Source organism: Pararhodobacter sp., assembly GCF_036802785.1.
GTDB lineage: Bacteria > Pseudomonadota > Alphaproteobacteria > Rhodobacterales > Rhodobacteraceae > Pararhodobacter.
This window is the reverse complement of sequence record NZ_DAIRVN010000023.1, coordinates 1-57,455: the sequence shown is the minus strand read 5'-3', so window position 1 is coordinate 57,455 and position 57,455 is coordinate 1. Positions and strand designations below refer to the sequence as shown.

Sequence of the window (57,455 nt, the reverse complement as noted above, 5' to 3'; positions counted from 1 at the left end):
CGGCTTTGGGGGCGGGAGGCGCAGCAGTTTCTGCCTTGGTGGGCGCGGGCGCCTCGGAGGCATCTTTCGCCTGCGGCTTGGGGGGCGCCCCGGCGGCTGCGTCGGTCTTGGCGGCGGCTGGTTGCGCGATATCGCTGGTGCTTTCGCCTTCTTCCAGCAGCACGGCGATGGGGGTGTTGACCTTCACGCCCTCGGTGCCCTCGGCGATCAAAAGCTTGCCGATCGTGCCTTCATCGACGGCCTCAAATTCCATCGTGGCCTTGTCGGTTTCGATCTCGGCGAGAATCTGGCCGGAGGTGACGGTGTCGCCCTCCTTAACCAGCCATTTCGCCAGCGTGCCCTCTTCCATCGTGGGTGAGAGCGCGGGCATCAGGATTTCCACGGGCATCGCGCGCCTCCTCAGCGGTAGGTGATTTTGTGCACGGCGGCGATGACCTCATCGGTGGTCACCAGCGCGAGCTTTTCCAGATTGGCGGCATAAGGCATGGGAACGTCCTTGCCGCAAAGGTTGATCACCGGCGCATCGAGGTAATCAAAGGCCTGTTCCATCACCACCGAGGTGATGAAATTGCCGATCGAGCTTTGCGGGAACCCTTCCTCGACGGTCACCAGACGGTTGGTCTTGCGTACCGAGGCGAGGATGGCGTCGGTGTCCATGGGGCGGATGGTGCGCAGGTCGAGCACCTCGGCGTCAATGCCCTGTTCGGCCAGTTTTTCAGCCGCTTCCAGCGCATAGGTCATGCCGATCCCGAAAGAGACGAGGGTCACATCGGTGCCGGGCCGCGCGATCCGCGCCTTGCCGATGGGAACCGTGAAATCCTCAAGCTGGGGAACATCAAAGCTGCGACCGTAGAGGATTTCATTCTCAAGGAAAACTACCGGATTCTGGTCCCGGATGGCGGATTTCAGGAGGCCCTTGGCGTCGGCGGCGGTGTAGGGCATCACCACTTTCAGGCCGGGGATATGGCTGTACCATGCCGCATAGCACTGGCTGTGCTGGGCCGCGACGCGCGCCGCCGCGCCATTGGGGCCACGGAAGACAATGGGGCAGGGCATCTGGCCGCCGGACATGTAGAGCGTCTTGGCGGCGGAATTGATGAGATGGTCGATGGCCTGCATCGAGAAGTTGAAGGTCATGAATTCGACGATCGGCCGCAACCCGCCCCAGGCGGCGCCGACACCGATGCCGGTAAACCCGGCCTCGGTAATCGGCGTGTCGACGACGCGGCGGGCGCCGAATTCATCGAGCAGGCCCTGGCTGATCTTGTAGGCACCCTGATATTCGCCGACTTCCTCGCCCATCAGGAAGACGGTTTCATCGGCGCGCATCTCTTCGGCCATGGCCTCGCGCAGAGCCTCGCGCACGGTCATGGATTTTGTCGCTGTGCCTTCGGGCCAGTCTGGCGCGGCTGTGGCTGCCTTGGGGGCTGCCGGAGGAGCGGCTTCTGATTTGGCGGTTCTGGCGGGGGCGGGCGCCTGGGAGGCTCCTTTCGCCTGCGGCTCAGGGGCCGCCTCGGCGCCCGCGTCGGCACTTGCGGCCTCCGGTTGCGCCTGGGTGTCGGCGCTTTCGCCTTCTTCCAGCAGGAGGGCGATGGGGGTGTTGACCTTCACCCCTTCTGTGCCCTCTGCGACCAGCAGCTTGCCCACGGTGCCTTCATCGACCGCCTCAAACTCCATCGTCGCCTTGTCGGTTTCGATCTCGGCGAGAATGTCACCGGCGCTGACCGTGTCGCCTTCCTTCACCAGCCATTTCGCCAGTGTGCCCTCTTCCATCGTGGGCGACAGAGCCGGCATGAGAATTTCGGTTGCCATGGTGCCGTCCCCCTTACGCGTAAATATCTGTCCAGAGCTCGGATACGTCCGGCTCCGGGCTTTCCTTGGCGAACTCGGCCGCCTCGTTGACGATGGCCTTGATCTCCTTGTCGATCGCCTTGAGGTCATCATCGCTGGCATGCCCGCCGGTCACCAGCAATTCGCGCACCCGGTCGATCGCATCGCGCTCTTCGCGCATTTTCTGCACCTCCTCGCGGGTGCGGTATTTCGCCGGGTCGGACATTGAATGGCCCCGGTAGCGATAGGTCATCATCTCCAGAATATAGGGCCCGTCACCCGCGCGGCAGGCGGTTACCGCCTTTTCCGCTGCGGCCTTGACGGCGAGCACGTCCATGCCGTCAACCATCTCGCCCTTGATCCCATAAGCCGCGCCCCGCTCCCACAGATTGGGCGATTTGGATGAGCGCTTGGTGGAGGTGCCCATCGCATACTGGTTGTTCTCGATGACGAAAACGACCGGCAGGTTCCAGAGCTGGGCCATGTTATAGGCCTCATAGACCTGGCCCTGATTGGCCGCGCCATCGCCGAAATAGGTGAAGGTGACGCTGTCATTGCCCAGGTATTTGTCGGCGAAGGCCAGCCCCGCCCCCAGTGGCACCTGCGCGCCGACAATGCCATGACCGCCGTAAAAATGCTTCTCGCGGCTGAACATATGCATGCTGCCGCCCTTGCCGCCGGAATAGCCGCCCTCGCGGCCGGTCAGTTCGGCCATCACGCCCTTCGGGTCCATGCCGGCCACCAGCATATGGCCATGATCGCGGTAGCTGGTGATCTGCTTGTCACCCTCTTTGGCGGCGGCGGCGAGGCCGACGACAACGGCTTCCTGACCGATATAGAGATGGCAGAACCCGCCGATCAGCCCCATTCCGTAAAGCTGCCCGGCCTTTTCCTCGAATCGGCGGATCAGCAACATCTCTCGGTAGTATTGGCGCAGTTCATCGCCCGAGATGTTTGGTTTGTCGGCTGGTTTTCTGGCGGCCATCGATATCTCCCCCGGTGGTGCTGCCTGGTCGCCACAACGGTGGTGCGGCGACGGTACAGTGGATAGTTTAGCATTAAACAATCAATCACATCAAGCCGCGTGAAATGGCCCCGGCGCATTTTTCGCCGCCCGCCGCCGCCCTCATCCTGCCGCAAATGCGCGGTGGAAGACTGAACCTGCGCTGCCGGGAGAGGAGCTGCAAGCCCCCCATTAGCCTAGCGCAGCATGATCTCGTCAGCGCGCACATAGCCCAGAATGTTGCGCGCCTGCTGGTCAAGCAGATCAAGGTCAAGATAAGCATCCGACAGTCGGTGTGTGCGGTTTTCAACCTCGGCCAGCTCCAGCGCCAGCCGGTCCCGTTCAATGCGCAGGCCCGCGGCATCGGCATCGATCTGGATACGGTTGAACAGGCCGTATTCCCCCTGAACGGCGGCAAAGGTCAGATAGGTGCCAAAGGTGCCGGCAAGGGCATAAAACATTACCGGACCAAAACTGGGGCGTTTGCGCTGCATCTCTTCCGGGCCTTGTTCGCGTTATGCGCAACATGCCACAGCCGGGCGCCAAAGGGAATCCCCCGATTCGCGGCTGGACTGCCCGCTTTCATACCGGGGCTGCGACGCGGGGTCAGACTTGTCAGCGCCCGCGACAGGCGGCAGGCTTGGTGCGAAGAGGAGAACCCGCCATGACCGCCGCACCCCGCAGCCAGCTTGATACCCACGATGTTTTCAACCAGCCCGCCGCCGCTGCCCATGACCTCTGGGCAAGTGACACGCCGCTGCGCTCCCTGATGGGCGAGGATGAGACGCTGGCGCGCCTCGGTGCGGCGCTCGGCTCGGCGCAGGGGCGCGAGGATGCGCGCGACGCCCAGACCCGGTTGCCGGAACTGCGCACGTTCGACCGGAACGGGCGGCGCATCGACGAAGTGCATTTCCACCCGGCCTATCACCGGCTGATGGCACTGGGGATCGAGAACGGCTATGCCGCCATCGCCTGGGAAGAGGGTGGCAGCCACGCCCGCCACGCGGCTTTCATGTATCTGTTCAGCCAGATAGAGCCGGGCGTCTGCTGCCCCATGACCATGACCTATGCCGCCGTGCCCGCGCTGGATGCCGACCCCGCACTGGCGGCGATCTGGAAGCCTAAGCTGCTGGCGCGCGCCTATGACCCCGCGCGCCGCCCGGTGGGCGGGAAAGCGGGGGTGACGATGGGCATGGCGATGACCGAGAAACAGGGCGGATCGGATGTGCGCGCCAATGCCACCCGCGCGGTGGCTGACCCCGGCGCGGGCGAGGGGATCTTCCGTCTGTCCGGGCATAAATGGTTCTGCTCGGCGCCGATGTGTGATGCCTTCCTGACGCTGGCGCAGACCGATGCCGGGCTGACCTGCTTTCTGGTGCCGCGCTGGCTGCCGGATGACACGCGCAACGCCTTCAACATCCTGCGGCTGAAGGACAAGCTGGGCAACAAATCCAATGCCTCGGCCGAGATCGAATATGCCAATACCCTCGCCCACCGGCTGGGTGAGGAAGGGCGCGGGGTGCAGACCATCATCGAGATGGTCCACCACACGCGGCTGGATACGGCGATGGCTCCGGCCGGGCTGATGCGCGGCGCGCTGACCGAGGCGGTGCACTGGGCGCGCGGGCGCACGGTGTTCCAGAAACGGCTGATCGACCAGCCGCTGATGCGCGCGGTGCTGGCCGATCTGGCGATCGAGGTGGAGGCGGCGCTGATGCTGGGTATGGAAGTGGCGCGCGCCTTTGATGATCCTGCGCGCAGGCCCTATGCGCGCCTCACCGTGGCGCTGGCCAAGTTCGTGTCGAACAAACGCGCGCCGGGGATGATCTATGAGGCGATGGAATGCCTCGGGGGCATGGGCTATGTCGAAGAGACGCCGCTGGCGATGCTCTACCGCGAAGCCCCGCTCAATTCGATCTGGGAGGGCTCGGGCAACGTGATCTGCCTTGATATCCTGCGCACCCTGATGCGCGAGCCTGAGGCGGGCGAACAACTCAATGCAAGGCTGGACGGCGCGCGCGGGCTGGATGCGCGCTTTGACGCGGCGCTGGGTGCGCACCGCAGCCGATGGCCCGCTCTGCCGCCCGAGGCCGAGGCGCGCTGGTTCGCCGAGAGCCTTGCGCAACTGCTGACCGCCGTGGTGCTGATGGAGAAAAGCCCGGTTGCAGGCAGCTACCTGACCAGCCGCCTCTCCGACCCGCGGGGCCAGATCGCCGGCGCAATGCGCGGAGTGGATACCGACACCGTGCTGGCGCGCGTCTGACCAAAAAAGAGAGGGCACGCAGGGCTCCCGCTCCTCGTCCAGCGCGGGCTTTGCCCGCACTCTCCCCGCGTTGGGCCGGGCCGCGCGGCAACAGGGGGCGTTGCCCCCTCTGGGCCTGCGGCCCATTCACCCCCAGGATATTTTCCGACAGAAAATGGGGTGGGTTGCTTCATTCATTTTCTGTCTGAAAATATCCCTGGGGAGTCGCCCGCAGGGCGGCGGGGGCAGCGCCCCCTCTTTTCGGGAATCGCAAGCAGGCTAATGGCGGATGCTTCCGTTCGCGATAGCGATGCACTATCGGAGAGGGATGAACAACGAGCCCCCCTTCGAGATCTTTCTGGCCGTGGCCCCCGGGCTGGAGCAGGCACTCTGTGAGGAGGCCCGCGAGAAGGGGTTTGCCGACCCCGCGCCGGTGCCCGGCGGTGTTGTGCTGCAGGGCGGCTGGCCTGAGGTCTGGCGCGCCAATCTGGTCATGCGGGGGGCGGGGCGGGTGCTGGTGCGGATCGGCGGGTTCCGTGCCCTGCATCTGGCGCAGCTGGACAAGCGCGCGCGCCGTTTCCCCTGGGCCGAGACCCTGCGCCCCGATGTGCCGCTCAAGGTAGAGGCGACCTGCCGGGCTTCGCGCATCTATCACGCGGGCGCCGCCGCGCAGCGGATCGAGACGGCGCTGCGCGAGGAGCTTGGCGCCACCATCAGCGCCGGAGCAGCGCTCAGGCTGATGGTGCGGATCGAGGATGACCTGTGCACCTTCAGCCTCGATACCTCGGGCGAATCGCTGCACAAGCGCGGCCACAAGCAGGCGGTCAACAAGGCCCCCCTGCGCGAGACACTGGCCGCGCTTTTCCTGCGCGAATGCGGCTTTCACGGTCAGATGCCGGTCATGGACCCGATGTGCGGCTCAGGCACGCTGGTAATCGAGGCAGCCGAGATTGCCGCCGGGCTGTACCCCGGGCGTGACCGCGCCTTTGCCTTTGAACAACTGGCCAGCTTCGACCCCGCCGCATGGCAGGCAATGCGTGCCACTGCCCGCCCAGGCACACCTGCCCTGCGTTTTCATGGCCGTGACCGCGATACCGGCGCCATCACCATGAGCCGCGCCAATGCCGCGCGCGCCGGGGTCGAGGCTTTCACCGATTTCCGCCCCGGCCCGATCAGCGATCTGACCCCGCCCGAAGGGCCGCCCGGGCTGGTGATCGTCAACCCGCCCTATGGCGGGCGGGTGGGCAACAAGAACCTGCTCTTCGGGCTTTACGGTGCCATGGGCAAGGTGCTGCTGGAGCGGTTCAGGGGCTGGCGGGTCGGCGTGATCACCAGCGAGCCCGGTCTGGCGCGTGCCACGGCGTTGCCGTTTTTGCCTGCCGGGGCGCCGGTCGCCCATGGCGGGCTGCGGGTCACGCTGTATCAGACCGGGGTTCTGGGCACGCGCTGAAAGCCGCTGAACAGGGCAGCGCGAAGCCTCTCGCCCGGCCCTGTGGTTTCGGATAAGCCTTGATTCATACGCGCAGCGCCACCCGGCGCGGCGACTCAGCCAGCACGACAGGACAGGATCCCGGTGCCAGCCATGTTCAGAACCCCCGATGAAACAACGCTGACGGCGCTGGCCCTGCTGGGCATGATCACTGGCGCAGCCGGCAGCTTTGGCGGAGTGCCGCTTCTTGCCACGGCGGGGCTGGCGCTGGTCTATCTGGCGGGTGGCCTGCCTGCGGCGATCCGGGCGCTGCGCAGCCTCTGGCGCGAAAAGCTGCTGGATATCGACCTGCTGATGGTGCTGGCGGCGATTGCGGCGGCGGCGGTGGGGGCGCCTTTAGAAGGGGCGGTGCTGCTGACCCTGTTCAGCCTGTCAACCACGCTGGAAAACCGCGCCATGGGCCGCGCGCGCCGTGCGGTAGAGGCGCTGATGGCGCTGCGCCCTGACACGGCGCTGCGCCGCGAGGGTGACATCCTTGCCGAGGTGGCGTCGCAAAGCCTTGAACCCGGCGACATTGTGGTGCTGCGTCCCGGCGCACGGGTGCCGGTGGACGGGGTGATCACCGCAGGCGAGGGTGCCATTGACGAGGCCACGATCACCGGCGAATCGATGCCCGTTCACAAGGGGCCGGGTGCGCAGGTGCATGAGGCGACGGTCAATCTGAACGCTGTGCTCGACATGCGGGTCACCCGTTCGACGGCGCAAAGCACGGTGGCGCGGATGATCGCCCTTGTAACCGAGGCGCAGGCGGCGCGCGCGCCCTCGGAACGCTTCAGCGCGTGGTTCGGGCAGCGCTATACGGTCGCGGTTCTGGCAGGCGCGGTGCTGGCCTTCGCGGTGTTCCTCTGGCTCGGGCGCAGCCCGCAGGAGGCGCTCTACCGCGCCGCGACGCTGCTGGTTGCGGCCAGCCCCTGCGCCATCGTCATCTCGGTCCCCGCCGCGATTCTGTCGGCGCTCTCGGCGGCGGCGCGCGGAGGGGTGCTGTTCAAAGGGGGCGCCGCACTGGAGTCGCTGGCGGCGGTGCGCGCCTTTGCCTTTGACAAGACCGGCACACTGACCACGGGCCGCGCGGGCGTTTTGTGCATCGTGGCGCTGGAGGGGGGCGAGGAGGCCTTTCTGGCCCGCATCGCCGGGTTGCAGGCGCAGTCCGAGCATCCTATCGCGGCGGCGATCCGGCGTGAGGCCGAAAGCCGGGGCATCGGCGCGGCGGAACTGCCCGATGTCACCGCTGTTCCCAGCGAAGGGATTGTGTCGGGCGAGGGCGCGGCGGCGCTCTGGGCCGGAAACCCCCGCATGGCCCGGCGCATGGGCGCGGATATCGACCTTCCCGCGCTGGCGGAGCTGTCTGGTCAGGCGCAGACCGTGGTCTATCTGGGGCAGGGCAGCCGCGTGCTGGGCGCTTTGACAGTGGCGGACCGGCTGCGCGACAGCGCGCGGCCCGGGCTTGACGCCCTGCGCGCGGGCGGGGTTGCACAGATCGTCATGATGACCGGCGACCGCAGCCCGGTCGCCGTGCGGATCGGCGCGGAACTGGGCCTGAGGCCGGAGGCTATTCATGCCGATCTGCTGCCCGCCGACAAGGTGGCGCTGGTGGCGCAGCTGACCACGGAACTTTCGGGGCGGGGCGGTAAAGTGGCCTTTGTCGGCGACGGGGTGAACGATGCGGCAGCGCTGGCGCGTGCCGACATAGGCATCGCCATGGGGGCGGCGGGCAGCGAAGTGGCGCTGCAGGCCGCCGATGTCGCGCTTCTGTCCGATGACCTGACGCGGCTGGCCGAGGCCCATCGCCTTGCCCGCCGCACCGCCCGGATCATCCGTCAGAACCTGATCTTCGCCACGGGGGCGATGGTCATTCTGGTGACCGGCGCGCTGTTCTTTGATCTGCCGCTGCCGGTGGCGGTGATCGGCCATGAGGGTGGTACGGTGCTTGTGGTTCTGAACGGGCTCAGGCTGCTGGGCGACCGGATCCGCGGTGACCGGCCGGGCGCGAGGCGGGCCACAGCACCAGCCGTCCCGCCCACCAAGACGCCGGCATGAACACGCTCCGGCCGGGCGGGCCCTTCGCCTTGAGTTTCAATCGTGCGCAGTGTCGGGCGCGCAGAAGGCATCGTCCAGCGCACCGATGATCCGGGCCGTGCGCGCATCGGAAAGCGTGTAGAACATATTGCGCCCCGCGCGTCTTGCATCCACCAGCCCCTGGGCGCGCAACCGCGCGAGTTGCTTTGATACAGCGGCCTGCGGCAGGTCCAGCAACGCTTCCAGCTCACCCACATGGGCCGGTCCCCGGACCAGACGGCACAGGATGCTCAGCCGTGTCGGATGCGACAGGGATTTCAGGTAATCCGATGCGTGCACTGCATTTTCTGCCCGCAGCATGGAAGACTGCCGGGACGGCGGGCGCTCAGGAGCCACATCTCGCATGGTCGCTGTTCCTGTCCGGTAGGGCGGCGCGCCAGGCGCCTCGCTAAAATATATATCTGCAATGTCATATATATGCCGCAGCGCAGCGAGACAAGCCGCGTGACATCAACAGAGCGCGAGCAAGCGCAGCATTGCCCATGGCGCCACCCCACGGGCTGTCTGGAAAAAAGGGCCATTTGCCCCCGTTTCTGGCGCAGACAGCCGATGCCGCTACGCAGAAAAGAAACGCGCCGCCCCGATGAAAGCTCAGGGCGGCGCGGGGGCTGGTTTCAGGCAGCGGTGTTTTGCGGTCGCGTGACCGGGCTCAGATGCTCAGGCAGATGTACTTCAGTTCCAGATAATCATCGATCCCGTGGTGCGAGCCTTCGCGGCCCAGCCCCGATTGCTTGACGCCGCCGAAGGGCGCCACTTCGGTCGAGATGATGCCGGTGTTCACGCCGACGATGCCGTATTCCAGCGCCTCCTGCACGCGGGTGATGCGGCCCATGTTCTGAGCGTAGAAGTAGCAGGCCAGGCCGAAGATCGTGTCATTGGCATAGCCGATCACTTCTTCCTCGGTGTCGAATTTGAAAAGCGGCGCGAGGGGGCCAAAGGTTTCTTCCTGAGCAACCTTCATCGACTGGGTGACGCCCGTGACAACGGTCGGCTCAAAGAAGCTGCCGCCCAATGCGTGGCGGTTGCCGCCGGTCAGTACCGCGCCGCCATGGTCGAGTACGTCCTGAATATGCTCCTCAACCTTTTTCATGGCATCGGCGTTGATCAGCGGGCCGGTCGTGACCCCCTCTTTCAGCCCGTCGCCGATGTTCAGCTTTTCGACCGCCGCGCGCAGCTTTTCGGCGAAGGCGTCATAGACCCCGGCTTGCACATAGATCCGGTTCGCGCAGACGCAGGTCTGCCCATTGTTGCGGAACTTGGACATCATCGCGCCGTCAACGGCAGCATCCAGATCGGCGTCATCGAACACGATGAACGGCGCATTGCCGCCCAGCTCCATCGAGCATTTCATCACCTGATCGGCGGCCTGTTTCAGCAGGATGCGCCCCACTTCGGTGGAGCCGGTGAAGGTCAGTTTGCGCACCACCGGGTTTTCGCAGAATTCCTTGCCGATGTCAGAGGAGCGCGACGAGGTGACCACCGACAGCACGCCCTTGGGCAGGCCCGCACGCTCGGCCAGTACGGCCATGGCCAGCGCCGAAAGCGGGGTTTCCGCTGCCGGGCGGGCCACGAAACCGCAACCGACGGCCAGCGCCGGGGCGACCTTGCGCGCGATCATCGCATTGGGGAAGTTCCACGGCGTGATCGAGGCGCAGACGCCGATCGGCTGTTTCAGCACCGTGATGCGCTTGTCGCGCATATGGCCCGGGATGGTCTCGCCATAAACGCGCTTGGCCTCCTCGCCGAACCATTCGACGAAGGACGCGCCATAGAGGATCTCGCCGCGCGCCTCGGCCAGCGGTTTGCCCATTTCAGCGGTCAGGATCGCGGCCAGATCGTCGGCATTCTCGACCATCAGGTCATACCATTTGCGCAGCACGGCGGCGCGTTCCTTGCCGGTGCGCGCGGCCCAGTCCTTTTGCGCCGTTTCCGCCGCAGCGATGGCGCGGGCGACTTCGATGCGGGTCAGATCAGCCACTTCGGCGATGACATCGCCGCGCGCCGGGTTGCGCACCGCGAAGGTGGCGCCGTTATCGGCATTGACCCATTCCCCGGCAACAAAGGCGCGGGTTTCCAGCAGCGAAGGGTCTTTCAGAAGCGAGCGGAGATCGGTCTGGGTATCTAGCATGGGAGTATCCTTTTTCTGGTCAGGTTCAGCGCGTCAGCACAAAGCCGGGGCGCGCGCGATAAATGGCGCCGGTGATGACACCGGCGATGACGGCCTTGATGATATCACCGGGAATGAAGGCCGCCAGTGCCGCCACCGCCTGCGGCAACGAAAGGCCGATCACCAGCATCATTCCCGCAGCGCCGAAAGCATATAGCACGCCGACGCCGCCGATCAGCGCGCCCGCCGCCGCCGAGAGCGTCAGGCTGACGCCGCGCCAGCTTTGCGCGACCCAGCCGGTGATGAACGCCGCGACCGGCCAGCCATAGAGGAAGCCCGCCGTCGGCCCCACAAAGGCCCCCAGCCCGCCGCGCCCGCCCGCCAGAAGCGGCAGCCCAAGCGCGACCAGCAGCAGGAACAGCAGCACCGCAAGCGCGCCCTTGCGCGGCCCCAGCACGGCACCGCAGAGCATGACGCCAAGGCTTTGCGCCGAGATCGGCACGCCGGTGATCAGCATGAAACTGGGGAACAGCCCCAGCACGGCAATCAGCGCGGCAAACAGTGCCACCATCGTTATTGAGCGTTCCATCGGTTCTTCCTTTCGCAACTCAGTCTGGCCGGGCGACGCCGCCACGGGCGCGCAGGGCATCGGCAAGGTGATCGGCATCGTCAAGCGCCACCAGCACAAGGGGCACGGCAATCTGAAACCCCATGCGGCGCGGCGAGCGGGCGCGCCAGGCTTCCATGAGCGCATTGCCCTTGTGGGTCAGCACGGGGATACAGCGGATGACCAGCGCCAGCGCAAGGCTGACAGCGGCAGTGTTCAGGCCCAGCCGCCGGAAGGGCGCCATCAGCCATTCCAGCACGGCGGTCATGTCGTCAAGGCGGGTGGTCAGCGTCACCAGATTGGCCAGCGCCACCAGCCCCAGAATACGCAGGCAGATCACCGCACCCGCACGCGGCGCGCCGATGATCAGGTGCCAGGCCATGATCACTGCCAGCATCAGCATCAGCGGACGCAGCAGGCGCAACCCGCGCCGCAGGGCAGGGGCGCCGAGGCTGGCGTACAGCGCGGCGATCACCCCCACCAGCGCTGCAATCACCACCGGCTCGGTCACCGGCAGGAACGCCACCATCGCCACCGCCATCGCCGCCATCTTCAGCCCGGCGGGCCAATGGTGCAGCCATGTCGGTTGTTCCAGCGTCATTGCCAGCATGGATCGGCCTCTCCCAACTGGTGCATCGCCTCGGTGAACCGGGGCAGAACCTCATCGGCCGCACCATCGGCGCGCAGGCCGCCGTCGTCAAGCCACAGCACACGGTCAAAGCGGGTCAGAAGCGCGGGGTCATGGGTCACCAGCACAACCTGCTGCGCCAGCCCGTCGAGCGCGCGGTTGAGCTGCATTGTCGTGGGAATGTCGAGGCCGGTGAAGGGCTCATCCAACAAGATCACCGCAGGCTCCATCGCCAGCACGGCCATCAGGCACAGGTAATGGCGCTGCCCCTGCGACAGCGTCTGCGTGGCACGCGCGGCCCAGCCCGTGCGGCCATGCTCCGCCAGCACTGCGCGGGCGCGGGTGCGGGCCTCAGCGCGCGGGGTGCCAAGCTGGGTCAGGCCAAAGGCGATTTCCTCTTCCACGGTGGGAAAGATGATCTGGTGGTCGGGGTTCTGGAAAAGAATGCCCAGCGCGCGGATCGTCGCCTTGCGCTCGCGCATCACATCCACGCCATGCACCCGCACCTGCCCCGAGTCCGGCGCCTGCAGCCCGGCGATCAGCCGCAACAGCGTGCTTTTGCCCGAGCCGTTGCGCCCGACGATGCCGATGCGCTTCTCGCTCAGGGTCAGGCTCAGCGCGTCGATCACCCGGCGTTCATCGCGGGCCAGTGTGACCGCGCTCAGTTCGATGGCTTCGGGATGCGACACGCAGCGCGGCTCCTCATGGATCGGGCCTGTTGTCTGCCCGCCCGCCGGGTCTGATGCAAGGGGCAAAACTCAGATCAGGATGATCACCGCCCGCGCCGCCGCGCCAGGCAGCGTGATCCTGCTCGCCCGCCGCACCATTTCCGGCACCAGGATCAGGCTACCACCAGCGGCACCCCACCCTCGGGCGCGCCGCTCACCCCTCGCGCCGCGCTGTCCTTCATCTTGCCAGAAATACGCCCTGTGACGCTTCCCGCTCGGGCAAAGGCCGGGATGAGGGGCACCCCGCCCCGACTGCTGTCTGCGCCGCCGGGGCCCGCGCCCGCCGTCGCATGCCGTCAGGGGAACCGCCGTATCAAGGCCGGAAAAACCTGTCGGTCCGGATGGGTCAGGCGTGAACGGGTGCCATCCCCGGGGGCTGTTGCCGGGCCTAACCGGCGGCCCAGGGGTCTTTGGCACCCCGGTCTGCGGAAAGGCTGGCGCGCTGGCGCGCCACCAGCTCCTCGACCGCATCGGCCAGATGCACATCACCAATCGCATAATCGCCGCGCGCCACCCGAATCCTGTGCGCCGCCATCAGAACATCGGCATGGCTGCACCCATGGGGCGGTTCAAACCGGTAGGTCGCCAGTTCGATGGTCAGGCCCAGCGGATCCTTGAAATAGATCGAATCCATAAAGCCCCGGTCCTTCACGCCGCTGTGCCGGATACCGCGCGCCGCCAGCCGCTTTTCCGCCTGCGAAAACGTCGCTCTGGAGACATTGACCGCGATATGATGCACCGCCCCCGGCGCGGTCCGGCTGCGCGTCGCGTCCGGCTTCCGTTCCTCACTGGTGAAGACGGTGATCAGCCGCCCGTCGCCCGGGTCGAAATACAGATGGCTCTCGCTGGCCTCATCCAGATTGGGCTGCTCGAACACGAAAGGCATGCCCAGCACCCCTTCCCAGAAATCGATCGAGGTCTGGCGGTCAGCGCCCACCAGCGTGATGTGGTGTATCCCCTGGGATTGCAGTTTCTGCATCGGAATTCCTTCTGTCATGGAAAAAGGTGCGGCGAGGGGGCTTCAAAGTCAACACGGGCGCGCGCGCCCCCCTTCATCTGTTCAGAAATATCCTCGGGGGGAGGCCGCAGGCCGTGGGGGGCAGACAGCCCCCCTCTTTTTCTGACTTCCCTCTTTTGTCTGTCCCCGTTCCCGCACCCGGCCAGAGGCAAGCGGCCTTGCCTGTTGCGCGTGATTTACCTACACCCGTCGCCAAACGCTCCTGACCAAGGGTTAACCCATGCGCCTTTCCCGCTACTTCCTGCCCGTCCTCAAGGAAACGCCCTCCGAGGCGCAGATCGTCAGCCACCGGCTGATGCTGCGCGCGGGCATGATCCGCCAGCAGGCGGCGGGGATCTATTCATGGCTGCCGCTGGGCTACCGGGTGCTCAGGCGCATCGAAGCCATCGTGCATCAGGAGCAGGAGCGCGCGGGCCATATCCCGCTGCTTATGCCCACGCTGCAACCGGCCGATCTGTGGCGCGAATCCGGCCGCTATGACGATTACGGTCAGGAAATGCTGCGCATTCAGGACCGCCACAAACGTGACCTGCTCTACGGGCCGACCAATGAGGAGATGATCACCGACATCTTCCGCGCCCATGTGAACAGCTACAAGGATCTGCCGCTGACGCTGTATCACATCCAGTGGAAATTCCGCGACGAGATCCGCCCGCGCTTCGGCGTGATGCGCGGGCGCGAGTTCCTGATGAAGGACGGCTACAATTTCGACGTCGACAAGGATGCTGCCCTGCATGCCTACAACCGCCACATGGTCGCCTATCTGCGCACCTATGAGCGCATGGGGCTGACCGCCATTCCGATGCGCGCGGCCTCAGGGCCCATCGGCGGCGACAATACGCATGAGTTTCTGGTGCTGGCGCAGACCGGCGAGTCGGAAGTGTTCTATGATGACCGGGTGACCGCGCTGAAACTTGGCGACCGGGCGGTGGATTTTGACAACCGTGCCGAGGTTGCCGACATCTGCGGCGAGTTCACCAGCCTTTACGCCCGCACCGATGAGACCCATGACGCGGCGCTGTTCGATGCGATCCCCGAGGCGCACCGCAAGGTGGGCCGGGGTATCGAGGTGGGGCAGATATTCTACTTCGGCACCAAATATTCCGAGGCGATGGGCGCCACGGTCGTCACTGCTGACGGCAGCCGCGTGCCGGTTGAGATGGGCTCGCACGGCATCGGTGTCAGCCGCCTTCTGGGCGCGATCATCGAGGCCAGCCATGACGAGCGCGGCATCATCTGGCCCGAGGGGGTGACGCCGTATCACGCCGGAATCGTCAACCTGAAGCAGGGCGACGCGGCGGCGGACGGCGCCTGTGAAGGGCTTTATGCCGCACTGGCCGCCAAGGGCCTGACCGCGCTTTACGATGACCGCGACGAGCGGGCGGGCGCGAAATTCGCCACGATGGACCTGATCGGCCTGCCGTGGCGCATCACCGTGGGGCCGCGCGGGCTGGCCAATGGCGTGGTCGAACTGACCAGCCGCCGCACCGGCGAAAGCGAAGAGCTGAGCCCTGAGGCGGCGGTGGAGCGTCTGGCAGAGATCTACGCCAACTGGTGAGCGGGCAGGGGGCGCTGCCCCCTCGGGCCTGCGGCCCTCACCCCCGGCGTATTTCCGGCAAGATGAAACCGGCGCGCGCGCGTCAAAGGCAGCCGGGCGGCGTTCAGAAGAGGGCGCGCCGCCTCGCACCGGCCAATTGCGCAGCGCGCGGGTTTGCCGGGTCGATTGCCACCACCCGCCCGCTGACCCCGCTGTCGCATCCTGCCTTCAGGTTGCCTCTTGACCACAGGGCGCTTTGCGTTGACGGTGCGGCGGCCATGAAAATGCTTGGAAACCCATGACCGGCCGGACCCCGCCTTTTGCCGCTTTCGAATGGATGATCGCCTGGCGCTACCTGCGTGCGCGCCGCGCCGAGGGTGGCGTGAGCGTGATGACATGGATCAGCCTGATCGGCATCACGTTGGCCGTCTTTGCGCTGATTGCCACGCTGGCGGTGCGCTCGGGCTTCCGGGCGGAATTTGTCGATACGATACTGGGATCCAACGCCCATGTGACGCTGTATAACGCGGCAGAAGTGGCACCCAACGGGCAGCTGACCCGCGTGATTGACGATTACGACGAGATGGCGGCGCGACTGGCCGCAGTGCCCGGCGTTACCCGCGTGGCGCCGCTGATCAAGGGGCAGGTGATGGCCAGCCGCGAAGGCCGCTCGGCCGGGGTGGAGGTGTTCGGCATCACCCAGGAGAACCTGCTGACCATTCCGCGCGTCGCAAACCCCGAGACGATGCGCGGCGATATCGGGCGGTTCAACGAGGGGGTCGCCATCGGCTCGGGCGTGGCGCGCGAGCTGAACCTGACGGTGGGCGACCGGATCCGCCTGATCTCGCCCGACGGGGCGCAAACCGCCTTTGGCACCAGCATGCGGGTCAATGCCTATGAGGTGGTCTATATCTTCACCGCCGGGCGCTATGATATCGACCGCACCCGCGTCTATATGCCCTTTACCGAGGCGCAGAGCTATTTCAACCGCGACGGTGTGGCGGATGAAATGGAGGTGATGGTCGCCAATCCTGAGCGGGTGGACGAGCTGACCATGGCGCTGATGCGCGCGGGCGGGGAACGCGTGATGCTCTGGACCTGGCGCGATTCTGCCGGGTCGTTCCTGCGCGCGCTGGATATCGAGGATAATGTGATGTTCATCATCCTGTCGATCCTCGTGCTGATCGCGGCGATGAACATCATTTCGGGGCTGATCATGCTGGTCAAGAACAAGGGCCGCGATATCGGCATCCTGCGCACCATGGGGCTGAGCGAGGGGTCGGTGCTGCGGGTGTTCTTCATTTGCGGTGCCTCGGTGGGCGTGCTGGGAACGGTGTTCGGCGTGGTGCTGGGCTGCCTTTTCGCCATCTATATCGACCCCATTTTTGCTGCCGTGAACTACCTATCGGGCGGCGGGGTCTGGGACCCGTCGATCCGGGGTATTTATGCGCTGCCCGCGCAGTTGCGGCTGGAGGATGTGCTCAAGGCGGTCAGCCTGTCGCTGATCCTGTCCTTTGGCGTGACGATCTTTCCGGCGCGGCGCGCGGCGCGGATGAACCCGGTGGAGGCGCTGCGCTATGAGTGACGCGGTGAGTGACCCTGTGCTGGTGCTGGAGGCGATCACCAAGACCTACGGGCGCGGCGTGGCCGGGCCGGTGCGCGTGCTGACCGGGGCCGATCTGGTGCTGGAGCGCGGCGAGATCGTCGCGCTGGTGGCCCCTTCGGGCGCCGGGAAATCGACGCTGCTGCATATCGCGGGGCTTCTGGATACGCCTGACAGCGGGCGGGTGATCATCGACGGGCTGGACATGACCCGCTTCGGCGACCGCGCGCGGACTGCGGCGCGGCGCGGGCAGGTGGGGTTCATCTATCAGTTCCACCATCTGCTGCCCGAATTCACCGCGCTTGAGAATGTGGTTCTGCCGCAACTGGCCAATGCCGTGCCGCGTGCCGAGGCTGATCAGCGGGCGCGGGAGCTTCTGGCGGGGGTGGGGCTGGCCGATCGCGCCGAGCATCGCCCGGCGCAGCTGTCGGGCGGTGAGCAGCAGCGCGTGGCCTTCTGCCGCGCCATGGCCAATGCGCCGCAGATATTGCTGGCGGATGAACCCACGGGCAATCTGGACCCGGCGACATCGGATCAGGTGTTTGACGTGCTGATGGAGATGGTGCGCGGCACCGGGCTTTCGGCGCTGATCGTGACGCATAACCTGGCGCTTGCCGAGCGGATGGACCGGGTGCTGTATCTGCGTGACGGGCAGGTTGTGCCCGGCTGAGCCAGCCACCGGCGCATCGGGTTCTGGTGAGGCAAGCGCCTTCGAAGGCGCTTCAACGCGATTGCTTAATCGCGTTTTCCTGCAGCCGGTGTGCAATTTTCTTGACAGCCCCGCGCCTGCGTCCGCAACAATACAATGTTTCCCGCCGGTTGCGGGTGGTTGCTGATTGTCGGGGTTGATGATGGCACTGCGTCTTCTCGCTGTTCTGGTCGTGGTGCTTCTCACCCATCTGCCCGAAACGGCCCGGGCTGACAGGATCGTGGCCCGCGTCTCCATTGCCGCGCAGACCATGCATGTCTATCGTGACGGGTTGTTGCTGCATGAATGGCCCGTCTCGACGGCGCGCGCCGGAAAGATCACCCCCACCGGCAGCTGGACCGCGCAGTGGCTGTCGCGCAATCACCGCTCCAGCCGCTACAATAATGCGCCGATGCCGTTTTCGATCTTTTACCACGGCCATTACGCCATTCATGGCACCGACCAGATCAGCCGTCTGGGCCGCCCGGCCAGCGCCGGTTGCGTGCGCCTGCACCCTGAGAATGCGCGGCTTCTGTTCGCCATGGTGCAGGAGGAAGGGACGGCTAACATGCGCGTGGTGATCGTCAACTGACCGCGCATGTCCAGCCGGGCCCGCAGCCCGCAGTGAGTCTGGCCTGCAACAGGCGTGGTGCTTGATCTGGGGGCAGGCTTTTTACACTACCCAATCTATGGCGGCGACCCTATAGTCCCTGTGGAAAACCCGGTCGCCACCCCGAGGGAGAGGTCATGCGCTGTCCGTTTTGCGGAAATGTCGATACCCAGGTTAAGGACTCGCGCCCGGCCGAGGACCATGTCGCCATCCGCAGGCGGCGCTTTTGCCCGGCCTGCGGCGGTCGTTTCACGACCTATGAGCGGGTGCAGCTGCGCGATCTGGTGGTGGTGAAAACATCGGGCCGTCGAGAGCCGTTTGACCGCGACAAGCTTGAACGCTCGGTGCGCATTGCCATGCAGAAGCGCCCGATCGAACCTGAGCGCATTGACCAGATGCTGTCAGGCATCGTGCGGCGTCTGGAATCGATGGGCGAGACCGATATCCCCTCACGCACCATCGGTGAAATCGTGATGGAGACTCTGGCGCGGATCGATACCGTCGCCTATGTGCGTTTCGCCAGCGTTTACAAGAATTTCCAGGCGGCTGACGATTTTGACAAGTTTGTATCCGAACTGCGCCCGCAGGGTATCGCCGAAGAGTGAGCCGGGGCGCAGGGCGGTCCGCAGGGCCAGCGGACAAAGGGTGGTTTTGATGGATGCCGAAGCCGACAGGCGCTTCATGCGGCTGGCGATTGAACTGGGCAGGCGTGGTCTGGGGCGGGTCTGGCCCAACCCGGCAGTCGGTTGCGTGATCGTTCAGGGTGATGTGATCGTCGGGCGCGGCTGGACACAGCCGGGCGGACGGCCCCATGCCGAGGTGCGCGCGCTGGAACAGGCGGGCGCGGCGGCGCGCGGCGCAAGCGTTTATGTCAGCCTTGAGCCCTGCGCCCATACCGGCAAGACCCCACCCTGCGCCGCAGCGCTGATCAGGGCAGGGGTTGCACGTGTCGTCACCGCGATGACCGACCCTGATGCGCGCGTCTCAGGCAAGGGCCATGCGATGCTGCGCGATGCGGGTATCGAGGTGGTCGAGGGGGTCGAGGCCGGGGCGGCGTCGCTGGCCAATGCAGGCTTCCTGCTGCGCATTCTGCAAGGCCGCCCGATGGTGACGCTGAAGCTGGCGCTGACCCTTGACGGGCGCATTGCCACCGCCTCGGGCGCCAGCCGCTGGATCACCGGGGCACAGGCCCGCCGTGCCGTGCATCTGATGCGCGCACGCCATGATGCGGTGATTGTGGGGGCAGGCACCGCCCGCGCCGATGACCCCGATCTGCGGGTGCGCGAACTGGGTGTCGCGCATCAGCCGGTGCGCATGGTGGCCGACAGCCGGTTGGGCGTGCCCTCTGCCAGCCGGTTGGGCAGAACGGCAAAGGAGGCCCCGGTCTGGATGCTGCACGGCCCGCAGGCGCCGGTGGCCGCGCGCAATGACTGGCAGCGCACCGGGGCTACGCTGGTGCCTTGCGGGTTTGACGGGCTGGGGCGTCTGGATGTCACCGACGCGCTGCGGCGCCTGGGCGACCGGGGCATTACCCGGCTGTTTTGTGAAGGCGGCGGCGGGCTGGCGGCCAGTTTGATCCGTGCTGGCCTGGTGGACGAGATGGTGGTGTTCAGCGCAGGCCGTGTCTTTGGCGCCGACGGCACTGCCGGGCTGGGCGGCATGGGTGTGACAGATATTGGCCCGCACCCGTTTCATTTTCTGGCGGCGCGGCGCTGCGGCGAGGACCTGATGCATCACTGGCGGCGTGCGGATATGGCCTCGGAATTGTTGACATTCCGGTAACCGTATTCTCCTGTGTCGACAAAATCACCCGGTTGAGCCAAAGATTTGCCATATACCGGAAACATACCAACGGTGGTATCGAGTTGAATTAGGGACTGGCATGTCCCAGATATGGGGATGCCCGGGCTGTGTGACACCGCATGCAGCCCGTAAGGGAGCGTTGAGGAAAATAGATGGCAGTCGAAACAAACAGATATCCTGTCTTGCCGTTGCGTGACATGGTTGTGTTTCCACATATGATCGTTCCGCTGTTTGTGGGGCGCGACAAATCGGTGCGCGCGCTGGAAGCGGTGATGCGCGATGAAAATCAGATTCTTCTGGTAACCCAGGTCGACCATGCCGCCGAAGATCCGGGCCCCGAGGGGATGTACCGGATCGGCGTTCTGGCCAATGTTCTGCAGTTGCTCAAGCTGCCCGATGGCACGGTCAAGGTGCTGGTCGAGGGCAAGTCGCGGGTGACGCTGGAGCGTTTTCTGGACAACGACCAGCATTTCGAGGCCGAGGCGCGGGTGCTGGCAGAGGAAGAGGGCGAGCATAGCGCGATCGCCGCGCTGGTGCGCGCGGTCACCGATGATTTCGAGCGCTACGCCAAGATCAAGCGCAATGTCCCCGAAGAGGCGCTGGCAGCCATTGCCGAGGCGGGCGATCCGGGCAAGCTCGCCGATCTGGCCGCCGGGCATCTGGCCATCGAGGTTGCGAACAAGCAGGACCTGCTGGAGACCCTGCGCGTCGATGCGCGGCTGGAAAAGGTCTATGCGCTGATGGAGAGCGAAATCTCTGTCCTGCAGGTTGAGCGCAAGATCAAGAGCCGCGTCAAGAACCAGATGGAGCGCACGCAGCGCGAGTATTATCTGAATGAGCAGATGAAGGCCATTCAGAAGGAGCTGGGCGAGGGCGAGGAAGGTCAGAACGAAATCGGCGATCTGGAAGCGCGGATTGAGGCGACGGCGTTCACCAGGGAAGCGCGCGAAAAGGCCCGTGCCGAGCTGAAGAAGCTGAAATCCATGTCGCCTATGTCGGCCGAGGCCACGGTGGTGCGCAACTATCTGGACTGGCTCCTGTCGCTGCCCTGGGGCAAGCGCAGCCGCGTGAAAAAGGATCTGGGCCGCGCGCAGCAGGTGCTGGATGCCGATCACTACAGCCTTGAAAAGGTCAAGGAACGGATTGTCGAATATCTGGCAGTGCAGGCGCGCTCTTCCAAGCTGCGCGGGCCGATCCTGTGCCTTGTCGGCCCGCCGGGCGTGGGCAAGACCAGCCTTGGCCGCTCAGTCGCTAAGGCCACGGGGCGCGAATTCATCCGCATCAGCCTTGGCGGGGTGCGTGACGAATCTGAGATCCGCGGCCACCGGCGCACCTATATCGGCTCGATGCCGGGCAAGATCATTCAGGCGATGAAAAAGGCCAAAACCACCAACCCGCTGATCCTGCTCGATGAAATCGACAAGATGGGGCAGGATTTCCGCGGCGATCCGGCATCCGCGATGCTGGAGGTGCTGGACCCTGAACAGAACGCGACCTTTGTGGACCACTATCTGGAAGTGGAATACGATCTGTCGAACGTGATGTTCATCACCACCGCCAACAGCTACAACATGCCCGGCCCGCTGCTGGACCGGATGGAGATTATCCCGCTTTCGGGCTACACCGAAGACGAGAAATCCGAAATCGCGCGCCGTCACCTGCTGCCAAAGGCGATCAGCAACCATGCCTTGCGCAAGGGGGAGCTGGAAGTCAGCGATGATGCGCTTACCGGCATTCTGCGCAACTATACCCGCGAGGCCGGGGTGCGGAACTTTGAGCGCGAACTGAGCAAGATCGCGCGCAAGGCGGTGACGAAGATCATCAAGGGCGAGGAAAAGCAGGTCCGGGTGAACGCCGGGAATCTGGCTGATTTTCTGGGCGTGCCACGCCATCGCTACGGTCTGGTCGAAAAGGATGATCAGGTCGGCGTGGTGACCGGGCTGGCCTGGACCAGTGTCGGCGGCGATCTGTTGCAGATCGAGGCACTGAAGCTGCCGGGCAAGGGCCGCATGAAGACCACCGGCAAGCTGGGCGATGTGATGAAGGAATCCATCGAGGCTGCGGCCAGTTTCGTGCGCTCCATCTCACCTGAGATTGGCGTGAAGCCACCGCGCTTTGACCTGATGGATATCCATGTCCATGTCCCCGAAGGCGCCACGCCCAAGGACGGCCCCAGCGCGGGGATTGCCATGGTCACCTCGATTGTCTCGGTGGTGACCGGCATTCCGGTGCGCAAGGATGTTGCCATGACCGGCGAGGTCACGTTGCGCGGGAATGTGCTGGCGATCGGCGGGCTGAAGGAAAAGCTTCTGGCCGCACTGCGCGGTGGCATCACCAAGGTGCTGATCCCGCAGGAAAACGCCAAGGATCTGCCCGAGATCCCCGCCAATGTGAAAGCGGGGCTTGAGATTGTGCCGGTCAGCAATGTGCGTGAGGTGCTTCGCCATGCGCTGGTGCGTATGCCCGAACCGATCGACTGGGACGCCGCCGCCGAAGAGGCCGCGCAGGCCGCCCAACTCGCCCGCCGCAACAACGAGCCGGCACCGACCGCGCATTGATCCCTGATACAGACTGCAAAGGGCCCGCCGGTTGTGGCGGGCCCTTTTGTATGGCGTGCACACTCCGGCGCGCCGATGAGCGGGAAGCCGATGGGCAGGAAAATGCGCCACCCCTCTTGCACAGGCGGTCGCACGGCGCTAAAGGACGGCGCGTGGGGCGATTAGCTCAGCGGTAGAGCGCTTCGTTCACATCGAAGATGTCAGCGGTTCAAATCCGTTATCGCCCACCATTTCATATTCTAATGAAATCAAGCACTTAGGACCCCTCACGGGGGCGTTTGTGTGTGACTCTCTCAGAATTTGGGTGTGATTCCGGGGTGTGATTTGTGGGTGAATCGACCGGCGCAGCGCGCAGGGTTCTGGAGGCCAAAGAAAGTCTGCGAATCGACGCGGGTAAGTGTGTGATACCGCCTTCGCGAGCCACACGAGCCATCATCGAAACATACTTTCTATCCGTAGGTTTCGAGACCATATGCGTTGGCCTGAGTTCCGGCGTCGAAAAAGGCAGGTGGTCGCACCGGTCATTCAAATTCAACCTGTACCAATACGCTCGTTTACGAACCCTCAGTGCGTCAGCACTCAATCGCACGCGGTCCTGAGTGGCGACAAACTGATCAAAATCAGTGCTTGCAATACCAGATCATGCATCTCATCATGCGACTAGCGCAAAATATATGAGTGAGGTACAGTTTAATGGGTAGCACTGGTTCAGGAAGCTTTTCGGACTATCCCGGCTCGCGTCCGAAGGATGGCGGCGACGGTGCTGGTGGAGGCACCAGTGGTGAAGATCGGTGCGCGCGAGCATTTGCCTGTGCGCTTGAAGAAATTGAACTCTGCGACTACTTCGCTGCCAACAATAATGTACCTCCGGTTGGTTCAGAATTATCCATCGAGCGGCGCGGACGGCTGGTCGCCGTTGATTCAAGTGGCCTAACCGTCGGTGCGTTGCCGACTCGCTTTAATTATCTAGCCGATTGCTTGGGCGCTGGGTTTTCGTATGCGGGCCGGATCACAGCGTCCGTATCAACGCCGGTCGCCTCGGTTAACGCGGACTTTGCACCAAGCGCACCATGAGCCGCGATCACGAGCTTCTGCTGGTCGGCGAGGTCTACGTAGATTTCACCCTCCCGAGCGCGAACGCGGGTGCGAAACTGCGACTGGGCGGTATAGTCCACGCTGCGCGTGGGCTGTGGGCCGTCGGTGCTAACTATGCTGTAGCCGCCATCTGCCCGTCCTATCTTATTGACGACGTACGCACTTTTCTTGGGCACCACGGATGCAGCGAAGTCATCTGGTTAGCAGACGTCAAGGGCGCACCCAACGTCATGGCGATAGGTGATCCGACAGAACTAGCCGATCAAGCCTATCAGAACATCTTGAGGGAAATAAAAACTGTCGAATACCTAGACGGTGCCGCAACTCTCAAAGAGTTTAATACCTGCCTGATATTTCCCGGTCACTTCGATCTAGCAACACTGAGGAGCTGCCTTGCCGACGATGTGCAGGTAAGCTTCGATATAGCTTATGACGTTCCCGATCTTGGGCCTCTGGAAGCCTTTAAAGGGAACTTGACTGCTATCATCACGTCCACATCGTCCCCTCTATTTCTGAAGGAGGCATCGAAAGATTTAGCTGGTTTGCTGGATGGTCTGAAAGGTCTAGCGCCCAAAGCGGTTGTGTTGAAAGAAAATCGCGGCGGAAGTCGCGTGTTCGATCTACTTCTAGGCCAAACCGATGAGGTTCCGGCGTTACTCGGCGACACGGTTAATTCGGTGGGCGTTGGTGATGTATATTCGGCTGTGTTCGTCTCGAAGCTCGGCGCGGGTGTCTTTGATGCTGCATGGAAGGGGGCGCGCGCCGCTACCTGCTATGCGCAGACAACCTATCCGGATGACTTCAAGCGCGATGTGCAGCGCAGTCTTGCAATCTCAGTCGCCGACATGCGCTCTCTTGGTGGGATAGTTCTGCCATGGCACGCTCGTCAAGAATTCCAAATATACTTCGCTGCGCCTGATTTCTCATATGTCGAGCGACGACACATTGATGAAGCGCTTGGCGCGCTCACCTATCACAATTTCCGCATCCGCCGTCCAGTGCTGGAAAACGGGGAACTGAATCCGCTAAGCGCTATGCACGAATTGCGCTCGGCCTATCTGAACGATGTAGCTATGTTGGCAGACTGCGATCTGGTCTTTGCACTGCCTTACGAGCGCGACCCCGGCACGCTCGTAGAAATCGGTCTGGCACTGGCCGCAAAAAAACCCGTCATCACATACGATCCTCGCCGTGAGAACGCCAACACCATGGTTATGGCAGGTAGTGCGGTTTACTCTGAAAATCTCAACATCTGCCTAAACGGTGTTTTTGAAGCTATGTCGAAACTGCGAGGTGAGCGACCGTGAAGCGTGCGCTAGTTATGGTCTCGGGCGGCCTCGATTCAACCACTGTCTGTTATCTGCTCGCGGATCAGGGTGTCGAAGTCCAACCAGTATTTTTCGATTACGGCCAGCACTGCGCCGAAACCGAATGGGCGAAGGTCAACGAAGTGCTCCCCGATACTGTGTTGCGACCAGAGCGCTTGAATATCTCAGACATTTTCCGAGGCTCGTCTTCGCGAATGATCACGGAAGCGGACCTGTGGCACGATCCGGTCTCGGATGACGATCTGTACATACCATATAGGACGATGTTGTTTTTTGCCGTAGCGGCTGCCCGCGCTCAGACACTTCAGATCTTTAGCGTGTATTCAGGCTTCATCAACAGCAATCACGCAAAAGAAATCGATTGCAGTGCAGCCTACATGAACGGCCTAGACGAGCTATCCAAAGGCGTCGGTGCTGTGCGTTTTCACTTACCGTTCCGGGATAAAACCAAAGCTGATGTCGTGCGACAGGCACTTGTACTTAAGGTGCCGATTGGCCGAACCTTCTCCTGTCAGGCGTCAAGTACGTTTCCTTGCGGCGCCTGTCCAAACTGCGTAGAGAGGCTGAAGGCCTTGGCCGAAGCAGGAATCACTTGAGCGGGGGAGGGGCATGCAACCAATGCACAACTATTCGGACGCTTTGTGTGCCGCACGGTGTGTCGCAGATCGCGTTGTCAGCGAGAACTTGCTGGAGCGCCACGCGACTTTTCGGCCCATCTACCATCACATGGGTGCCGTCTTGGCTGACTCTGTCCTTCAGGCCGGGCTGAACTACACTAAAGTGGTTAAACCGCGAATCGAATCGATTCTGAAGACGTTTCCCCATGCGGCGACGATTAACGTTCTAATTGATGTAATCGCGATCGAAGGCAGCCCGAAATTCTTACAATGGGAGCACTTCGAAAAGGTTTCGCGCTTTGATGGCTTGGTCGCCTTTGTCGCCGATGCGCAAATCGAAAGCACGGATGACTTGGGTGCAGCCCTTCGCGACGATGGCTTCAGAGCCGATATCCGACAGGTGAAAGGGGTTGGCCCGAAGACCGTGGACTACATGGCGTGTCTCGTGGGAGTCGATTGCATTGCAGTAGACCGCCACATCAAAGGATTCGCGGAATCTGCGGGTCTCGAAAATGACGGTTATGATTACTTGCGGGATGTTTTCAGCTACGCTGCAGACCTACTAAGCATCTCACGGCGAGAATTTGATGCCCAGATTTGGCATTATCAGTCGATGAAAACAAGAAAACAACTGCAGTTTGACATCTGATTGCTCTAACCGAATTCGGGTGTGGGGCACGTAGGCAAGTTGATATCGGCGTGGCAGGCAGCGCAGGGTTTCATATCAGGTTGCTGTAATTCCACACGGTAAAAGCGCGTGTATCAGTAAACCGATTGTTGCGGTTGCATCTGCGGGTGGCGGCTGCGCGGATTGAGAGGCCCACCCCGCCCTACCTCCTTTGGGACCCCCGGGGCCGCTCATGCGGGCACCCTAGGCTGCGTCGGCATCCTTGAGGATGCGATAGACAGAAGCTCTGCCAATACCCAACAGCGTGGCGATTTCATCAGGCTTGAACCCCCGCGCGCGATACCGCAAAACGTCCGCAGACTTGGCCCGTGCCGTTGGCGCACGCCCCTTATACCGGCCCTCTGCCTTGGCCTTCAAAATGCCATAGGCTCGGCGCTCGGCGAGCCGGTCGCGCTCGAACTGGGCAAAAGCACCCATGCACCGGACAAGCAACATCTGGGTAGGGTCTTTAGGGTCCAGCGGTTTCTCCGACAGGTCAGGCAGAAGCCAAATGACGTGCTTGTTTACGGGGTTGGTGATGGCGGCGTCAGCCGCTGACAGGTCTCGGAATGCACGGTCCAGCTTACTAGCGACAATGCAAACAGGCCTTGTTTCGTTGGCGATCTGGTTCGCTTCGCGCAGCATTCCTTCGAAGATCGGACGCTCATGGCGGGTGCTTGCCTCCTCATAGAAGAAGCGGGTGCACCCCCGCGCTTTCAAGGTAGCGATCTGATCATCCCAGCCCGCCGCCTGTTCGGTCTTACTGACGCTGACGCGTACGTAACCCCACTTCTCCATGTCCATCACCCCCGATTCTCACAAGCTTCTAGAGGCATTGATAATGTCTCACTGAGATAAGAGTCAATACCATGTGAGACGGATTCCGGGATGGATTCTCAATATCTTTGGGGACGTCCCTAGTGAGACTGGCGGGCGCGTGGTGGGGTGTGTTTCAAGGTGCCGGTGCCGGTGGTGGATAACGGCGAAGTATAGGCAGTGGAGTAGCGCGAGAGGCGGGCTGTGTCAGTCTGACTGAGAGGCGCTGACTGTCAATCGGGGTGTGGATGCCCAGCGGGTGGAGTCGGGTGTGGTGATGGGCCTGCAGCAGTTCTGTGGACGCCCGCGCCAGTCCTTCGAAATGGGTGCGAGTTTTCGCGCCAGTGGAAAAATGAGTGCGTGTCAGTCAGCGCGCGTTAGCGCGGGTGCTGGTAAATAAATGGGGAAATGTCAAAAGTGGCTTGCAGTGGTCTCGATTTCGGTTGGGCAGATCGTAGCATTTTGCAACAGAATGAGCCGAGTTCACACGCGACCGGTCGGGGGGCGCTGTGCGGGGTTTTGGCGGTGGGAGGGGATACACGCTGTCACCCCTCAGACCGGCTGACGCCGGGCATCACCCAGCCAGCAAGCGTGGAGTGCGCTCTATTTGTCCGTCCCAGCGAAATGGACAAATAGAAGACAAATAGAAGGCCCAACAAAACAAGGCCGTTTTGCTCTATTTGTCTATTTGTACTATTTGTCTAATAGATATAGGGCTTCTCCCTTTCGCCATCATCACGAACCTCACGGAAGCCCCGCCGGACCCCACCGCTTACGACACCACGCCATGACGGTCAGCCGGGTGGGGCTATGTAAAACGGCGGGACAAACGAGACAAATGGACGAATAGAAGGTAAGTTACTGATATTTAACGACTTCTATTTGTCTATCTAGTTGTCCACCGCACGGCCATGTAGACAAATAGCGCGAGGCCTGCGTTAGCAGGCCCCGTCCTTCCCATCCCCGTCCTCATCGATGCCATGGATAAAATCGCCCCGGACGCGAATGTTCTTGTTGCCGCTACCTTCGCTCGGAACGTGGTCGTGCCACCACTGATCCTGTTGGCCCTTCTTGCGTTTGATAAGTGCCTCAATCTTCGCGAGTCTGTCGGCAACGGATTTCGCATCATCGAGGATGCCCAACCCCTTTCCCAATCGATCCAAAGGTAGGACGTAGGTTCTTGCCCTCATTTCTGCTTCAGAGCCGAGGGCGCGCATCTTCTGCGTAAGCTCTTTGTCAGGCCTGCCGTTTGGGGCGAAGTGCCCGAAGTACCCGAAGATTTCCTGCCGGTTGAACTCTCTATCGTCGTGCACCGAAACAATAGAGCCGGTTTGGATACCGCGAATGACCGCGCGTCGGATGTTGTCAACAACTTGCCGGTCGGTGTCGAGGTGACCCGTACGCGCTGATAGCGTGTCCGCCAGAAGGCCGCGCATCATCTCTCTGACGGGCACCTGCATCCCGAAGATACCGGCCTCCTGCGCAATTTCGCCTGCGACGGCGAAGATGGCAGCAGCCCGAACAACACGGGTGCCCGCCCCCTTGGAGAGATTCGACCACTCGGCTTCAACCTCGCTGACGCGAGCCTTGACCGCATCCCTGCCTAGCTGTGCCAACTTCTCAGCGAACACCGGCCCAGAGACCCCGTAGACGCCCGAGTCCTCATAATTCGCAAGCGCCCGGATAGCTGCCAGTTCCTCGCTTGCCGGGTCAAGGATCGCAGCGGCGTCATAGTTGACCGAAAACACACGCGCCACGGCCCCGGTCTTCACATCCGCATCTTCTGCCGCCATCCGGTTTACAAAGCCGACTTCCGCAGAGGTCACGATGCAGGTGCGCCAAGTCAGGGTAGCGCGGTTAGCACCATCGGCGGTGGCCCGGCTTCGCCCCGAACCGTCCGCCCATTGCAGAATGAGCCGCTGTTTTTCCTCGGCTGTGATTTTGGCAGCCCCTTCCTCATCAAGCGCCAAGACAGAACCGTTCGCGCGAACCGCGTTGTTTTCAGCGGCGTTAGCCGTGGTGTCAGCGGGTTGGAGCAAGCCCTCCGCCGTGGGGATAGACCAGTGTGCTGTCCCGGCCTTGGCTGCCGACGACTTTCCACGGGTGGACGCCCCCTCATGTGCCAGTACAAGTGATACCTCGTTGCCGATGTAATCCACCACACAGCCCACCAGCCCGGCCAGATATCCCGGCAGGAGATACCGACCGTTGATGCCTGTCAGGGCGGTCGTGGCAAAAGCGTGGTGCTGAGCAAGGGTCCCCTGCGTCCTAGTGCTTACGCGAAGCTTGGGATTGAGGATGAAACGCTTGCCGCCCGCGTTCACGATGGCACCGGTTGGCGCTATGTACACGTCGCCATGCCACCCAGCCTTGTTAATCAAGACAGCTTCGTTCGAGGTGTTAACGGAGCGAAACAGTCGAATAAGCGCGGCAGTGTCCGCCATCGCGTCCAACTCCAATCCTTCATCGGCGAGACGCCCCAAGAATGTGCCGGACTCCTTGAAAGTGTCACCGATGCTGTAAACCGACTCTACGATGCCACCTTCTGCCGACCGATGCTGATATCGAATCGTCACGTCGGTAGAACGCCCATTGGCGGTTTCCCCGAACGCGAAGAACGGCACCTCAAAGGCGCGACACATCCGCCTCCACCCAGATTCAGGGTCGTTTGACTGTGCTTCAAACCAGCCATTCCTATACCGGGCAAAGGTCGGCAGCCATTGCGCGTTCTCAGCCGCTTGCTCCACGGTCATGGGCGTAGCATCCGGAAGCGGGACATAATCAGGGCGCCTGGCATTTTTCCGCTTTTCGGCTTCGGCTTCGCGTTCGGCCTGTGCCACACCGGCGGCAGCTTCTTTCCAGAGGGTGGTTACTTCTGTCTTGTTGAAGCCGGACTCAGATACCGCGTCTCGGATCGCATCGGCCCTGTCAGCTTTGCTAGCCTCGTCGCGGATCATCTTGCGGAAACGTTTCTGCAACGTTGAGGCGGAAACTTTTCCACCATCGGGTGTTTCGATCACCTCTGAGTCGTCTTCGTCTGCCCCATCCTCAGCAGGCAGGATGAACTCGTCGTCGAACAGTACCTCTTCAGGAAACCAGCCTTGACGTAGCGCTTCCTCAAGAAACTGCAGCTTGTGCCGCCCCTGACAGGCGTCGTGGTGACAGAACCACGTCCAGTAGCCGCGTTGACTGTCGAGGGCGTTTACCGCCATCGTGGCGAAACCGCCCTCTTTGGAATGCTCCGCCTCGAACGGGCATTCTACATGTACATGCCCCTGAGCCTCGCCACCCGCAATCCGGACACGATCCGGGCAGTAGGTCTCCAGAACTTCTGCCAGCAGGAAGCGCTCCTTGGCCCGGCTATGCCACTCGTTCAGAGACTTACCAGAGGGTGTGTACGCCATAGGGGGCTTGTCGCCCGCGTCTGCAATACCGCTGGCGGCTTCGAACGGGTTCAGCTTGCCGCGTTTACTGGTGTACAGCGACTTCTTGTAGGGTTCGATTTCGGCAAAGGTGAGCGCACGTCCTCGCACGATAGCTGCATAGTAGTCATCCGCGTCCGCTGCATGGCGGGCGGTGTAGAAGAGGCGCGAGGGGTCCGTACAGGACGTGTCGAAGTGCACGCCCAGAAGATTCACTGCCAGACCGGTGACCGTGTCTTCCCAGATCGCCAGCGCATCATCATGCCGCTCTGCCAGATCAACAATCTTGACAGCTTCAGCCAGAGGGAAAATCAGGCGGAACTTTTCGAGCGGCGGCGTCGATAGCTCGATCACCACCCCCTCCTTGACCTGTTTCTTCGGGTCGACGATCTCCACCTGAGCGATGAAGTTTTCCTCGTAGCGGTTCTTGTCGAAATCCCGCAAGTACTGGCGTACTTCTTCGATAGATGGATCGCCCTTGATACCAAGCTTCCGCAGAACATCATCACGCTTCAGATGAAGGCCGCGCTTGCCGTGATTAAAAGATGTATAGGCGAGCGCACACAGGCCGAGAGACTCAACCTTCGCCAGAACCTTGTCGAGGCTGGCTCCGGAGTCAATATCGAGGCCGATGGCAAACATATTCTCCATCGCCTTGGCCTTGCGGGCCTTTCCAATGGACGAGCCTAGGACGATACAGACACCTTCCTTGTGCTTTCCGACAGGGTGGCGAGAGAAACCCCACGCAGGGGTGTTCTTCGTTGCGGCCTGCCCCAGAATCCAGTGCGCCCACAGCATCTTGGTCTGTGTCCACTCACCGTCCTGCGTGTTGCGGCGGTCGCGCGCGCCCCACATCTCACCATTCAGGAGGGTAGCCTCTTGTGCAAGCAACGCGTCGAACTCGGGGGAGTCTTCCCCCCAGAATTCAGCGTCGTTTACCGACGTCGGTTCGTCCACTTTCGCGGGTTCGTCGGTCGCCGGGCTTAGCCTGCTAACGCAGGCTTCCTCTACATCGCTCGGCACCGTTTCCGATGATACCTCTGGCTCGGTGCTCTGGACGCGCGCCGTGTCACCGTTCAACGCCTCAGTCGAGGGCAGATCGCCGATAATGGTTGCATCTTTTTGGCGGCGGGTCGGGAACTCAACCACATTCCAGTCGGAGACGTAGTGGCGGCGCAAGTATCTGAATCGCTCAGGCCAAGTGCCAGCGGCCTTGACGAAGGGGTCTTCGATGACCTCCGATTCAGGGGCAATGTTTTTTTCGAAGGTCATCGCTACTCTCTTTCTCTGTTCAGGACGCCAACAAGGCGCGGATTCTGTCGGTGGTGGTGATCATGTCGGCGCGCACACCGTCGTCCATGAGGCGGAGCGCCTTGTCGGCGAGGGTCGCCGTCAGACGGATCAGCGCGGCCTCAGTCTCGAAGGCGCGGTCGGGATGGGCGGGAAATTTGGTGACGTTCATTTCTGGGTTGCCTCTCTTGTGGATTTGGTGGGTGCAGCGGGCCTAGCCCCCTCGGCGCGTTTTGGTCAAGGGGAATCTCGGACGGTAAGTCTCTGACTATTATAGGAAAATGAGCTTCAAGCGTAGTTTTCAGCTAACATGGCTGTCACGAGATTGTCATGTGCTAAAACTTTGCGTGACAGTTCCGCCGGTTAACCGAATCCGTCCCGCCACGGGTTCGAAGGCGGCAAAAATGTCACACTCCCTGAGGAAATGCGGGCTGCAATCTCGGCAGCGTGCGGTGTTCGGCGCGACGCGCAGAACGTTCCTCACGTTCCCGGCGGGCTTGAACGAACTGGTGAGGTTGATGCTGGGCCATCAGTCCAGCCCCAACTCGCGCTGTAGGGAGCCGTCAACGTCCACGGCCTTGAGCCGCTCCTTGAACGCTCTGGGGTTGTCGATCTTGACGATGTTGCTCCAAGTTGCGCACGGCGGTCGTTTGAACCACTCGCGCCCGGACCAAGGTTTGAAGCCGCATTTCCGAAGAACCTTTTGCGTCAGCCTTTCGCCGATCTGAATTTGAAGCTGCTCGACCGTGTCGGCCTCGATCCACCATTCAACACGGTCGCCCGGAACCAGCCCGGAAAAAAGGAGCGCCAGCTCCTTGACCACTTCCTTTTCCAAGAACTCGGGGGCCAGAACCCGTTCGAGTCCCTGACCGGGCAGGTACTTGAACTCGCGCATTTCTTCGCGCGTCAACTTGCGCATACCTTTGTCGGTCATCTTGTATGAGCCGTCCGAATAACCGTTCCGGTAGGTGTGACCTAGCACGCGTTTTTTATTCGGGTCATATATCCGCATTGCATGCGCGGTGAATTTGGATAGTCCTTGATTCTTCATGTTCGTGTCTCGTTTGATGATGATGATGTGGTTAGTTAGGTGGCACGCCTGTGGTCGGAGATACACGCACAGGCGCACTCAGCGCTGCCGGGGGTGGCAGCGCCTCAGGACGGGTGGTAATCCCCGCCTGATTTCGTAGGACCGCTAACGCGGCCCTGTATTATCGATATTTGCTGGTCGCCTCATCGTGCGCCCGATGGGCACGACTGCGCGCGCGCGCGTCTGCGTCAGGCTGACCACCGCCACACTGCATCAACGACAGGAGCATGTTAAACTGCGCCCCTGACAGAACGTTGTTCCAAATTGTCACCCTCGTTCCATCGGCCCTTGCCGATGACACGCAGGCCGACAGAGGGCCTGTAGCTTTGATGCGGGCGGCAATTTCACGCAAGTTCATGTTGCACCGCGTCGAAGTAAACGCCCGGTAGAACGGACTCGGCTATCGCCGTGACCTCCCGAACAAATTCTGCCAGTGACTCAGCACGTTCGCGACTCTTCTCAGCTTCGCGCATGCGTGCATACCAAAACTCACGCCTTTCCTCATCTATGATTTCGGCCACGTTTCTGAGAGAGACTCCGGCGGCAGTTTGAATCGCCTCCCTCAATTTCTGGTCTTGTCGGGCGTAGCTCAAAATGTGTTCATCGAGAGGACGCCCATGCTTTTCGGCAGACATAGCGGCTCTGGCAGTAAGCAGGCAGCAAGCGCCGGGGCTATTAAGGACGCTGTGGCGTAGGTCTGAATTTTTCATTTTAGAAAGCCCATCTCGCGCGCCATCGATATACGCACGGCGGGGGACGAGATGCTCCTCAGAATGCGGATGGCTACGGCCTCCTCCTCCACTGACATCGTCGGGGGCGCAGTGCGGGCCGTCTGAGCCTTGCGTTCCGCGTCGATCTCCCTTGCAAGCGTCATTCTGGCGCTCCGAGACATTCTACTCAGGTCTGCATGCAGTGCTTTGTCACCCTTTTCAATCAAAGTCGCGACCTCCCGGCGGCGAAGTTGTTCAGCGACATCTGGCAAGCGCTTTGCAGCGTCAAGAACGCTTTGGTCAAGAGGCTCTTCGCCAAAAACAGCGAGCTTGACGCTAGGCAGGCCTTTCAAGGCCTCACGGTCGTTTTCGCTGAGGGTCAATCCTTCAGCGGCAAGAGTCGCTGATACATGGCCTGTAACCGCGTCGAATCTGGCGAGAAAACGGGCATTATCGCCAATGGCTGTGTTGAACGATTCAATTGTCATTTGTCTTATCCATGTTTTGTGCGGAACCGCACGTGTTCATAGTCTGCTAGCGTGGGTTCGGAGGGGGCGGGGTCGTTACATGGCTCAATCAAGCGTCGAACGTGAGACGTTTTTATCTTGAAGGCGGTGGCGATAATTGCCGTGAGTGCGGTTTCAGAATCCAGAATTTCTGCAATACCGGAGTCGGTTCCACGCGCGCGTCGGTGGATGGCGGAACAGCATTTTGCCGATGACAGGGCCATGCGTCGGAGGGCGGGGAGATTGCTCATACATATTCGCCGTCTTCGGCCCCCAGATATTCCGAGGTCAGTGGAGAGCTACTGTGGATCATCGCAAAACGGCGCGCCCATTCTGTAAAGCTGCTTCCTGTCTCAAGGGCTGAAGCGTCGGCTGTGAGGATATACCGGAGTGCGCCGGGGTCCCGGATAACCAAGATTCTAAGGCGCTCCGCATCTGTCATCATGGCACTGGAACGCATCGCCTTTCCCAGCGCGTAAAAAAACGAGCGACGTACTTGCGATAGCCGTTCAGCCCCACCATCTACATAGTTGGAAATGAATTTCTCCAAGGCTTCTGTGGCGGGTATAGCCTCATCCCCACCAACGAAAAAATGGCCGTCGTCTTGCGCCAATTCTGCGAGCTTTCGATATGCCCCGGCGTATTTACCCTTTGTTCGGCCCAACGTCGCAAGGACGTCCGGTAGTGGATACCACTTGATTCCCCGCACCGTCTTTGACGGCGTGTTTTTCAGGTGCAAGTGCACGACACGAGGGCCTAGCCCGGTGGCCAATTGGTAATCGTACTGTCTAATGCGCAAAGGCATTGTTCACACTTTCGGTTATTCGTTTCTTTATGCTTGTATCTATCTCAAATTTGTGCTGGCGAGTCCATCTTTTGACCGAATCGGTCACGCTTTTTTTCTGAACGCGCCGGGCACCTGCACAAAGGCAAGATGGAACTGAGCAACAGAAAAGGCCCCTAACGGGGCCTGTAACTATCTGATTTTTTGATGAATAATCGGCGCAAGGGACAGCGCCTTTATGGCTTGCCGTGCCGGTGTCGTGGTCGATTCCTTGGCGGTCTGATAGCGCGAATCAGTCCGGAAATTTTTTGTGCACGGTGGTAAGTGGTGCACGCTGTAGGGGCGATGACAGGACGGCACCGGAGCACAGGGCGTCACCGCACCCTGTTCCAGCCTCTACCAGTACTCGATTGAATCGAGCGCCTTACGGATTAGCTCTAACCCTTCGTCGGTGTCACCCGTGAGGGTGAGATAGTGCGCCAAGGCCCCCTTCGTACGGTGTCCGATGATGTCGCGTATGACGTCGTACGTCACCGGAATCCCCTGTGTTTTGAAGACCATTTGCAGCTTGCGCACCATGGTATCCTTGAGGCTGTATAGGGTCTGCTTTTCGTCTGTGATACCGGCGGCGGTTCGGACCTCGGCGAAGTACTTTCGCAGGCTTTTGCTGAGTGCTTCCGGGGCTGAGGCTTTGCCGCGTGGCGCTCCCTTATATGTCTCAGCCGCAGCGGCCTCTAGCTCGCGCTGGAAGCCCCCTGCGGCGAGGAACGCGGGTAGGTCCGCCAGATGCTTGGAGAGGGGCAGGGTGCGCCTCTGGTGCGTCTTTGTGTACTTGATTTGGATCGTGTCGCCGACGATTGACTGACTGGTCAGGTGCCACACTTCAACCGGACGCAATCCCGTGTACAACATTACTCGAACTGCCATGAGGAACGCTTGCCGCCGGGACGGCGTCAGCCGTGTTTGGGCGTCCGGCCCCCATGCGCGCTGCATCTCGCGCCAAAGGTCTTTCATCTGCACGTCGGTGAAGCTCTTCCATCGCGTGTTCTGAATATCATCCTTGATCTTGCGAAGTTTCACGCGTGGGAACTGAATATCCCTGTACTCTTTCCAGCGGTCGGGGGCGGCGTTCCAGACCATGCGAAGGGCCGCGATGTACTGGTTAATTGTAGCTTCTTTCACAGGAGCGTTGTCTGCATCCCCGGTTCGCAGATAGTCCCGATACTGGATGATGGTTTCGTGGTCATAATCCCACAGGGGCTTGTTGCCCGCGAATTTTTTGAACCGGTTCACCTTACGTCGGATTCCGTCCGCCGTTCCTTTCCGGTGACCTTGGTCGCGGGAATAGGGTTCGAGAAGCTGAGACAGGCGCAGGGGGTGCTTTGTGTCTTTCGGCGCGATTTCTTTTTCCCGCGACTCCACCGCCGTCCGCATTGCATCGAACATGAACCCGTCAGCGCCGGTAGGCCGCGCGGTGGTGACAGCAACGCCGGACTCCGGGGTGATCGCGCCGACAAGAAGCTCTCCGGACATTGAAACCTGCACGGGGGCACTCAGACTGGTAGCCTGACCTTCGCCCCCGTATGCGAGGGCTGTGAACAGGGACAGCGTGTCGCGCTCTTGCTCAAGGGGCAGGGCGCTTGCGGCATCTAATACCGTGGCAGTTTGCTTCCAGCGATCCGCCGGGTCGGTTGCTGACAGCTTGACGGCGGCTTTCAACACCGCCCCTTCGTCCGCAATCGCCTTCAACTCAGCCGGGGTCAAAGGGTCCGCCGGAACAGGAAGAATCGAGTCATAGTATTCGGTCAACTCGCGAGCGCGCCGCGCCATCTCGGCGGGGTCGGTCCCGAGTGAGTGTTCCCAGACGCGCGACGGCGGTATGATGGGGCGGATGTCGGCAGGGCCGGGCTTTGTAGACAGGAAAGCGGGTACAGGTCCCAACGCGGTGATGCTTTCGGTGACCCCCTTGGGTACGCGTCTCTTGAACAGGTAGATGCCCCGTGCGGTCTTGGTGACGTATCGTGGTAAGTCTTTGTTCTTGGACCTTCGCTTGTCTGTTTTCTTCGCCATGTGGGGCCTTTGTGGGTGATTTGGGTGTGACTCTTCTCCGTTTTGTGTGTGACTCTTGGGGTTGAAAGGCAAGAGAAAAGTGTATGTTATCAACAAAATAAGGGATTCAGGCCCTTGGTGCGCAAATCAAATCCGTTATCGCCCACCATTTCCTTACCGTCAGATGCCGCTCTCGCCATTCTTGCCGTGGTCTTCAGGGCGAAGCCCTTTTTACGCATTAAGCCCTTCCTGTCGGCGCGATGGCGGGTAAGCTGTGTGCCGGAACAGACTCACGACCCAGACAGGAAAGCCCATGCTGCCGGAATACGCCCACCACCTTCTGCTTGTGTTTGCCGCCTACCTGATCGTGATCGCCAGCCCCGGGCCCAGCACGATGGCGATCATGGGTGTTGCCATGAAGCAGGGGCGCGCGCGGGCGATTGCTCTTGCGCTGGGGGTGGTGACGGGCAGCATGTTCTGGGCATTTCTGGCCGCGACCGGCATTTCCACCATTCTGACCGCCGATGCCGGTGCGCTCTTGGTCATCAAGATCGCCGGGGGTCTTTATCTGCTTTATCTCGCATGGAAATCTGCCAGAGCGGCGCTGGCGAGCGATGCCGCGCAGATGAAGGTTATTCCCTTTGCCAGCAAGGCCACGCTTTATCGCCGGGGGGTGTTGCTGCATCTGTCCAACCCGAAAGCCGTTCTCGGCTGGCTCGCCATCATGTCGCTGGGTCTGCAACCGGACGGGCCGCCCTATACGCTGCATGCCATCATCGCGGGCTGTGCGGTTCTGGGGCTGATGGTCAATGTGGGTTATGCGCTGGTCTTCTCGACAGCGGTGATGGGCCGGGCCTATCAGAAATCCCGCCGCTGGATTGAGGGGGCGCTTGCTGCATTCTTCGGCTATGCCGGTTTCCGCCTGCTGCTGCTGAAGCCGTAAGGCGGCATGACCCGCCCCGCGCTTCATCCCGCAAGCGAGGCGGATGCTGACAGCCTTGCCGATCTGCGCCTCAAAGCGATGCGGCCCAGCCTTGAAGCCGCCGGGCGGTTTGACCCCGAGCGGGCGCGGCGGCGCTTTCTGGACAGTTTCACCGCAGCCGATACGCAGAACATCCGGCTGGGCAGCAGTATCGCCGGGTTCCTTGTGCTGCGCGTGCGGGCGGATCATCTTTATCTTGACCACCTCTATATCGCCGCGCCCTTTCAGCGGCGCGGGATCGGGCGGCAGCTGGTTGAGGCGCTCAAAGAGCAGGCCGGGGCGCAGGGCCTGCCGCTGCGCCTGACGGCGCTGAAGGGCAGCGCGGCGAATGCGTTTTACCTGTCCTGCGGTTTCCGGCTTATGTCAGCCGATGCGCTGGACAATTTCTATCAATGGCAGGCGGATTGAGCGCTTCCGCCCGGCCACGCATCTTTGCGCTTGCCGCCGCCCGTGGCTGCGATAGCTTGGCGCAAACTGGCGAGGGAGGGTCTGATGATCACGCTTTATGGATGTCTGCGGTCGCGCGCGTCGCGGCCCTGGTGGCTGCTGACCGAGGCCGGGGTTGAATTCACGCATGAGCCGGTCATGCAGGCCTACCGGCTGCCTGACCCTGCTGCGGCGGACGCGCCCTTCAACACCGCCTCGCCCGCCTTTCTGACGATCAACCCGCAGGGACAGATTCCGGCGCTGGAGGATGACGGGCTGGTATTGACCGAGTCGCTGGCGATGACCCTGTATCTGGCGCGCAAATACGGCGGCGATCTGGGGCCGCGCGATCTGGCCGAGGAAGGGGAGGTGCTGCAATGGGCCTTCCTTGCCGGCACCGCTGTTGAGGCCCCGGCGCTGGATATTCTGTTCACCTATGTGCGCGGCGAGGCCGACAGTGAAGGTGGCAAGGGCAAGATCGCTGCATCCGTCACCGCGCTCGCCCGCCCGCTTGCGCGGATCGAAGCGCATCTGAAGGGTCGTGACTGGCTGGTCGGCGGGCGCTTCACCGTGGCCGATCTCGCGCTGGCGGAATGCCTGCGTTATGCCCAGCCCCATCCGCCCGCGCTGGCGCCGTTTGAAGCGGTCAGCGACTGGCTGGCGCGGTGTCAGGCGCGCCCGGCGTTTCAGGCGATGGTGCAGGCGCGCTCCGCGGAACCGGCCTGAGCGGGAAACATCTTTACAAAACCGGAAATGTGGTTATATTGGCGCCATGACACAGAGTGACCCGCAATTCTCGGCCACAGTGACAGCGCTTGCCGCGCTGGGGCATGATGCCCGCCTGTCGATCTTCCGCCTGCTTGTGCGGGCGGGGGAGGAGGGGTTGATTGTGGGCGAGATCGGCGCGCATCTGGGGCTGGCCCCGTCCACGCTGGCGCATCATCTCAATGCGCTGGTCGGGGCCGGGCTGGTTGTGCAGGAAAAGCGTGGGCGCGAGGTGATCAACCGTGCCGATTTCGCGGCAATGCGCCGCATGATCGGCTATCTGAGTGAGGAATGCTGCATGGGTGTGGCGCCCGTGGCTGAGCAGGCAGGCGCGCGCGCGGGCTGAGGCTGGGCGCGGGCTGAGAGGTTGGTGACAAAGGGCCCCGGGGCTGACGATGGCGGCATTTTTTTGGCGAAAAGAAACTATAAAACCGGAGATATGGATATGGTGGAGCTTTCTTCAACACCCCCGCAACCGGCAGGCGTGGTGCTTGCGGGCCTCTGGCGGCGAGGCAGGGTCTGGCTGGCCTCGGCGCTGGTACTGGCGGTGCTGGCGCTGTTTGATGCGGGACAGGCCGGGCGCTCAGCGGGGTTCGTGGTTTCGGCGCTGGGGTCGATCGCGCCGTTCCTGCTGCTGTCGATCCTCTTTGCGGGCTGGGCGGGGGCCACGGGGGCCGATGCGCTGATTGCGCGGGCCTTCACCGGCGCGCCTGCCATGATGATTCTCTTCGGGGCGCTGGCGGGGGCCTTGTCGCCCTTCTGCTCCTGCGGGGTGATCCCGCTGATCGCGGCGCTTCTGGCGGTGGGCGTGCCGCTGGCGCCGGTCATGGCCTTCTGGCTGGCCTCACCGATCATGGACCCGTCGATGTTTCTGCTGACGGCCGGTGTGCTGGGGCTGGAATTTGCCGTGGCCAAAACGCTGGCCGCCATCGCGCTGGGCCTGATCGGCGGCTGGGTGGTATATCTGACGGTGCGCGCGGGCGGGCTGGCAGAGCCGCTGCGCGCGGGCGTGGGCAATGGTGGCTGCGGCGGTGCGAAGGTGCGCGCGCCCAAACCCGTCGTCTGGCGCTTCTGGCAGGACGGCGCGCGGCTGCAGAAATTCCGCCGCGATTCGCTCACCATCGCGCTCTTCCTGCTGCAATGGCTGGTGCTGGCCTTCCTGCTGGAAAGCCTGATGCTGCGCTACATCCCCGCTGAAACCGTGGCTTCCGTGCTGGGCGGCGAGGGCCTGCTGCCGATCCTGACGGCCACGCTTGTCGGTGTTCCGGCCTATCTGAACGGCTATGCGGCCTTGCCGCTGGTTGGCGGGCTGATGGGGCAGGGCATGGCGCCGGGGGCAGGTATGGCCTTTCTGATCGCGGGTGGGGTTACCTCGGTCCCGGCGGCGATTGCGGTCTGGGCGCTGGTCAAGCCACGGGTCTTCGCGCTCTATGTTGCGCTGTCGCTGGGCGGGGCTTTCACGCTGGGGCTGGCATTTCAGCTCTGGCAGACCCTCTGACGCACGCTCGGACGGTGCACCGGGCGCGTTTTTCGCCGCAATGCGGCTTCACAGACGCGCCCGGTCAGGCTATGGGGTCAGGCTAAGGGCATCGCCAGGTATTCAGACCCGGTATTCAGACAGGAGGCGCGCATGAAAGCGGCTGTCATCACCTTTCCCGGTTCCAACTGCGACCGCGATCTTGCCGTGGCCTTTGAGGCCGCAGGCGCGCAGGTCACCCGCGTCTGGCACAAGGACGCCGAGCTGCCTGCGGGCACCGATGTGGTGGGCCTGCCCGGCGGGTTCTCGTTCGGCGATTATCTGCGCTGCGGGGCGATTGCCGCGCGCTCACCCATTGCGAAAGCCGTGGTGCGCTTTGCCGAGGGTGGCGGTCATGTTCTGGGTATCTGCAACGGCTTTCAGGTGTTGGTGGAAACCGGCCTGCTGCCCGGCGCGCTGATGCGCAACGGCGGGCTGAAGTTTGTCTGCAAGCCGCTGGTGCTGACGGTGGCAAGCACCGACAGTGCCTTCACCAGTGGCTATGCGCCGGGCCAGCAGATCACCATTCCCGTCGCCCATCACGATGGCAATTATCAGGCCGATGCCGAAACGCTGGCGCGGCTTCAGGGCGAAGACCGGGTGGCGTTCCGCTATGCCGACAATCCCAACGGCTCGATGGATGCCATTGCGGGCATTCTCTCGCCCAACCGCCGGGTGCTGGGCATGATGCCGCATCCGGAACGCGCGATTACCCCGGTTCATGGCGGCACCGACGGGCGCGCGCTGTTCGCCGGGCTGATGAGCGCCTTGGCGCTGACGTGATCACGCCCCGCGCCAGCGCCGCTTGAGCAGCCGGGCGGGCGGGCGTAGGTTGAGCGCATGAGTACCGATCTGTCCTCGACAACGGGTGCGGAGCACCCCGGCGGCGCAGCTGCCACGGGCGCTTCGGCCAGGGGCGTGGCGCATGCGCCCGCCGGTCCGGCCACCGGCCCCGGCATGCTGGCCGACCGGCCGGTGCCGGAAATCGCCGCGCAACCCGGTCTGCGCAGCGGCATGCCGCTATGGGGCAAGTTCTTTGTCGGCATTCTGGTTCTGGCGGCGGCGGCGTCGGTCTGGGTGCTCAACAACTGGCTGACCGAGAATTTCACCGTGGACACCCGCAACCGCGCCGAGCTGCGGCTGGTGCTCTATGCGGGCAATATCGAATCGGAACTGCAACGCACGCAGGTGGTGCCGATCCTTCTGGCGCGTGACCCGGCGCTGCGCGAGGCGCTGCAAAGCTCCAACTACGTCTCCATCTCGCAGGTGCTGATGGATGTGCAGAACGAGGTCGGCGCCGCGTCGATCGAGCTGCTGGATACCCAGGGCCGCGTCGTCGGCGCGACCGACCGCAACCGGCTGGGTGTCCTGCGCGTGGCGGAGCCCTATTTCGTTGAGGCCCGGCGCACCAATGACACCATCTTTGCCGTGCGCGAGCGCGACAGCGGCGGCTACGGCTTTGGCTTTGCGCGCGCGCTGCGGGTGGGCGGTCTGCTGCTGGGGGTGGTTACGGTCGAGGTGGATCTGGGCAAGTTCGAGCGTGCGTGGTCAGGCTTTACCGATGCCGTGGCACTGGCTGACAGCGAAGGGCGCATCATCCTTGCGACCGAGCCGCGCTGGCGTGGCCGGACCGAGGAAGAGGCGCTGGCTCTGCGCGATGCGCCCTCGGCCATCCTGCGGGCCCTGCGCGCGACGGCGGACTGGGCAGGGCGCGGCCCGGATACCTTTGTGTCGAATGTCGGTGTGCTGCGCTCTGAAACGCGGGTGCGTCACCGGGGCTGGAAGCTGATCTCCTACACCCGGTTTGACGGGGTGCGCGAGCAGGTGAACGGTGTTCTTGCAATCGTGATCATGGGCTATGCGCTGCTGCTGGCACTGCTGTTTTATCTGTTTTCCCGGCGCGCCTGGTCACAATCGGCGCTGTTTGAGCAGGAATCCGTGGAACTTCGCAAGCTCAACCTGCGTTTACAACGGGAGATAGCGGCGCGGCAGAAAGCGCAGGAGGAGTTGACCGTGGCCGAGCAGACGCTGGCGCAATCGTCCAAGCTTGCCGTTCTGGGCGAGATGTCGGCGGCTGTCAGCCATGAGCTGAACCAGCCACTGGCCGCGATGAAGACCTATCTGGCGGGCGCGCGGTTGCTCCTGAACCGGCGGCGCGCCGAAGAAGCGCTGGTGTCGTTCCAGCGCATTGATGACCTGATTGACCGGATGGGTGCGATTACCCGGCAACTGAAATCCTATGCGCGCAAGGGCGGCGATGCCTTTGCGCCCCTTGATCTGCGCGACTGCATCGCCGAAGCGCTGACCATGATGGAACCGCGCCTGCGCGAGCGCCGGGTGCTGGTGCTGCGCACCCTGCCCAACGAGCCGGTTCTGGTGCTGGGTGACCGCCTGCGGCTGGAACAGGTGATCATCAACCTGATGCGCAATGCCGTGGATGCGACCAACCAGATCAACGCGCCCCAGATTGACCTGATCCTCTCACAGGGTGAAACGGTCAGCCTGACGGTGCGCGACAACGGCCCGGGGATCTCTGACATCGATCAGGTCTTTGAGCCCTTCTATACGTCGAAACAGCCGGGTGAGGGGGTGGGGCTCGGCCTTGCCATCTCATCGGGCATCGTTGCCGATCATGGCGGGCGGCTGACCGCGCGCAACATACCCGAGGGGGGCGCGGCATTCGAGATTGTCTTGCCGCTTCTGAGCGAGGCCGAAGGCGCGGTGGGCTGACAGGCCACCAGACAGCCGGACGGATAGCCAACGGGCGCTCTTTATGGAATACTCACTCAACGGAATGGACCGATGAACAACGCAAATGCCGAGGCGACGATGAGCGACAGTGAAACCCATCGCCATGCGGCGCGCATCGTCGTAATCGACGATGAACAGGACATGCGCCAGTCAATCAGCCAGTGGCTGTCCCTCTCGGGTTTTCAACCCGAGACCTTTGCCAGCGCCGAAGAGGCGTTGCGCAAGCTCAGCCCTGACTTTCCCGGCGCCGTGATCACCGATATCCGCATGCCGGGTATGGATGGCATGGCGCTGCTCAAGCGGCTGATGGGGATGGATGCCAGCCTGCCGGTGATTCTGATCACCGGCCATGGCGATGTGCCCATGGCCGTCGAGGCTATGCGGCTGGGCGCGTTTGATTTCCTTGAAAAGCCGTTCGACCCTGAAAAGATGACCGACCTTGCGCGCCATGCCGTCAAGGCGCGCGCGCTGGCGCTGGAAAACCGCGCGCTGCGCCACGAGCTGGCCGATGGCAAGACGCTGATGCGCCGCCTTGTCGGCAACGCGCCTGAGATGGTGCGCCTGCGCGAGGATATTCTGGATTACGGCCAGTCCGACGGCCATGTGCTGATCGACGGCGAAACCGGCACCGGCAAGACGCTGGTGGCGCATGCGCTTCATGCGGTGGGGCCGCGCGCCGGCCGGCGCTTTGTCCCGGTCTCCTGCCTTGGCGAAGACGATGAGCGCCTTGCGGCGCGGCTGTTCGGCCCGGTTGAGGCCGGTGGCCTGCCGCTGGTCGAGGAAGCGCGCGGCGGCACCCTGTGCCTTGAGGATGTCGAGGCGCTGAGCCCGGCAATGCAGGGGCGGCTTTTGTCGTTCATCAACGAGCAGGGCACCCCCGCCGCCACCCGCATCGTGGCGATCTGCAACGAGCATGCGCTGGGCCGCACGCTGGAGGATGCGCTGCGCCCCGATCTGTATTTCCGGCTGGCGGCGATGAAGATCACCCTGCCGCCGCTGCGCATGCGCGGCGAGGATATTCTGGCGCTGTTCAAATCCTATGCCGCCGATTTCGCCGATGAATACGGCTGCCCCGCGCCCGAGCTTTCCGCGCAGGATGCCGCGCATCTGTTGCAGGCGCCCTGGCCCGGCAATGTCCGCCAGCTTATCGCGATTGCCGAACAGGCGGTGCTGCAGAACCGGCGCAGCGCCGGTTCGGTGGTCTCGCTGGTGATGGCCGATAACGAGACGGCGGGCGGCGCGCTGACCACCGAGGGCAAACCGCTCAAGGAATATGTCGAGGCGTTCGAGCGCACGCTGATCGACAACACCATGCGCCGCCACAAGGGCTCCATCGCTGCGGTGATGGAGGAATTGTGCCTGCCGCGCCGCACCCTCAACGAGAAGATGGCCAAGTACGGCCTCAGCCGGGGCGATTACGTCTGATGGCATCGGCGCGCCTTTGGGCCGCTTTTCCGGGCGCTCAGGCGCCCGGATGCGCTGTAGATGCCTGTTTTCCGGGCGGTTTTGCCGCAGCGCAATTTTCCCATTGCAGTTGATGTCACAAACCCCCTATGCTTTGGGGGACGGATGCCGCCTGTTCGGTTTGCACCGCGACGAATTCACAGCCCGCACCGCTTTTTGCAGGGTGCAGGGCGGGATAGGCCCGGTTCCGGGCCATGGAATAGCCCGGTTCAGGTGTTTGCCGGACGGGCCATGAATGGGTGCCTTCGGGCATCGGAGCAACAACCGCGATGCCAGGCTGCGCATCACATCGGCAAGGAAAATCAGCGCCTTCACCGGCGCTGAACGGGGCGCGACAACGTCTCTTCCGGTCGGTTGCGCGCCTTGGTCAAGCAATCAACACATATCCTGCAACACGGCCGCCCGGGCATAATATGCCCGGCAGCGGCCGCCTTGCCGGTTTAGCGAGACACAATGGGAAAGAAACTTCTTATCGATGCCACCCACGCGGAAGAAACCCGCGTGGTTGTGGTCGACGGCAACAAGGTTGAGGAATTCGATTTCGAGACCATCCACAAGCGCCAGCTTGCGGGGAACATCTACCTGGCCAAGGTAACGCGGGTCGAACCCTCGTTGCAGGCGGCCTTTGTCGATTACGGCGGCAACCGGCACGGTTTTCTGGCCTTTGCCGAAATCCACCCGGATTACTATCAGATCCCGATGGCCGATCGTAAGGCGCTTCTCGAAGAAGAGCGCGCCTATGCCGAAGCTCAGGATGAAGAGAGCAACGGGCGCGGGCGTCGCAGCCGCAACGCCCCGCGCAACGAGGGCCGCTCCGAGGGTCGCAAGGATACCAGCGATGACACGCTGAACGGCGAAAGCGCCGCATCAGATGACGGTGAAGGCCCCCGGACCATTGCCGCACCCGCTGACAACCCCGATGCCATCGTCACCCGCGAAATCGCCGGGATGGATATTGTCGATCTGGGCGAGGGGGCTGACGACACCGCCTCCACCGATACGACACCGGCCAGCGACGAAACCGGCACGGCCCCGCGTAGCCGTGGTCGCCGCCGTGGCCGTGGCCGTGGCGCCGCGCAGGACACCGGCAATGCCGATGACGCGGGCACCGCAGATGAAGGCCGCAACAGCGACACGCCGGATGAGCCCGAACCCTACCGCGCCGCCGACCATGCCACCGAACTCGATGACCAGATCGAATCGGTCGCCGATGAGGATGTCTCGGACGAGGTGCGCCCGGCACGCCGCTCCCGCGCCCGCCGCTACAAGATTCAGGAAGTGGTCAAGGTCCGCCAGATCATGCTGGTGCAGGTGGTCAAGGAAGAGCGTGGCAACAAGGGCGCCGCACTCACCACCTATCTGTCGCTCGCGGGCCGCTACTGCGTTCTCATGCCCAACACCGCGCGCGGTGGTGGCATCAGCCGCAAGATCACCCAGGCCGCTGACCGCAAGAAGCTCAAGGAAATCGCGCAGGAGATCGAGGTGCCCGATGGCGCCGGGCTGATCATCCGTACCGCCGGTGCCAACCGCACCAAGGCCGAAATCCGGCGCGACTATGAATATCTGTCGCGCCTGTGGGAGCAGATCCGCGAGCTGACGCTGAAATCCATTGCCCCCGCCCCGATCTATGAAGAGGGTGACCTCATCAAACGCTCGATCCGCGATCTCTATTCGCGGGAGATTGACGAGGTTCTGGTCGAGGGCGAGAATGGCTTCCGCGTGGCCAAGGACTTCATGAAAATGATCATGCCGTCCCATGCCCGCAACGTGAAGCTTTATGTCGACCAGATGCCTCTCTTCGCGCGCTTTCAGGTCGAAAGCTATCTGGGTGCCATGTTCAACCCCACGGTGCAGCTGAAATCCGGCGGCTATATCGTCATCGGTATCACCGAGGCATTGGTGGCGATCGACATCAACTCGGGTAAGTCCACCCGCGAAGGGTCGATCGAGGAAACCGCGCTCAAGACAAATCTTGAAGCGGCGGAAGAGATTGCGCGCCAGTTGCGGCTGCGTGACCTTGCGGGCCTGATCGTGATCGATTTCATCGACATGGAAGAGCGCAAGAACAACGCCGCCGTCGAAAAACGCCTCAAGGACAAGCTCAAGAACGACCGCGCCCGCATCCAGGTGGGCCGCATCTCGGGCTTTGGCCTGCTGGAAATGTCGCGCCAGCGTCTGCGGCCCGGCATGCTGGAGGCCACGACCCAGCCTTGCCCGCATTGCCACGGCACCGGCCTGATCCGTTCGGATAACTCACTCGCGCTGACCATCCTGCGCGCGCTTGAGGAAGAGGGCACGCGCAACCGTTCGCGCGAGGTGCTGGTCAAGGCGCCCATCGGCATCGTGAACTACCTGTTCAACGCCAAGCGCGAGCATCTCGCCCAGATCGAGCTGCGCTATGGCATGGCGATCCGGCTTGAGGCGGATCCGACACTGATCAGCCCTGATTTCTCCATCGAGAAATTCAAGACCGCGACGCGGATTGTCGCACCTGCGCCGGTGGCCGTGGTCTCGTTCAATGCGCAGACCATGTCCGATATCGACGATGAATTCGGTGAGGAGGAGGAGGATGAAGTCGAAGCCATCGCCGCCCCCGAAACCGAGGCTGACGCCGGGCCGGAGGCCGGCGCTGCGGCGCCTGCCAGCGCCGATGCCGGGGATAACGGCGAGGGCGGGCGCAAGAAGCGCCGCCGCCGTCGCCGCCGTCGCGGCGGGGCCGAGAATGGTTCGGATGAGCAGGGCGCGATGTCTTCCGATGAGGAGGACGATGGCCCGGCTTCCGAGGGCGATGCTGCACCCGCTGTGCAGGCTGCCCCCACGCAGGCCCCCACGCAGGCCAGCGAAGCGCCCGTCGCTGCGGTTGCCGCTTCTGACGCGGTGAGCGCTGATGCGGCGCCGGTCGCCGGGGTTGTCGTGGAAGGTGCCGCGGAAGGCACTGGCGAAGAGGCCGGGGAAAAACCCGCGCGCAAACGCCGGACACGCCGCAAACCGGCCAAAGCCGACGAGGCCGACGCAAGCAGCGCCGAAGCCGCCGCCCCGGCGGAGACGGTGTCAGCAGCCCCGGCGGAAGCCGAAGCCGCGCCCGCACCCAAGCGCCGCCGCAGCCGCAAAAGCGCAGCTCCGGCTGCCGATGTGCAGACGGAAGCCCCGCTTGCGGCTACCAGTCCGGCCCCAAGCCCGGCCTCTGATGCCGCGTCCGAGGCTGCACCAGAAGCGCCGCAACCGGAGCCGGAGCCGCAAGTGGCTCTGCCAGGTTCCGCACCCGCCGGAGCCACCGCGCCGCTGGCTGAGCCGCTGACCGAAGCCGACGGCCCGGCACCGCAGGCCGACAGCACCGGCGACGTGCCCGCCGATGTCCCGGTCGAGCCCGCTGTGGCACAGGAACCGGAGGCCTCTGACAGCGCGGAGGACAGCGCGCAAGACACCGGGCGCACCGAGCCTGCCGTCGGGGAGCAGTCTGCCACCGACTCCGCTGACGACCCCGGCACCGACCCGGACAAGCCACGCCGCCGCGGCTGGTGGTCGCTCGGTCGCTGACACGCTCAGGCCCCGCTCCGGCGGGGCCTTTGCTTGCGGGCGGGCAGCCGCAGTGCCAGGGTTGTGACAAAGCGCCCGCGTGACCTTTGCCCCGGACCCGGCTAACAGGAACCAAACCCACCGGAGTTCCGCCATGTTCGGGATCGACCTCTTCGACGCCGCCCTTCTGCCCGCGCTCGCTGTGGCGCTGCTGGCGGGGGTGTTGTCATTTCTCAGCCCCTGCGTGCTGCCCATCGTGCCGCCCTATCTGGCCTATATGTCGGGCATCTCGATGCGCGAACTGACCGCCGGGGGCGAAACCGGCCGCAACAGGGCCGTGCTGCCCGCGCTGTTCTTCGTCATGGGGCTGAGCACGGTTTTCCTGTTCCTTGGCTTCACCGCCTCCAGCCTTGGGCGGCTTTTCCTTGAATACCGGGAGCTATTCGCCCAGATCGCGGGGGTGGTGGTGATCATTTTTGGGCTGCATTTTCTGGGCCTGTTCCGCATCCCGCTGCTGATGCGCGAGGCGCGCATTGACGCGGGCGACAGGGGCGGCTCCGCCTTTGGCGCCTATGTGCTGGGGCTGGCCTTTGCCTTTGGCTGGACACCCTGCATCGGGCCGATCCTTGGCATGATCATCACGCTTGCGGCGACCGAAGAGACCGTGGCGCGCGGCACCGGGCTGATGGCGGTCTATGCGCTGGGGCTGGGGCTGCCCTTTCTGCTGGCAGCGATCTTCATCACCCGCTCAATGGCGCTGATGGCGCGGCTGAAGCCCTGGCTGGGCACGATCGAAAAGGCGATGGGGGTGCTTCTGGTGGTGGTCGGCGTGGCACTGATCACCGGCGCCATGGCCTCCTTCTCGTTCTGGCTTCTGGAAACCTTCCCGATGTTCGAGCGTCTGGGCTGAAACGCTGCGCCGCCCGTTCATCTTGCCACAAATACGCTGGGGGTGAATGGCCGCAGGCCAGAGGGGGCAAAGCCCCCTTCTTCTTCCCCGCCAGCTGAGCGCGGGGTGTTCCCTTGCGCGCGTATCCGCCCTAAGCTCATGGCAGATAAGGGTGTTGTGCGATGACAGTGGATCAGGCAGGGCGGGTGCGGCGGCGACGGGTGTTCTATGTCCCCGGTTTTGATCCTTTCCCCCCGCGCCGTTACCGCGAGCTGTATCGCCGCGAGGGTGTGAGACAGGCGGAAATCTCGGGCTACAGGCTGGCGCTGGCGCCGCTTTCAGGCGAGGCGGGCTATGGCTGGCGCGTCGATACATCAATCGGCGGCGAGGAAACCCATGCGCAGGTGACCGTTCTGGTCTGGGCCGATCTGGTGCAGGAAAGCATGCGCGGTGGCGTGCTTACGGCCTACTGGCTGATGCTGCGCACCCTGTGGATTTTCTGGTCAACCGGCGCGCTGGTGGCGATGGTCCGGCTCAGACCGGGGCCGATGCTGTCGGGGCTCTATCCGGTGGCGGTGCTGATGGTGCAGGCGCTGCTGGCGGTGCTGCTGGGCTGGGGGGCTGGCTGGCTGGCCCTGCTGCTGAGTGGCAGCGCGGCGCTGGCGGTGCTGGCGGGGCTTGCCATGGCTTACGGTGTGCTGGCGCTGGCGCAAAAGATCGACAACCGGCTTTATGCCTATTACCTGCTCTATGACTTTGCCCATACCGCGCGCCATTACGGTGCCAACCCGCCTGCGCTGGAAGAACGGCTGGCCGGGTTCGTGGCCCAGATCCGCGAGGCATTGACGCAGGACTGGGACGAGGTGCTGATCGTCGGGCATTCCTCGGGCGCGGCGCTGGCGGTCTCGGCCACGGCCGATGTGCTGCGCGCGGGCCTGCCCCCCGGCGCGCCGCCGCTGGCCCTGCTGACACTGGGGCAGGCCATTCCGATGCAAAGCTTCCTGCCCCGCGCGGACCGCCTGCGCAGCGATCTGCGTGCATTGGCGGCGCACCATGACCTTTTCTGGCTGGATGTTTCCGCCCCCGGTGACGGCGCCTGTTTCGGCCTGTCAGACCCGGTGGCGGTCAGCGGGGTTGCGCCCCCAGACCAGCGCTGGCCGCTGGTGATTTCGGCCGCCTTCAGCCAGAGCCTGAAACCTGAGACCTGGAAGCGGCTGCGGCGGCGTTTCATGCGGCTGCATATCCAGTATCTGTCGGCTTTCGATGCCCCGCGTGATTATGACTACTTCCAGATCACCGCGGGCCCCCGCACGCTGGCGGCGCGCTATCAGGGCCGCAAACCTTCGCCCAGCCGCGATGCCCGCCCGCTTTCGCCCCATACCTCGATGGCGCCGCGATGAGCGGGCGTATTCTGCCCCCAAAACCGCCCGCGCGCGCCGAAAAGGTGTCGGTCTGGGGGTATATCAAGCTGTTCCGGCGCGATGTGCTTTCGGCCAATCCCGCGCGCCTCTACCGGGCCAAGATGGCGGAGTTCCGCACGCCGTTCTTCACCTCTTACCTCGTCAACGAACCTGCGCTCTGGAAACTGGTCATCAACGAGCGCCCGCAGGATTTCCCCAAATCCGGGCGGATGCGCGCGGGGTTGGAGCCGGTGATGGGCCGTTCGGTCTTTGTCAGCAACGGCGCTGACTGGGAACGCCAGCGCCGCATCATCGACCCGGCGTTTGAGGGCGGGCGCCTGCGTTACAGTTTTCCGGCGATTCTGGCTGCCGCCCGCGCCGCCGTTGAGCGGCTGGGGCAGGGCGGGCGGATCGAGGTTGAGGAACGGATGAGCCACGCCGCCGCCGATGTCATCTTCCGTGCGCTCTTTTCTCTGCCGATCGGCACGACGGAGGCCAGCGCGGTTTTTCACGCCTTCCGCGCCCATCAGGCCACGCAGCCCCTGCTGAACCTTGCCGGTTTCCTGCCCCTGCCGCGCTGGTTTCCCCGTTTTCACCGCCGCTCTACCCTGAAAACCGCGCGCCGGATCCGCGCGCTGATTACCGCCATGACCGAGCGCCGCGCCGCCGAGATAGCAGCGGGCACCGCGCCGGATGATCTGGCGACCAAGATCATGACCACCGCCGATCCGCTGACCGGCCAGCGCTTTAACACGAAAGAGATGGTCGATCAGGTCGCCACCTTCTTTCTCGCCGGGCATGAGACCAGCGCCTCGGCCCTCGCCTGGACATTGTATCTGATCGCGCTGGACCCGGCGTTGCAGGCGCGTCTGGCGGCTGAGGCCGATGCGGTGCTGGGCGCGGCGCCGGATTTCAGCGCCGTCAGCCGGTTGCGGCTGGCGCGCGATGTGTTCCGCGAGGCGCTCAGGCTTTACCCGCCGCTGCCGATGCTGGTGCGCGAGGCGGCACAGCCGGAGTGCTTCCGGGGCCGCGCTGTGAAGCCCGGCGCGCAGATTGTCGTCAGCCCCTGGCATCTGGGCCGGCATAAAGACCTCTGGCAGGATCCTGACGCCTTCTGCCCCGCGCGTTGGCAAACGCCCGAGGGCCGCGCCAGCGCGCGTGAAGGGTTCATCCCCTTCTCGTCGGGGCCGCGCGCCTGCACCGGGGCGGGCTTTGCCATGGTCGAGGGGCCGCTGATACTGGCGATGCTGGCGCAGCGCTTCACCTTCACCCCGGTGGAGGGGCGCCTGCCCGTGCCGGTCGCCTTTCTGACCGTGCGGGCGCGTGACGGCATCTGGCTGGACATCGCCCCGCGCACCCCCGCCTGAGGCCCCCACTTGGCGCCCCAGGCGGTTTTTTCATTTGACGCGACTCAGCTGCGGCAGTAGCTATTTGAACGGGTGTTCAATTACCGGAGGGGAGACCGATGTTCACCGCTTCCATGCGCTTCGATCTGGGCGAGGATATCAACGCGCTGCGCGATATGGTGCACCGCTGGGCGCAGGAGCGGGTGAAACGGCAGGCTGCCGAAATCGACCGCTCCAACATTTTCCCGCATGCGCTCTGGCGTGAGATGGGCGACCTGGGCCTTCTGGGCATGACTGTTGAGGAAGAATACGGCGGCACGGCGATGGGCTATCTGGCCCATACCATCGCGGTGGAAGAGATCGCGCGCGCCTCGGCCTCGGTCAGCCTGTCCTATGGCGCCCATTCCAACCTTTGCGTGAACCAGATCAGGCTCAACGGCAACCCGGCCCAGAAAGAGCAGTATCTGCCCCGGCTGGTCTCCGGCGAGCATGTCGGCGCTCTGGCCATGTCCGAGGCCGGGGCGGGGTCTGACGTGGTCAGCATGTCACTGCGCGCCGAGAAAAAGAACGACCGCTATGTGCTCAACGGCACCAAGTACTGGATCACCAATGGCCCCGATGCCGATGTACTGGTGGTCTATGCCAAGACCGACCCCGAGGCGGGCTCCCGCGGCATCACCGCGTTCCTGATCGAGAAAAGCATGGCCGGGTTTTCGACCAGCGTGCATTTCGACAAGCTGGGCATGCGCGGCTCGAACACGGCTGAGCTGGTGTTCAAGGATGTCGAGGTGCCGTTCGAAAATGTTCTGGGCGAAGAGGGGCGCGGGGTGCGCGTGCTCATGTCGGGCCTCGATTATGAGCGCGTGGTGCTGTCCGGCATCGGCACCGGCATCATGGCCGCCTGTCTGGATGAGGTGATGCCCTATCTGGCCGAGCGCAAGCAGTTCGGCCAGCCGATTGGCAATTTCCAGCTCATGCAGGGCAAGATCGCCGATATGTATACCGCCATGAACTCCGCCCGCGCCTATATCTATGAGGTGGCGCGCGCGTGTGATCGTGGCACGGTGACGCGCCAGGATGCGGCGGCCTGCGTGCTCTATGCATCCGAGGAGGCGATGAAGCAGGCCCATCAGGCGGTTCAGGCCATGGGCGGGGCCGGTTTCATGAACGACAGCACTGTGAGCCGCCTGTTCCGCGATGCCAAGCTGATGGAGATCGGCGCGGGCACCAGCGAGATCCGGCGCATGCTGGTCGGGCGTGAGCTTATGGCGGCAATGGGGTGACATGATGCGCGTTTTGTTGGCTTTGGGGCTTGCTGCCCTTGCTTTTCCGGTGGCCGCCGAGGGTCTGAAATTTTCACCGCGCGCGGTGGAAAGCTGCCTTGAACAAGGGGGCTGGCGCGACTGTATCGGCGTGGCCGCGAATGCCTGCATGGAAGAAAACGCGGGCGGCTATTCCACGCCGGGGATGGCCGGTTGCCTGGACGCCGAGCGCGAATACTGGGACGGGCAACTGAACGCCGCCTACGGCGACTTGCGCGCCCGTGCGCAGGAGATCGACGCCGAGGCGCCGATCGAAGGTCTGCCGCCGCGCCCCTCCGATGTGGAGGCGCTTCGCGACATGCAGCGCGCCTGGATAGCCTACCGCGATGCTTCCTGCCGCTATGAAGAGCTGCAATGGTGGGGCGGCACCGGGGCCTCGGGCGCCTATATCGGCTGCCTGATGCGCCTGACCGGCGAACAGGCGCTGACCCTGCGCTCATATCTCGCCGAGGGCTAGGGCCATGCTTGCCCCTGCGAAAAGGACCAGACGCATGAAACTGACCTCCGCCATTCTCACCGGCTCTGACACGTTCCGAACCAACCGCGAGGCGCATCTGGCGGCGCTGGCGCAGGTGGCCGAGGCTGCCGCGCTCTCTGCCGGCGGGGGGGGCGAGAAGGCCCGCGCCCGCCATCTGTCACGCGGCAAGCTGCTGCCGCGTGAGCGGGTGGCGAACCTGCTCGACCCCGGCTCACCCTTTCTGGAAATCGGCGCCACCGCCGCGCATGGCATGTATGACGGCGCGGCGCCGGGTGCGGGCATGATCGCTGGAATCGGGCGGGTGCAGGGCCATGAGGTGATGGTGGTCTGCAACGATGCCACCGTGAAGGGCGGCACCTATTACCCGATGACGGTGAAAAAGCATCTGCGCGCGCAGGAGATCGCCGCCGAGAACCATCTGCCCTGTGTCTATCTGGTCGACAGCGGCGGCGCCAACCTGCCGCAGCAGGATGAGGTGTTTCCGGACCGCGACCACTTTGGCCGCATCTTCTACAATCAGGCGCAGATGAGCGCGAAGGGCATCCCCCAGATCGCCGTGGTGATGGGGTCCTGCACGGCGGGCGGGGCCTATGTGCCCGCCATGTCGGATGTGACGATCATCGTGCGCGGGCAGGGCACGATCTTTCTGGCCGGCCCGCCGCTGGTGAAAGCCGCGACCGGCGAGGTTGTCACCGCCGAAGATCTGGGCGGCGGCGATGTGCACACCCGGCTTTCCGGCGTGGCAGACTATCTGGCGGAGGATGACGCCCATGCGCTGGCGCTGGCCCGGCGCGCGGTCAGCCATCTGAACCGGCGCAAGCCTGACACCGTTCAGTGGCAATCGCCGGAAGAACCCGCCTATGACCCCGATGAAATCCTCGGTGCCGTGCCCGCCGATCTGCGCACGCCCTATGACATCCGCGAAATAATCGCCCGCGTGGTCGATGGCTCGCGCTTTGACGAGTTCAAACCGCGCTTCGGCGAAACGCTGGTCACCGGCTTTGCCCATGTCATGGGCTGCCCGGTGGGGATTGTCGCCAATAACGGCGTGCTGTTCTCGGAAGCCGCCGTAAAGGGCGCGCATTTCATCGAACTGTGCAGCCAGCGTCGCATCCCGCTGGTTTTCCTGCAGAATATCACCGGCTTCATGGTCGGGCGCAAATATGAAAACGAAGGTATCGCCCGGCACGGCGCCAAGATGGTGACCGCTGTTGCCAGCACCTCGGTTCCCAAGATCACGATGCTGGTGGGCGGCAGCTTTGGTGCGGGCAACTATGGCATGGCCGGGCGCGCCTACCAGCCGCGCTTCCTCTGGACATGGCCCAACGCCCGCATCTCGGTCATGGGCGGTGAACAGGCCGCCGGGGTGCTCGCTTCCGTCAAACGCGACGGGATCGAGCGCGCGGGCGGGGAATGGTCGGCCGAGGATGAGGCCGAATTCAAACGCCCCACGATCGAGATGTTCGAGCGCCAGTCGCACCCGCTCTACGCCGCCGCGCGCCTCTGGGACGATGGCATCATCGACCCAAGACGCACCCGTGACGTGCTCTCCCTCTCCCTCTCCGCCGCCCTGAACGCCCCCATCGGGGAAACCCGTTTTGGCGTCTTCCGGATGTGATGCCATTTTCTGTCCATAAATATCCCGGGGGGAGCGCCGCAGGCGCGGGGGGCAGCGCCCCCCAACCCGGCCCAAAAAGGGGTGCCGCGCGATGTTCCACACCATCCTGATCGCCAATCGCGGCGAAATCGCCTGCCGCGTCATCCGCACGGCGCGCGCCATGGGCATCCGCACCGTGGCCGTCTATTCTGACGCCGACGCCGGCGCGCTGCATGTCGCGCTCGCCGACAGCGCCGTGCATATCGGCGGCCCGGCGCCGCGTGACAGCTATCTGCGCGGTGATGCGATCATTCAGGCCGCAAAGACCAGCGGCGCGCAGGCGATCCATCCGGGCTATGGCTTCCTCAGCGAGAACCCGGATTTCGTTGACGCGGTGGAGGCCGCAGGCCTCACCTTCATCGGCCCTTCGGCGCAGGCGATCCGGGCGATGGGGCTGAAGGATGCCGCGAAGGCCCTGATGCAGGAGGCCGGTGTGCCCGTGGTGCCCGGCTATCACGGCGCCAATCAGGATGCGGAGCATCTGGCCGGGGCGGCTGATACCATCGGCTATCCGGTCCTGATCAAGGCGGTGGCGGGCGGTGGCGGCAAGGGGATGCGCCGGGTAGAGCGCCCGCAGGATTTCCATGAAGCGCTGGAAAGCGCGCGGAGCGAGGCGGCGACGGCTTTCGGCAATGACAATGTGCTGATCGAGAAATACATCGAGAAACCCCGCCATATCGAAATTCAGGTCTTTGGCGACGGCACCAGCGCTGTGCATCTCTTTGAGCGCGACTGCTCCTTGCAGCGCCGCCACCAGAAAGTGATCGAGGAAGCGCCAGCGCCGGGCATGACCGATGCCATGCGCGCGGCCATGGGGCAGGCGGCGGTGCGCGCGGCCGAGGCGATCGGCTACAAGGGCGCGGGCACGGTGGAATTCATCGTGGACGGGTCGCGCGGGCTGCGCAGCGATGGCTTCTGGTTCATGGAGATGAACACAAGGTTGCAGGTCGAACACCCGGTGACCGAGGCGATTACCGGCGTCGATCTGGTCGAATGGCAGCTCCGCGTTGCCGCAGGGGAGGCATTGCCGGCCCGCCAGCAGGATCTGGCGATCCGTGGCCATGCGTTCGAGGCCCGGCTCTATGCCGAAGACGTGCCCGCAGGCTTCCTGCCCGCCACCGGCACGCTGGAGCATCTGCACTTCCCCGCCGATGTGCGCATCGACAGCGGCATCCGCCCCGGCGATGCGATCAGCCCGTGGTATGACCCGATGATCGCCAAGCTGATCACCCATGGCCCGACGCGCGCGGTGGCGCTGGCGCGGCTGCGCGCGGCACTGGAGGGCGCACAGATCGCAGGCTCGGTCACCAACCGTGATTTTCTGGCGGCGCTGACGCGGCATGCGGGTTTTGCGGCGGGGGATGTTGATACCGGGTTGATTGGGCGCGATATCGACACGCTGACCGCTGTGGCGCAGACCCCGCCGGAAGCGGTGGCGCTGGCCGCACTGGCCACGCGCGGCGATACGCAGGCGCCGCTGGCGGGGTTTGCGCTGTGGCAGCCGCTCTGGCAGCGGGTGCTGCTGGCGGAGGGCGATGTGCTGCATGATTGCACGCTTGCGCGGCTGGCGGACGGGGCCTGGGGCATCCGCCTTGGCGCACGGGAAATGCGCGCCGAGTGGCGGGGCCGGGCGTGGTGGATTGACGGCGCGAAATGCGCAGCGGAGACGCACTGCGCTGGTGGCAAGGTGTCGGTCTTTGGCGCGCAGACGGTGCATTTTTCACTGGTCGATCCGCTGGCGGTGGAAGCCGCTGCCGGGGCGGCGGCGGGCGTGGTGCTGGCGCCGATGCCGGGGTTGGTGAAAGCGGTTTTTGTGACGCCGGGCGAGGCGGTGGCAAAGGGCGCGCGGCTGGCGGTGCTGGAGGCGATGAAGATGGAGCATACGCTGGTTGCGGGCCGCGACGGGATGGTGGCCGAGGTGCTGGTGACGGCGGGCGCGCAGGTCGAGGCCGGGGCGGCGCTGATTGTGCTGGAAGAGCTCGCAGACTGAGGCGCGCCTGTCGGTGCCGGGCAGGGGGGCGCTGCCCCCCTCTGGCCTGCGG

At 63.5% G+C, this 57,455-nt stretch carries 47 protein-coding genes and 1 tRNA gene; 30 read left to right on the top strand and 18 right to left on the bottom strand.

Going from position 1 to position 57,455, the window contains the following annotated elements:
• The 4 genes from V7Q53_RS10230 to V7Q53_RS10215 form a co-directional block, all read right to left on the bottom strand.
• Positions 1–388, bottom strand: a 388-nt coding sequence (locus V7Q53_RS10230; RefSeq protein WP_333828441.1) for a biotin/lipoyl-containing protein, incomplete at its 3' end; no start/stop codon positions are given.
• 11 nt (positions 389–399) lie between these two features.
• Positions 400–1,812: a pyruvate dehydrogenase complex E1 component subunit beta gene (locus V7Q53_RS10225; protein WP_333828440.1), complete on the bottom strand. Its 1,413-nt coding sequence runs from the start codon at positions 1,810–1,812 to the stop codon at positions 400–402.
• A gap of 13 nt (positions 1,813–1,825) precedes the next feature.
• Positions 1,826–2,815 carry a pyruvate dehydrogenase (acetyl-transferring) E1 component subunit alpha gene (gene pdhA, locus V7Q53_RS10220; protein ID WP_333828439.1) on the bottom strand — a complete coding sequence of 330 codons (990 nt, stop codon included), beginning with the start codon at positions 2,813–2,815 and terminating at the stop codon, positions 1,826–1,828.
• 215 nt (positions 2,816–3,030) lie between these two features.
• Complete coding sequence (locus V7Q53_RS10215) at positions 3,031–3,327, bottom strand: FtsB family cell division protein (protein ID WP_333828438.1); 297 nt, start codon at positions 3,325–3,327, stop codon at positions 3,031–3,033.
• A 170-nt stretch (positions 3,328–3,497) separates the two neighbouring features.
• Here V7Q53_RS10215 and V7Q53_RS10210 point away from each other — a divergent pair, with 170 nt between their 5' ends.
• From V7Q53_RS10210 to V7Q53_RS10200, 3 genes are all read left to right on the top strand, one after another.
• A complete protein-coding gene (locus V7Q53_RS10210; protein WP_333828437.1) occupies positions 3,498–5,096 on the top strand; it encodes an acyl-CoA dehydrogenase family protein in 1,599 nt (532 codons plus the stop codon).
• Between the two features lie 307 nt (positions 5,097–5,403).
• Positions 5,404–6,525, top strand: coding sequence for a THUMP domain-containing class I SAM-dependent RNA methyltransferase (locus V7Q53_RS10205; RefSeq protein WP_333828436.1), 1,122 nt, complete (start codon positions 5,404–5,406; stop codon positions 6,523–6,525).
• 132 nt (positions 6,526–6,657) lie between these two features.
• The gene (locus V7Q53_RS10200; RefSeq protein ID WP_333828435.1) at positions 6,658–8,601 is read left to right on the top strand and encodes a heavy metal translocating P-type ATPase; all 1,944 of its coding nucleotides are present in this window, start codon (positions 6,658–6,660) and stop codon (positions 8,599–8,601) included.
• A 36-nt stretch (positions 8,602–8,637) separates the two neighbouring features.
• Here the strand turns inward: V7Q53_RS10200 and V7Q53_RS10195 are convergent, their stop codons facing one another.
• From V7Q53_RS10195 to V7Q53_RS10170, 6 genes are all read right to left on the bottom strand, one after another.
• Positions 8,638–8,940, bottom strand: a complete 303-nt coding sequence (locus V7Q53_RS10195) for an ArsR/SmtB family transcription factor (RefSeq protein ID WP_333828434.1) — start codon at positions 8,938–8,940, stop codon at positions 8,638–8,640.
• Positions 8,941–9,289: 349 nt separating this feature from the next.
• Positions 9,290–10,768 (bottom strand): NAD-dependent succinate-semialdehyde dehydrogenase, encoded by a 1,479-nt coding sequence (locus tag V7Q53_RS10190; RefSeq protein ID WP_333828433.1) that lies wholly within the window; start codon positions 10,766–10,768, stop codon positions 9,290–9,292.
• A gap of 25 nt (positions 10,769–10,793) precedes the next feature.
• Positions 10,794–11,336 carry a biotin transporter BioY gene (locus tag V7Q53_RS10185; protein WP_333828432.1) on the bottom strand — a complete coding sequence of 181 codons (543 nt, stop codon included), beginning with the start codon at positions 11,334–11,336 and terminating at the stop codon, positions 10,794–10,796.
• A 19-nt stretch (positions 11,337–11,355) separates the two neighbouring features.
• Entirely contained in the window at positions 11,356–11,964 is a 609-nt protein-coding gene (locus V7Q53_RS10180) for an energy-coupling factor transporter transmembrane component T (RefSeq protein ID WP_333828431.1), read from the bottom strand.
• On the bottom strand, positions 11,952–12,671 hold the full coding sequence (locus V7Q53_RS10175) for an energy-coupling factor ABC transporter ATP-binding protein (protein ID WP_333828430.1): 720 nt from the start codon (positions 12,669–12,671) through the stop codon (positions 11,952–11,954). Before V7Q53_RS10175 ends, V7Q53_RS10180 begins: the two co-directional genes overlap by 13 nt.
• A gap of 427 nt (positions 12,672–13,098) precedes the next feature.
• Positions 13,099–13,689, bottom strand: a complete 591-nt coding sequence (locus V7Q53_RS10170) for a VOC family protein (RefSeq protein ID WP_333828429.1) — start codon at positions 13,687–13,689, stop codon at positions 13,099–13,101.
• 259 nt (positions 13,690–13,948) lie between these two features.
• Between V7Q53_RS10170 and proS the strand changes: the two genes are divergently transcribed.
• The 11 genes from proS (at position 13,949) to V7Q53_RS10115 (ending at position 26,216) form a co-directional block, all read left to right on the top strand.
• Positions 13,949–15,286, top strand: coding sequence for a proline--tRNA ligase (gene proS / locus V7Q53_RS10165; RefSeq protein ID WP_333828428.1), 1,338 nt, complete (start codon positions 13,949–13,951; stop codon positions 15,284–15,286).
• Positions 15,287–15,563: 277 nt separating this feature from the next.
• The gene (locus tag V7Q53_RS10160) at positions 15,564–16,850 is read left to right on the top strand and encodes a lipoprotein-releasing ABC transporter permease subunit (RefSeq protein ID WP_333828427.1); all 1,287 of its coding nucleotides are present in this window, start codon (positions 15,564–15,566) and stop codon (positions 16,848–16,850) included.
• On the top strand, positions 16,843–17,538 hold the full coding sequence (locus V7Q53_RS10155; protein ID WP_333828426.1) for an ABC transporter ATP-binding protein: 696 nt from the start codon (positions 16,843–16,845) through the stop codon (positions 17,536–17,538). Before V7Q53_RS10160 ends, V7Q53_RS10155 begins: the two co-directional genes overlap by 8 nt.
• A 181-nt stretch (positions 17,539–17,719) precedes the next feature.
• Positions 17,720–18,148 carry a L,D-transpeptidase gene (locus V7Q53_RS10150; protein ID WP_333828425.1) on the top strand — a complete coding sequence of 143 codons (429 nt, stop codon included), beginning with the start codon at positions 17,720–17,722 and terminating at the stop codon, positions 18,146–18,148.
• Between the two features lie 155 nt (positions 18,149–18,303).
• Positions 18,304–18,771, top strand: a complete 468-nt coding sequence (gene nrdR, locus V7Q53_RS10145) for a transcriptional regulator NrdR (protein WP_333828424.1) — start codon at positions 18,304–18,306, stop codon at positions 18,769–18,771.
• A 49-nt stretch (positions 18,772–18,820) separates the two neighbouring features.
• On the top strand, positions 18,821–19,948 hold the full coding sequence (gene ribD / locus V7Q53_RS10140; protein WP_333828423.1) for a bifunctional diaminohydroxyphosphoribosylaminopyrimidine deaminase/5-amino-6-(5-phosphoribosylamino)uracil reductase RibD: 1,128 nt from the start codon (positions 18,821–18,823) through the stop codon (positions 19,946–19,948).
• A gap of 173 nt (positions 19,949–20,121) precedes the next feature.
• The gene (gene lon, locus V7Q53_RS10135; protein ID WP_333828422.1) at positions 20,122–22,527 is read left to right on the top strand and encodes an endopeptidase La; all 2,406 of its coding nucleotides are present in this window, start codon (positions 20,122–20,124) and stop codon (positions 22,525–22,527) included.
• Between the two features lie 155 nt (positions 22,528–22,682).
• Positions 22,683–22,757 (top strand) — tRNA-Val (locus tag V7Q53_RS10130).
• An 840-nt stretch (positions 22,758–23,597) separates the two neighbouring features.
• Positions 23,598–24,929 (top strand): nucleoside 2-deoxyribosyltransferase, encoded by a 1,332-nt coding sequence (locus V7Q53_RS10125; protein WP_333828421.1) that lies wholly within the window; start codon positions 23,598–23,600, stop codon positions 24,927–24,929.
• Positions 24,926–25,546, top strand: coding sequence for a 7-cyano-7-deazaguanine synthase (locus tag V7Q53_RS10120; protein WP_333828420.1), 621 nt, complete (start codon positions 24,926–24,928; stop codon positions 25,544–25,546). The genes V7Q53_RS10125 and V7Q53_RS10120 overlap by 4 nt, the downstream gene beginning before the upstream one ends.
• A gap of 13 nt (positions 25,547–25,559) precedes the next feature.
• Positions 25,560–26,216: a hypothetical protein gene (locus tag V7Q53_RS10115; protein WP_333828419.1), complete on the top strand. Its 657-nt coding sequence runs from the start codon at positions 25,560–25,562 to the stop codon at positions 26,214–26,216.
• 222 nt (positions 26,217–26,438) lie between these two features.
• Here V7Q53_RS10115 and V7Q53_RS10110 read toward each other — a convergent pair whose 3' ends face one another.
• From V7Q53_RS10110 to V7Q53_RS10075, 8 genes are all read right to left on the bottom strand, one after another.
• Positions 26,439–27,038, bottom strand: a complete 600-nt coding sequence (locus V7Q53_RS10110) for a recombinase family protein (protein ID WP_333828418.1) — start codon at positions 27,036–27,038, stop codon at positions 26,439–26,441.
• A 950-nt stretch (positions 27,039–27,988) separates the two neighbouring features.
• Positions 27,989–31,744, bottom strand: a complete 3,756-nt coding sequence (locus V7Q53_RS10105) for a DUF927 domain-containing protein (protein WP_333828417.1) — start codon at positions 31,742–31,744, stop codon at positions 27,989–27,991.
• 19 nt (positions 31,745–31,763) lie between these two features.
• Positions 31,764–31,934, bottom strand: coding sequence for a hypothetical protein (locus tag V7Q53_RS10100; protein WP_333828416.1), 171 nt, complete (start codon positions 31,932–31,934; stop codon positions 31,764–31,766).
• A gap of 357 nt (positions 31,935–32,291) precedes the next feature.
• The gene (locus tag V7Q53_RS10095) at positions 32,292–32,813 is read right to left on the bottom strand and encodes a hypothetical protein (RefSeq protein WP_333828415.1); all 522 of its coding nucleotides are present in this window, start codon (positions 32,811–32,813) and stop codon (positions 32,292–32,294) included.
• Between the two features lie 383 nt (positions 32,814–33,196).
• Complete coding sequence (locus V7Q53_RS10090; RefSeq protein ID WP_333828414.1) at positions 33,197–33,487, bottom strand: hypothetical protein; 291 nt, start codon at positions 33,485–33,487, stop codon at positions 33,197–33,199.
• Between the two features lie 71 nt (positions 33,488–33,558).
• On the bottom strand, positions 33,559–34,050 hold the full coding sequence (locus V7Q53_RS10085) for a hypothetical protein (RefSeq protein WP_333828413.1): 492 nt from the start codon (positions 34,048–34,050) through the stop codon (positions 33,559–33,561).
• Positions 34,051–34,315: 265 nt separating this feature from the next.
• The gene (locus V7Q53_RS10080; protein WP_333828412.1) at positions 34,316–34,807 is read right to left on the bottom strand and encodes a hypothetical protein; all 492 of its coding nucleotides are present in this window, start codon (positions 34,805–34,807) and stop codon (positions 34,316–34,318) included.
• 441 nt (positions 34,808–35,248) lie between these two features.
• Entirely contained in the window at positions 35,249–36,922 is a 1,674-nt protein-coding gene (locus tag V7Q53_RS10075; protein WP_333828411.1) for a tyrosine-type recombinase/integrase, read from the bottom strand.
• A 292-nt stretch (positions 36,923–37,214) separates the two neighbouring features.
• Here V7Q53_RS10075 and V7Q53_RS10070 point away from each other — a divergent pair, with 292 nt between their 5' ends.
• The 16 genes from V7Q53_RS10070 to V7Q53_RS09995 all read left to right on the top strand — a co-directional run bounded on the left by V7Q53_RS10070 (position 37,215) and on the right by V7Q53_RS09995 (position 57,403).
• Positions 37,215–37,844 (top strand): LysE family translocator, encoded by a 630-nt coding sequence (locus tag V7Q53_RS10070; RefSeq protein ID WP_333828410.1) that lies wholly within the window; start codon positions 37,215–37,217, stop codon positions 37,842–37,844.
• A gap of 6 nt (positions 37,845–37,850) precedes the next feature.
• Positions 37,851–38,291 carry a GNAT family N-acetyltransferase gene (locus tag V7Q53_RS10065; RefSeq protein WP_333828409.1) on the top strand — a complete coding sequence of 147 codons (441 nt, stop codon included), beginning with the start codon at positions 37,851–37,853 and terminating at the stop codon, positions 38,289–38,291.
• Positions 38,292–38,375: 84 nt separating this feature from the next.
• A complete protein-coding gene (locus tag V7Q53_RS10060) occupies positions 38,376–39,035 on the top strand; it encodes a glutathione S-transferase family protein (protein ID WP_333828408.1) in 660 nt (219 codons plus the stop codon).
• 46 nt (positions 39,036–39,081) lie between these two features.
• Positions 39,082–39,420 carry an ArsR/SmtB family transcription factor gene (locus V7Q53_RS10055; protein WP_333828407.1) on the top strand — a complete coding sequence of 113 codons (339 nt, stop codon included), beginning with the start codon at positions 39,082–39,084 and terminating at the stop codon, positions 39,418–39,420.
• 99 nt (positions 39,421–39,519) lie between these two features.
• On the top strand, positions 39,520–40,572 hold the full coding sequence (locus V7Q53_RS10050; protein WP_442954426.1) for a permease: 1,053 nt from the start codon (positions 39,520–39,522) through the stop codon (positions 40,570–40,572).
• A 132-nt stretch (positions 40,573–40,704) separates the two neighbouring features.
• Positions 40,705–41,373 (top strand): phosphoribosylformylglycinamidine synthase subunit PurQ, encoded by a 669-nt coding sequence (purQ, locus tag V7Q53_RS10045; protein WP_333828405.1) that lies wholly within the window; start codon positions 40,705–40,707, stop codon positions 41,371–41,373.
• 231 nt (positions 41,374–41,604) lie between these two features.
• Entirely contained in the window at positions 41,605–43,320 is a 1,716-nt protein-coding gene (locus tag V7Q53_RS10040; RefSeq protein WP_333828442.1) for a sensor histidine kinase, read from the top strand.
• Positions 43,321–43,419: 99 nt separating this feature from the next.
• Positions 43,420–44,766 carry a sigma-54-dependent transcriptional regulator gene (locus V7Q53_RS10035; RefSeq protein WP_442954428.1) on the top strand — a complete coding sequence of 449 codons (1,347 nt, stop codon included), beginning with the start codon at positions 43,420–43,422 and terminating at the stop codon, positions 44,764–44,766.
• Between the two features lie 492 nt (positions 44,767–45,258).
• Entirely contained in the window at positions 45,259–48,342 is a 3,084-nt protein-coding gene (locus V7Q53_RS10030) for a ribonuclease E/G (protein ID WP_333828403.1), read from the top strand.
• Between the two features lie 133 nt (positions 48,343–48,475).
• Complete coding sequence (locus V7Q53_RS10025) at positions 48,476–49,231, top strand: cytochrome c biogenesis CcdA family protein (protein ID WP_333828402.1); 756 nt, start codon at positions 48,476–48,478, stop codon at positions 49,229–49,231.
• A gap of 161 nt (positions 49,232–49,392) precedes the next feature.
• Positions 49,393–50,610 (top strand): lipase family protein, encoded by a 1,218-nt coding sequence (locus tag V7Q53_RS10020; protein WP_333828401.1) that lies wholly within the window; start codon positions 49,393–49,395, stop codon positions 50,608–50,610.
• Between the two features lie 8 nt (positions 50,611–50,618).
• Positions 50,619–51,977, top strand: coding sequence for a cytochrome P450 (locus V7Q53_RS10015; RefSeq protein ID WP_442954427.1), 1,359 nt, complete (start codon positions 50,619–50,621; stop codon positions 51,975–51,977).
• A gap of 98 nt (positions 51,978–52,075) precedes the next feature.
• Positions 52,076–53,239: an isovaleryl-CoA dehydrogenase gene (locus V7Q53_RS10010; RefSeq protein WP_333828399.1), complete on the top strand. Its 1,164-nt coding sequence runs from the start codon at positions 52,076–52,078 to the stop codon at positions 53,237–53,239.
• 1 nt (position 53,240) lies between these two features.
• A complete protein-coding gene (locus V7Q53_RS10005; protein ID WP_333828398.1) occupies positions 53,241–53,735 on the top strand; it encodes a lysozyme inhibitor LprI family protein in 495 nt (164 codons plus the stop codon).
• A 34-nt stretch (positions 53,736–53,769) separates the two neighbouring features.
• Positions 53,770–55,374, top strand: coding sequence for a carboxyl transferase domain-containing protein (locus V7Q53_RS10000; protein ID WP_333828397.1), 1,605 nt, complete (start codon positions 53,770–53,772; stop codon positions 55,372–55,374).
• A gap of 91 nt (positions 55,375–55,465) precedes the next feature.
• Positions 55,466–57,403, top strand: a complete 1,938-nt coding sequence (locus V7Q53_RS09995; protein ID WP_333828396.1) for an acetyl/propionyl/methylcrotonyl-CoA carboxylase subunit alpha — start codon at positions 55,466–55,468, stop codon at positions 57,401–57,403.
• Positions 57,404–57,455 lie beyond the last annotated feature (52 nt).

Bases quoted from the DNA above. Each gene is read 5' to 3' on its own strand.
- V7Q53_RS10225 (WP_333828440.1), bottom strand. From the start codon at position 1,812: ATGGCAACCGAAATTCTCATGCCGGCTCTGTCGCCCACGATGGAAGAG.
- pdhA (WP_333828439.1), bottom strand. From the start codon at position 2,815: ATGGCCGCCAGAAAACCAGCCGACAAACCAAACATCTCGGGCGATGAA.
- V7Q53_RS10215 (WP_333828438.1), bottom strand. From the start codon at position 3,327: ATGCAGCGCAAACGCCCCAGTTTTGGTCCGGTAATGTTTTATGCCCTT.
- V7Q53_RS10210 (WP_333828437.1), top strand. From the start codon at position 3,498: ATGACCGCCGCACCCCGCAGCCAGCTTGATACCCACGATGTTTTCAAC.
- V7Q53_RS10205 (WP_333828436.1), top strand. From the start codon at position 5,404: ATGAACAACGAGCCCCCCTTCGAGATCTTTCTGGCCGTGGCCCCCGGG.
- V7Q53_RS10200 (WP_333828435.1), top strand. From the start codon at position 6,658: ATGTTCAGAACCCCCGATGAAACAACGCTGACGGCGCTGGCCCTGCTG.
- V7Q53_RS10195 (WP_333828434.1), bottom strand. From the start codon at position 8,940: ATGCTGCGGGCAGAAAATGCAGTGCACGCATCGGATTACCTGAAATCC.
- V7Q53_RS10190 (WP_333828433.1), bottom strand. From the start codon at position 10,768: ATGCTAGATACCCAGACCGATCTCCGCTCGCTTCTGAAAGACCCTTCG.
- V7Q53_RS10185 (WP_333828432.1), bottom strand. From the start codon at position 11,336: ATGGAACGCTCAATAACGATGGTGGCACTGTTTGCCGCGCTGATTGCC.
- V7Q53_RS10180 (WP_333828431.1), bottom strand. From the start codon at position 11,964: ATGCTGGCAATGACGCTGGAACAACCGACATGGCTGCACCATTGGCCC.
- V7Q53_RS10170 (WP_333828429.1), bottom strand. From the start codon at position 13,689: ATGCAGAAACTGCAATCCCAGGGGATACACCACATCACGCTGGTGGGC.
- proS (WP_333828428.1), top strand. From the start codon at position 13,949: ATGCGCCTTTCCCGCTACTTCCTGCCCGTCCTCAAGGAAACGCCCTCC.
- V7Q53_RS10160 (WP_333828427.1), top strand. From the start codon at position 15,564: ATGACCGGCCGGACCCCGCCTTTTGCCGCTTTCGAATGGATGATCGCC.
- V7Q53_RS10155 (WP_333828426.1), top strand. From the start codon at position 16,843: ATGAGTGACGCGGTGAGTGACCCTGTGCTGGTGCTGGAGGCGATCACC.
- V7Q53_RS10150 (WP_333828425.1), top strand. From the start codon at position 17,720: ATGGCACTGCGTCTTCTCGCTGTTCTGGTCGTGGTGCTTCTCACCCAT.
- nrdR (WP_333828424.1), top strand. From the start codon at position 18,304: ATGCGCTGTCCGTTTTGCGGAAATGTCGATACCCAGGTTAAGGACTCG.
- ribD (WP_333828423.1), top strand. From the start codon at position 18,821: ATGGATGCCGAAGCCGACAGGCGCTTCATGCGGCTGGCGATTGAACTG.
- lon (WP_333828422.1), top strand. From the start codon at position 20,122: ATGGCAGTCGAAACAAACAGATATCCTGTCTTGCCGTTGCGTGACATG.
- V7Q53_RS10125 (WP_333828421.1), top strand. From the start codon at position 23,598: ATGAGCCGCGATCACGAGCTTCTGCTGGTCGGCGAGGTCTACGTAGAT.
- V7Q53_RS10115 (WP_333828419.1), top strand. From the start codon at position 25,560: ATGCAACCAATGCACAACTATTCGGACGCTTTGTGTGCCGCACGGTGT.
- V7Q53_RS10110 (WP_333828418.1), bottom strand. From the start codon at position 27,038: ATGGACATGGAGAAGTGGGGTTACGTACGCGTCAGCGTCAGTAAGACC.
- V7Q53_RS10105 (WP_333828417.1), bottom strand. From the start codon at position 31,744: ATGACCTTCGAAAAAAACATTGCCCCTGAATCGGAGGTCATCGAAGAC.
- V7Q53_RS10100 (WP_333828416.1), bottom strand. From the start codon at position 31,934: ATGAACGTCACCAAATTTCCCGCCCATCCCGACCGCGCCTTCGAGACT.
- V7Q53_RS10095 (WP_333828415.1), bottom strand. From the start codon at position 32,813: ATGAAGAATCAAGGACTATCCAAATTCACCGCGCATGCAATGCGGATA.
- V7Q53_RS10090 (WP_333828414.1), bottom strand. From the start codon at position 33,487: ATGTCTGCCGAAAAGCATGGGCGTCCTCTCGATGAACACATTTTGAGC.
- V7Q53_RS10085 (WP_333828413.1), bottom strand. From the start codon at position 34,050: ATGACAATTGAATCGTTCAACACAGCCATTGGCGATAATGCCCGTTTT.
- V7Q53_RS10075 (WP_333828411.1), bottom strand. From the start codon at position 36,922: ATGGCGAAGAAAACAGACAAGCGAAGGTCCAAGAACAAAGACTTACCA.
- V7Q53_RS10070 (WP_333828410.1), top strand. From the start codon at position 37,215: ATGCTGCCGGAATACGCCCACCACCTTCTGCTTGTGTTTGCCGCCTAC.
- V7Q53_RS10065 (WP_333828409.1), top strand. From the start codon at position 37,851: ATGACCCGCCCCGCGCTTCATCCCGCAAGCGAGGCGGATGCTGACAGC.
- V7Q53_RS10060 (WP_333828408.1), top strand. From the start codon at position 38,376: ATGATCACGCTTTATGGATGTCTGCGGTCGCGCGCGTCGCGGCCCTGG.
- V7Q53_RS10055 (WP_333828407.1), top strand. From the start codon at position 39,082: ATGACACAGAGTGACCCGCAATTCTCGGCCACAGTGACAGCGCTTGCC.
- V7Q53_RS10050 (WP_442954426.1), top strand. From the start codon at position 39,520: ATGGTGGAGCTTTCTTCAACACCCCCGCAACCGGCAGGCGTGGTGCTT.
- purQ (WP_333828405.1), top strand. From the start codon at position 40,705: ATGAAAGCGGCTGTCATCACCTTTCCCGGTTCCAACTGCGACCGCGAT.
- V7Q53_RS10040 (WP_333828442.1), top strand. From the start codon at position 41,605: ATGCCGCTATGGGGCAAGTTCTTTGTCGGCATTCTGGTTCTGGCGGCG.
- V7Q53_RS10035 (WP_442954428.1), top strand. From the start codon at position 43,420: ATGAGCGACAGTGAAACCCATCGCCATGCGGCGCGCATCGTCGTAATC.
- V7Q53_RS10030 (WP_333828403.1), top strand. From the start codon at position 45,259: ATGGGAAAGAAACTTCTTATCGATGCCACCCACGCGGAAGAAACCCGC.
- V7Q53_RS10025 (WP_333828402.1), top strand. From the start codon at position 48,476: ATGTTCGGGATCGACCTCTTCGACGCCGCCCTTCTGCCCGCGCTCGCT.
- V7Q53_RS10020 (WP_333828401.1), top strand. From the start codon at position 49,393: ATGACAGTGGATCAGGCAGGGCGGGTGCGGCGGCGACGGGTGTTCTAT.
- V7Q53_RS10010 (WP_333828399.1), top strand. From the start codon at position 52,076: ATGTTCACCGCTTCCATGCGCTTCGATCTGGGCGAGGATATCAACGCG.
- V7Q53_RS10005 (WP_333828398.1), top strand. From the start codon at position 53,241: ATGATGCGCGTTTTGTTGGCTTTGGGGCTTGCTGCCCTTGCTTTTCCG.
- V7Q53_RS10000 (WP_333828397.1), top strand. From the start codon at position 53,770: ATGAAACTGACCTCCGCCATTCTCACCGGCTCTGACACGTTCCGAACC.
- V7Q53_RS09995 (WP_333828396.1), top strand. From the start codon at position 55,466: ATGTTCCACACCATCCTGATCGCCAATCGCGGCGAAATCGCCTGCCGC.